Origin of the sequence: Janibacter corallicola NBRC 107790, from assembly GCF_001570965.1 — a bacterium.
GTDB classification, from domain to species: Bacteria; Actinomycetota; Actinomycetes; order Actinomycetales; family Dermatophilaceae; genus Janibacter; species Janibacter corallicola.
This window is the reverse complement of record NZ_BCSR01000014.1, coordinates 1-55,411: the sequence shown is the minus strand read 5'-3', so window position 1 is coordinate 55,411 and position 55,411 is coordinate 1. Positions and strand designations below refer to the sequence as shown.

The 55,411-nt window shown below is 72.0% G+C and carries 55 protein-coding genes, 2 tRNA genes and 1 pseudogene (1 of these 58 cut by a window edge); 18 read left to right on the top strand and 40 right to left on the bottom strand.

Annotated features, from left to right (window positions below; genetic code table 11):
- The 3 genes in view from JCO01S_RS16015 to JCO01S_RS07550 are tightly spaced (at most 23 nt apart) and all read left to right on the top strand, a layout consistent with a single transcriptional unit that may run on beyond the window.
- On the top strand, positions 1–627 hold the 3' portion of the coding sequence (locus tag JCO01S_RS16015) for a hypothetical protein (RefSeq protein WP_068253177.1). The gene continues 3 nt to the left of window position 1, outside the view; the window shows 627 of its 630 coding nt (coding positions 4–630); the start codon falls outside the window, past its left edge; its stop codon occupies positions 625–627.
- A complete protein-coding gene (locus JCO01S_RS07555; protein ID WP_068253174.1) occupies positions 627–1,175 on the top strand; it encodes an OmpA family protein in 549 nt (182 codons plus the stop codon). The genes JCO01S_RS16015 and JCO01S_RS07555 overlap by 1 nt, the downstream gene beginning before the upstream one ends.
- Positions 1,176–1,198: 23 nt before the next feature.
- On the top strand, positions 1,199–1,741 hold the full coding sequence (locus tag JCO01S_RS07550; RefSeq protein WP_068253171.1) for a glycine cleavage system transcriptional repressor: 543 nt from the start codon (positions 1,199–1,201) through the stop codon (positions 1,739–1,741).
- Here JCO01S_RS07550 and JCO01S_RS07545 read toward each other — a convergent pair.
- From JCO01S_RS07545 to glmS, 3 genes are read right to left on the bottom strand one after another with little or no spacing between them, the layout of a single operon-like run.
- Positions 1,738–3,219: a bifunctional ADP-dependent NAD(P)H-hydrate dehydratase/NAD(P)H-hydrate epimerase gene (locus JCO01S_RS07545; protein WP_068253168.1), complete on the bottom strand. Its 1,482-nt coding sequence runs from the start codon at positions 3,217–3,219 to the stop codon at positions 1,738–1,740. The two genes, JCO01S_RS07550 and JCO01S_RS07545, sit on opposite strands and share 4 nt — an antisense overlap.
- A gap of 35 nt (positions 3,220–3,254) precedes the next feature.
- Complete coding sequence (locus JCO01S_RS07540; RefSeq protein WP_068253165.1) at positions 3,255–3,608, bottom strand: holo-ACP synthase; 354 nt, start codon at positions 3,606–3,608, stop codon at positions 3,255–3,257.
- Positions 3,609–3,621: 13 nt separating this feature from the next.
- A complete protein-coding gene (gene glmS / locus JCO01S_RS07535) occupies positions 3,622–5,484 on the bottom strand; it encodes a glutamine--fructose-6-phosphate transaminase (isomerizing) (RefSeq protein WP_068253162.1) in 1,863 nt (620 codons plus the stop codon).
- A gap of 65 nt (positions 5,485–5,549) precedes the next feature.
- On the opposite strand from glmS, the gene coaA reads away from it, so the two are divergent.
- Positions 5,550–6,506, top strand: coding sequence for a type I pantothenate kinase (gene coaA, locus JCO01S_RS07530; RefSeq protein WP_068253159.1), 957 nt, complete (start codon positions 5,550–5,552; stop codon positions 6,504–6,506).
- A gap of 21 nt (positions 6,507–6,527) precedes the next feature.
- Here coaA and JCO01S_RS07525 read toward each other — a convergent pair whose 3' ends face one another.
- The 5 genes from JCO01S_RS07525 to JCO01S_RS07505 form a co-directional block, all read right to left on the bottom strand.
- A complete protein-coding gene (locus JCO01S_RS07525) occupies positions 6,528–7,421 on the bottom strand; it encodes a LysR family transcriptional regulator (RefSeq protein ID WP_218002246.1) in 894 nt (297 codons plus the stop codon).
- A 76-nt stretch (positions 7,422–7,497) separates the two neighbouring features.
- Positions 7,498–8,577: a YeiH family protein gene (locus JCO01S_RS07520; RefSeq protein ID WP_245634362.1), complete on the bottom strand. Its 1,080-nt coding sequence runs from the start codon at positions 8,575–8,577 to the stop codon at positions 7,498–7,500.
- Positions 8,578–8,601: 24 nt separating this feature from the next.
- Positions 8,602–9,297 carry an aggregation-promoting factor C-terminal-like domain-containing protein gene (locus JCO01S_RS07515; protein ID WP_157074514.1) on the bottom strand — a complete coding sequence of 232 codons (696 nt, stop codon included), beginning with the start codon at positions 9,295–9,297 and terminating at the stop codon, positions 8,602–8,604.
- A gap of 179 nt (positions 9,298–9,476) precedes the next feature.
- Positions 9,477–10,715 (bottom strand): RNA 5'-3' helicase PhoH2, encoded by a 1,239-nt coding sequence (gene phoH2 / locus JCO01S_RS07510; protein ID WP_245634364.1) that lies wholly within the window; start codon positions 10,713–10,715, stop codon positions 9,477–9,479.
- 434 nt (positions 10,716–11,149) lie between these two features.
- Complete coding sequence (locus JCO01S_RS07505; protein ID WP_068253153.1) at positions 11,150–11,905, bottom strand: isoprenyl transferase; 756 nt, start codon at positions 11,903–11,905, stop codon at positions 11,150–11,152.
- 103 nt (positions 11,906–12,008) lie between these two features.
- Here JCO01S_RS07505 and trhA point away from each other — a divergent pair, with 103 nt between their 5' ends.
- On the top strand, positions 12,009–12,722 hold the full coding sequence (trhA, locus tag JCO01S_RS07500) for a PAQR family membrane homeostasis protein TrhA (RefSeq protein WP_068253150.1): 714 nt from the start codon (positions 12,009–12,011) through the stop codon (positions 12,720–12,722).
- Here the strand turns inward: trhA and JCO01S_RS07495 are convergent.
- Together JCO01S_RS07495 and mca are read right to left on the bottom strand one after the other, a co-directional pair.
- Positions 12,669–12,980, bottom strand: coding sequence for a hypothetical protein (locus JCO01S_RS07495; protein ID WP_068253147.1), 312 nt, complete (start codon positions 12,978–12,980; stop codon positions 12,669–12,671). The genes trhA and JCO01S_RS07495 overlap by 54 nt on opposite strands.
- Positions 12,977–13,906 carry a mycothiol conjugate amidase Mca gene (mca, locus tag JCO01S_RS07490; protein ID WP_068253144.1) on the bottom strand — a complete coding sequence of 310 codons (930 nt, stop codon included), beginning with the start codon at positions 13,904–13,906 and terminating at the stop codon, positions 12,977–12,979. The genes JCO01S_RS07495 and mca overlap by 4 nt, the downstream gene beginning before the upstream one ends.
- A gap of 167 nt (positions 13,907–14,073) precedes the next feature.
- Between mca and JCO01S_RS07485 the strand changes: the two genes are divergently transcribed.
- The 3 genes from JCO01S_RS07485 (at position 14,074) to msrA (ending at position 15,910) form a co-directional block, all read left to right on the top strand.
- Positions 14,074–14,496: a DUF4307 domain-containing protein gene (locus JCO01S_RS07485; protein ID WP_068253141.1), complete on the top strand. Its 423-nt coding sequence runs from the start codon at positions 14,074–14,076 to the stop codon at positions 14,494–14,496.
- Positions 14,497–14,700: 204 nt separating this feature from the next.
- Positions 14,701–15,195, top strand: coding sequence for a transcription elongation factor GreA (gene greA, locus JCO01S_RS07480; RefSeq protein WP_068253138.1), 495 nt, complete (start codon positions 14,701–14,703; stop codon positions 15,193–15,195).
- 49 nt (positions 15,196–15,244) lie between these two features.
- The gene (gene msrA / locus JCO01S_RS07475) at positions 15,245–15,910 is read left to right on the top strand and encodes a peptide-methionine (S)-S-oxide reductase MsrA (protein WP_245634361.1); all 666 of its coding nucleotides are present in this window, start codon (positions 15,245–15,247) and stop codon (positions 15,908–15,910) included.
- A 6-nt stretch (positions 15,911–15,916) separates the two neighbouring features.
- Here msrA and JCO01S_RS07470 read toward each other — a convergent pair whose 3' ends face one another.
- Together JCO01S_RS07470 and JCO01S_RS07465 are read right to left on the bottom strand one after the other, a co-directional pair.
- The gene (locus tag JCO01S_RS07470) at positions 15,917–16,396 is read right to left on the bottom strand and encodes a DnaJ family domain-containing protein (RefSeq protein WP_068253131.1); all 480 of its coding nucleotides are present in this window, start codon (positions 16,394–16,396) and stop codon (positions 15,917–15,919) included.
- 21 nt (positions 16,397–16,417) lie between these two features.
- Positions 16,418–18,430 carry an NADPH-dependent 2,4-dienoyl-CoA reductase gene (locus tag JCO01S_RS07465; protein WP_068253197.1) on the bottom strand — a complete coding sequence of 671 codons (2,013 nt, stop codon included), beginning with the start codon at positions 18,428–18,430 and terminating at the stop codon, positions 16,418–16,420.
- A 131-nt stretch (positions 18,431–18,561) separates the two neighbouring features.
- Between JCO01S_RS07465 and JCO01S_RS07460 the strand changes: the two genes are divergently transcribed.
- A complete protein-coding gene (locus JCO01S_RS07460) occupies positions 18,562–19,554 on the top strand; it encodes an SGNH/GDSL hydrolase family protein (RefSeq protein WP_068253128.1) in 993 nt (330 codons plus the stop codon).
- An 18-nt stretch (positions 19,555–19,572) separates the two neighbouring features.
- On the opposite strand, the gene JCO01S_RS07455 is transcribed toward JCO01S_RS07460, so the two are convergent.
- The 4 genes from JCO01S_RS07455 to JCO01S_RS07440 form a co-directional block, all read right to left on the bottom strand.
- Positions 19,573–19,830 carry a hypothetical protein gene (locus tag JCO01S_RS07455; protein ID WP_068253125.1) on the bottom strand — a complete coding sequence of 86 codons (258 nt, stop codon included), beginning with the start codon at positions 19,828–19,830 and terminating at the stop codon, positions 19,573–19,575.
- Positions 19,827–20,735: a Bax inhibitor-1/YccA family protein gene (locus JCO01S_RS07450; protein ID WP_068253121.1), complete on the bottom strand. Its 909-nt coding sequence runs from the start codon at positions 20,733–20,735 to the stop codon at positions 19,827–19,829. Before JCO01S_RS07450 ends, JCO01S_RS07455 begins: the two co-directional genes overlap by 4 nt.
- 130 nt (positions 20,736–20,865) lie before the next feature.
- Positions 20,866–22,047 carry a cystathionine gamma-synthase gene (locus tag JCO01S_RS07445; RefSeq protein WP_068253118.1) on the bottom strand — a complete coding sequence of 394 codons (1,182 nt, stop codon included), beginning with the start codon at positions 22,045–22,047 and terminating at the stop codon, positions 20,866–20,868.
- A 3-nt stretch (positions 22,048–22,050) separates the two neighbouring features.
- Complete coding sequence (locus tag JCO01S_RS07440) at positions 22,051–23,433, bottom strand: cystathionine beta-synthase (RefSeq protein WP_068253115.1); 1,383 nt, start codon at positions 23,431–23,433, stop codon at positions 22,051–22,053.
- Positions 23,434–23,569: 136 nt separating this feature from the next.
- On the opposite strand from JCO01S_RS07440, the gene JCO01S_RS07435 reads away from it, so the two are divergent.
- Positions 23,570–24,400, top strand: coding sequence for a siderophore-interacting protein (locus tag JCO01S_RS07435; RefSeq protein WP_068253112.1), 831 nt, complete (start codon positions 23,570–23,572; stop codon positions 24,398–24,400).
- Positions 24,401–24,424: 24 nt separating this feature from the next.
- Here the strand turns inward: JCO01S_RS07435 and JCO01S_RS07430 are convergent, their stop codons facing one another.
- The 13 genes from JCO01S_RS07430 to mfd form a co-directional block, all read right to left on the bottom strand.
- A complete protein-coding gene (locus tag JCO01S_RS07430; RefSeq protein WP_068253109.1) occupies positions 24,425–26,146 on the bottom strand; it encodes an ABC transporter ATP-binding protein in 1,722 nt (573 codons plus the stop codon).
- Complete coding sequence (locus tag JCO01S_RS07425; protein WP_068253106.1) at positions 26,143–27,120, bottom strand: ABC transporter permease; 978 nt, start codon at positions 27,118–27,120, stop codon at positions 26,143–26,145. The genes JCO01S_RS07430 and JCO01S_RS07425 overlap by 4 nt, the downstream gene beginning before the upstream one ends.
- 2 nt (positions 27,121–27,122) lie before the next feature.
- Positions 27,123–28,223 (bottom strand): ABC transporter permease, encoded by a 1,101-nt coding sequence (locus JCO01S_RS07420; RefSeq protein ID WP_068253103.1) that lies wholly within the window; start codon positions 28,221–28,223, stop codon positions 27,123–27,125.
- Between the two features lie 119 nt (positions 28,224–28,342).
- On the bottom strand, positions 28,343–29,965 hold the full coding sequence (locus tag JCO01S_RS07415) for an ABC transporter substrate-binding protein (protein WP_068253100.1): 1,623 nt from the start codon (positions 29,963–29,965) through the stop codon (positions 28,343–28,345).
- Between the two features lie 473 nt (positions 29,966–30,438).
- Positions 30,439–30,513 (bottom strand) — tRNA-Leu (locus tag JCO01S_RS07410).
- Positions 30,514–30,560: 47 nt separating this feature from the next.
- The gene (locus JCO01S_RS07405; RefSeq protein ID WP_068253097.1) at positions 30,561–31,553 is read right to left on the bottom strand and encodes a Ppx/GppA phosphatase family protein; all 993 of its coding nucleotides are present in this window, start codon (positions 31,551–31,553) and stop codon (positions 30,561–30,563) included.
- A complete protein-coding gene (locus tag JCO01S_RS07400; protein WP_068253094.1) occupies positions 31,550–32,086 on the bottom strand; it encodes a DUF501 domain-containing protein in 537 nt (178 codons plus the stop codon). Before JCO01S_RS07400 ends, JCO01S_RS07405 begins: the two co-directional genes overlap by 4 nt.
- Positions 32,083–32,529 carry an FtsB family cell division protein gene (locus JCO01S_RS07395; RefSeq protein ID WP_169796910.1) on the bottom strand — a complete coding sequence of 149 codons (447 nt, stop codon included), beginning with the start codon at positions 32,527–32,529 and terminating at the stop codon, positions 32,083–32,085. The genes JCO01S_RS07400 and JCO01S_RS07395 overlap by 4 nt, the downstream gene beginning before the upstream one ends.
- Positions 32,530–32,651: 122 nt before the next feature.
- Positions 32,652–33,932 (bottom strand): phosphopyruvate hydratase, encoded by a 1,281-nt coding sequence (gene eno, locus JCO01S_RS07390; protein ID WP_068253087.1) that lies wholly within the window; start codon positions 33,930–33,932, stop codon positions 32,652–32,654.
- Between the two features lie 108 nt (positions 33,933–34,040).
- A complete protein-coding gene (locus JCO01S_RS16235; RefSeq protein ID WP_245634360.1) occupies positions 34,041–35,156 on the bottom strand; it encodes a GNAT family N-acetyltransferase in 1,116 nt (371 codons plus the stop codon).
- A 26-nt stretch (positions 35,157–35,182) separates the two neighbouring features.
- Positions 35,183–35,950, bottom strand: coding sequence for a MazG nucleotide pyrophosphohydrolase domain-containing protein (locus JCO01S_RS16230; protein WP_068253084.1), 768 nt, complete (start codon positions 35,948–35,950; stop codon positions 35,183–35,185).
- On the bottom strand, positions 35,947–36,513 hold the full coding sequence (locus JCO01S_RS16225; RefSeq protein ID WP_068253082.1) for a hypothetical protein: 567 nt from the start codon (positions 36,511–36,513) through the stop codon (positions 35,947–35,949). The genes JCO01S_RS16230 and JCO01S_RS16225 overlap by 4 nt, the downstream gene beginning before the upstream one ends.
- A gap of 23 nt (positions 36,514–36,536) precedes the next feature.
- Positions 36,537–40,172, bottom strand: coding sequence for a transcription-repair coupling factor (gene mfd / locus JCO01S_RS07365; RefSeq protein WP_084342726.1), 3,636 nt, complete (start codon positions 40,170–40,172; stop codon positions 36,537–36,539).
- A gap of 88 nt (positions 40,173–40,260) precedes the next feature.
- Here mfd and JCO01S_RS07360 point away from each other — a divergent pair, with 88 nt between their 5' ends.
- On the top strand, positions 40,261–40,491 hold the full coding sequence (locus JCO01S_RS07360; RefSeq protein WP_068253079.1) for a hypothetical protein: 231 nt from the start codon (positions 40,261–40,263) through the stop codon (positions 40,489–40,491).
- Here JCO01S_RS07360 and pth read toward each other — a convergent pair.
- From pth to JCO01S_RS07345, 3 genes are all read right to left on the bottom strand, one after another.
- Positions 40,454–41,041 carry an aminoacyl-tRNA hydrolase gene (gene pth, locus JCO01S_RS07355; protein ID WP_068253076.1) on the bottom strand — a complete coding sequence of 196 codons (588 nt, stop codon included), beginning with the start codon at positions 41,039–41,041 and terminating at the stop codon, positions 40,454–40,456. The genes JCO01S_RS07360 and pth overlap by 38 nt on opposite strands.
- Positions 41,042–41,123: 82 nt before the next feature.
- Positions 41,124–41,804 (bottom strand): 50S ribosomal protein L25/general stress protein Ctc, encoded by a 681-nt coding sequence (locus JCO01S_RS07350; RefSeq protein ID WP_068253071.1) that lies wholly within the window; start codon positions 41,802–41,804, stop codon positions 41,124–41,126.
- A gap of 176 nt (positions 41,805–41,980) precedes the next feature.
- The gene (locus JCO01S_RS07345; protein ID WP_245634359.1) at positions 41,981–43,018 is read right to left on the bottom strand and encodes an EamA family transporter; all 1,038 of its coding nucleotides are present in this window, start codon (positions 43,016–43,018) and stop codon (positions 41,981–41,983) included.
- A gap of 76 nt (positions 43,019–43,094) precedes the next feature.
- On the opposite strand from JCO01S_RS07345, the gene JCO01S_RS07340 reads away from it, so the two are divergent.
- Entirely contained in the window at positions 43,095–43,631 is a 537-nt protein-coding gene (locus tag JCO01S_RS07340) for a CGNR zinc finger domain-containing protein (RefSeq protein WP_068253067.1), read from the top strand.
- A gap of 16 nt (positions 43,632–43,647) precedes the next feature.
- Here the strand turns inward: JCO01S_RS07340 and JCO01S_RS07335 are convergent, their stop codons facing one another.
- The 6 genes and pseudogenes from JCO01S_RS07335 to JCO01S_RS07310 all read right to left on the bottom strand — a co-directional run.
- On the bottom strand, positions 43,648–44,619 hold the full coding sequence (locus JCO01S_RS07335; RefSeq protein WP_068253064.1) for a ribose-phosphate diphosphokinase: 972 nt from the start codon (positions 44,617–44,619) through the stop codon (positions 43,648–43,650).
- On the bottom strand, positions 44,616–46,094 hold the full coding sequence (gene glmU / locus JCO01S_RS07330; protein ID WP_084342724.1) for a bifunctional UDP-N-acetylglucosamine diphosphorylase/glucosamine-1-phosphate N-acetyltransferase GlmU: 1,479 nt from the start codon (positions 46,092–46,094) through the stop codon (positions 44,616–44,618). The genes JCO01S_RS07335 and glmU overlap by 4 nt, the downstream gene beginning before the upstream one ends.
- A gap of 90 nt (positions 46,095–46,184) precedes the next feature.
- Entirely contained in the window at positions 46,185–47,867 is a 1,683-nt protein-coding gene (ptsP, locus tag JCO01S_RS07325) for a phosphoenolpyruvate--protein phosphotransferase (protein WP_068253058.1), read from the bottom strand.
- A gap of 5 nt (positions 47,868–47,872) precedes the next feature.
- A complete protein-coding gene (locus JCO01S_RS07320) occupies positions 47,873–48,142 on the bottom strand; it encodes an HPr family phosphocarrier protein (protein WP_068253055.1) in 270 nt (89 codons plus the stop codon).
- A gap of 52 nt (positions 48,143–48,194) precedes the next feature.
- The gene (locus tag JCO01S_RS07315) at positions 48,195–48,653 is read right to left on the bottom strand and encodes a PTS sugar transporter subunit IIA (RefSeq protein WP_084342723.1); all 459 of its coding nucleotides are present in this window, start codon (positions 48,651–48,653) and stop codon (positions 48,195–48,197) included.
- Positions 48,650–48,886, bottom strand: a pseudogene (locus tag JCO01S_RS07310) (PTS sugar transporter subunit IIB); the annotation flags it as partial. The pseudogene JCO01S_RS07310 and the gene JCO01S_RS07315, both read right to left, overlap by 4 nt.
- Positions 48,887–49,050: 164 nt before the next feature.
- On the opposite strand from JCO01S_RS07310, the gene JCO01S_RS07305 reads away from it, so the two are divergent.
- Genes JCO01S_RS07305 through JCO01S_RS07290 form a run of 4 tightly spaced genes read left to right on the top strand, consistent with a single transcriptional unit; the run spans position 49,051 to position 52,822 of the window.
- Positions 49,051–49,803 (top strand): GntR family transcriptional regulator, encoded by a 753-nt coding sequence (locus JCO01S_RS07305; protein ID WP_068253186.1) that lies wholly within the window; start codon positions 49,051–49,053, stop codon positions 49,801–49,803.
- Entirely contained in the window at positions 49,800–51,068 is a 1,269-nt protein-coding gene (locus JCO01S_RS07300) for a PTS transporter subunit EIIC (RefSeq protein WP_439645692.1), read from the top strand. The genes JCO01S_RS07305 and JCO01S_RS07300 overlap by 4 nt, the downstream gene beginning before the upstream one ends.
- Positions 51,065–52,216: an N-acetylglucosamine-6-phosphate deacetylase gene (nagA, locus tag JCO01S_RS07295; protein ID WP_068253048.1), complete on the top strand. Its 1,152-nt coding sequence runs from the start codon at positions 51,065–51,067 to the stop codon at positions 52,214–52,216. Before JCO01S_RS07300 ends, nagA begins: the two co-directional genes overlap by 4 nt.
- A 30-nt stretch (positions 52,217–52,246) precedes the next feature.
- Positions 52,247–52,822 carry an NADPH-dependent FMN reductase gene (locus tag JCO01S_RS07290; RefSeq protein ID WP_068253045.1) on the top strand — a complete coding sequence of 192 codons (576 nt, stop codon included), beginning with the start codon at positions 52,247–52,249 and terminating at the stop codon, positions 52,820–52,822.
- 538 nt (positions 52,823–53,360) lie between these two features.
- Here JCO01S_RS07290 and JCO01S_RS07285 read toward each other — a convergent pair.
- Positions 53,361–53,439 (bottom strand) — tRNA-Gln (locus JCO01S_RS07285).
- A 48-nt stretch (positions 53,440–53,487) separates the two neighbouring features.
- Positions 53,488–54,288 (bottom strand): methyltransferase domain-containing protein, encoded by an 801-nt coding sequence (locus JCO01S_RS07280; RefSeq protein ID WP_068253042.1) that lies wholly within the window; start codon positions 54,286–54,288, stop codon positions 53,488–53,490.
- 86 nt (positions 54,289–54,374) lie between these two features.
- Here JCO01S_RS07280 and JCO01S_RS07275 point away from each other — a divergent pair, with 86 nt between their 5' ends.
- Both JCO01S_RS07275 and JCO01S_RS07270 read left to right on the top strand, forming a co-directional pair.
- Positions 54,375–54,881: a MarR family winged helix-turn-helix transcriptional regulator gene (locus JCO01S_RS07275; protein WP_068253039.1), complete on the top strand. Its 507-nt coding sequence runs from the start codon at positions 54,375–54,377 to the stop codon at positions 54,879–54,881.
- A gap of 3 nt (positions 54,882–54,884) precedes the next feature.
- Positions 54,885–55,411, top strand: a 527-nt coding sequence (locus tag JCO01S_RS07270; protein ID WP_169796909.1) for a magnesium transporter MgtE N-terminal domain-containing protein, incomplete at its 3' end; no start/stop codon positions are given.

The following is a 55,411-nucleotide window of genomic DNA, read 5'->3' as shown; positions in this document are numbered from 1 at the left end:
CTCACCAGCTCTGCACGCACCGCCTGCGCCGCCGCCGCGGCCCTCGCCCTGCTCCTCACCGGCTGCGCCGGTGGGGACGACGGGGAGGACTCCGCCCCTTCGTCCTCCGCCGCGAGCGAGTCCGAGGGTGCCTCCGACGGGGGCTCGGGGGCCGATGACTCCGGGAGCAGCGAGCTCGACGAGGCCGCCGAGCAGGCGGGCATCGACCCCGAGGACCCGCCGGAGCCGGTCGCCAGCACGAGCGTGACCGCGAACGGCGCCAAGCAGCCGACGAAGATGACCTTCGACCTCTTCGGCCTCGAGCGTCGGGGCGACCTCCTCGTGCTCACCGCGGCCGTGACGCCGGACAAGGGCGCCAAGGGCAAGGCACAGACCTACTACGGGTGGATGAACACGAGGTGGTCCCCGCAGCTCGTCGACACCAAGAACCTCAAGGTCCACGACGTCGTCACGACCGACGACGGGCCCGAGGTCATGACGGACACGGCACCGTTGACGACCCCGTTCGGGGCGGGCCAGACGTTCTACATGTACGCCGTCTTCGCCGCGCCGCCGAAGGACGTGAAGACGGTGACCGTCAAGGTGGTCGACGGCGCCCCGGCCGTGACCGGGGTGACGATCCGGTGATGCCGCTGGCCCGGGTCTCCGTCGGCGCGGCGCTGGCCGTCGCGGTGGTCCTGCCGCTGTCTGCCGTGCCGGCGAACGCCGAGGGTGTGGACGATCTGCCCGAGATCGGCCGGGCCCAGCTGCAGGAGTCGGTCCACAGCATCCAGCCCGAGGTCCACGCGATCGAACCCCGGGTCAGCCCGCTGGAGCGCGAGACCAGCTCCGGGGCGATCGCCCTCAACAGCGACATCCTCTTCGGCTTCGACCGCGCGGCCGTCACCCCCGCGGCGAAGAAGCGTCTCGCCGACATCGTCGAGGACATCCCGAAGGGGGCATCCGTGACGATCACGGGCTACACCGACGACGTCGGCGGGGACGCCTACAACCAGAAGCTGTCGACCCAGCGCGCCAGGTCGGTCGAGAAGGCCCTCGACGACGCCCGCCCCGACCTGGACACCACGGCCCGTGGCCGCGGCAGCGCCGATCCGGTCGCGCCGAACACCAAGGGCGGCGAGGACAACCCCGAGGGGCGGGCGCAGAACCGCCGCGTGGAGATCAGCCACGACTGACGGAGGAGGCTAGCCTGATCCGCATGCCCACCATCGTCATCACCCTGAACGCCGAGGACCGGCCCGGACTGGTCGCCGAGCTGGCCCGGACCGTCGCCGAGCAGGGTGGCAACTGGCTGGAGAGCCAGATGGGGCGCCTCGGCGGGACGTTCGCCGGCGCGGTCCTCGTCGAGCTGCCGGAGGACCGGGTCGAGGAGCTCACCGCTGCCGTCCGGGCCCTGCCCGACGTCGGGGTCGTCGATGTCTCCGGCACCGAGAGCGGGCCCGGAGCCGGTGTCGACGTGGCCCGGCTGCACGCCGTGGGCCAGGACCAGCCGGGGATCGTGCGCGACGTGACCCGGGCCCTCGCCGACCGTGGTCTGGGCATCCGGGAGCTGCACACCGGCACGAGCGATGCGCCGATGAGCGGGGAACGACTCTTCGAGGCCTCCGCAGTGGTCGCGCTGGGCGACGGCGTCGACCTGGGCGACCTGCGCACCGCGCTCGACGAGGTCTCGGCGCAGCTGAGCCTGGACATCCGGCTCGACGACGGCGACCAGGACGCCGCCTGGGGCGAGGTCCCCTAGGCCCCCGGGTCGCGCAGCAGGGCCGCGACCGTCGGCCCGAGGGCCCGCGCGACGTCGAGCGCCCGGACCGGACCACCGGGGTTGGCCTCGGTGCCGGCCCGGCCGTGGACGAGGGCGCCGAGCGCGCCCGCGGTGGCCACCGGCAGCCCGCCGGCCAGCAGCGCCCCGACGACCCCGGCGAGGACGTCACCCGTACCGGCGGTCGCCAGCCAGGTGGGAGCGTCCTGCTGCACGTGCACCGGTCCCCGGCCCGGTTCCACGACCAAGGTCGTGGCGCCCTTGAGCAGCACCGTCGCGCCGGTGAGGTCCGCGACCTCCCGGGCGTGCTCCAGCGGCGCCTCCTCGACCTCCTCCCGGGTGACCTCGGTGCCGTCGCCGCGCAGCCTGGTGAGCAGGCGGGCGCACTCCCCCGCGTGCGGGGTGAGCAGCGTCGGTGCCGCACGGGGGCCGGTGACCAGGTCCAGCCCGCCGGCGTCGATCAGCACGGGCAGCTCGGAGTCCAGCGCCCGCCGGGCGGTGGCGGTCTGGTCGGCTCCCCCCTTCGCCTCGGCGGTGGTGTCCAGACCGGGACCGATGGCCCAGGCCTGGACCCTCCCTTCGCCGATGACGGCCTCGGGGACCTGCGCCCGGACCAGCCCGGTGGGGGCCTCGCTGCCGACGTAACGGACCATGCCGGTGCCGGCGGTCACCGCGGCGGTCACAGTGAGCAGCGCTGCGCCGGTGAAGGACTCGCCTCCCGCGATCACCCCCAGCACGCCGCGGCGGTACTTGTCGTCACCCGCCCGCGGGACCGGCCACAGGTCGGCCACGTCGTCGGCGGTCATCCGCACCACGGCCGGCTCCGCGTCGGAGAGGTCCAGGCCGATGTCGAGCACCGTGAGCAGGCCGCAGGCGGCTTCACTGGGCGGCAGCAGGTGGACCGGCTTGGGGGCTCCGAAGGTGACGGTCTCGTCGGCGAAGACCGCGTCGGCGACCACCCGGCCCCCGGTCACCGGCTGGCCGCTCGGGGTGTCCACGGAGATGATCCACGCGTTGTCGCGGATGGCCTCAACCCAGGCGTGGGCGAAGGGGGGCAGCCCCGGCCGTCCCCCGATCCCGGTGATCCCGTCGAGGACGACCTCGGCGCGGCTGATCGCGGTCAGGGACTGCGGGCCGTCGCCGGTGAGGACGGTGGCGCCGTGACCCCGAGCCTGCTCGGCGGCCTCGACCTGGGCGGGCGAACGGGTGGGGTCGACGCACACGGCGGTCGTCGTGAAGCCCCGCCGCGCGAGGCGGGCGAGCGCGAAGAGGGCGTCGGCGCCGTTATTGCCCGGGCCGATGAGGGCGGTGACCCGCCTCTGGCCGCGCTCACGCATCCGGCCCGCGGTCAGCCGGGCGACGCCCCGGGCTGCGCGGCTCATCAGCTCGCCGCTCTCGAGGAGCTCGGGCAGGGCCTCCTCGGCCGCCCGGATGGTCTCGACTGAGTAGCCCGTGATCATGCTGGGGAGGCTACTCCCCGCCCCCAGCTCCCCGGTCAGGCCGACTCGGCGATGACGATCGCGGTGGCGATGCCGCCGTCGTGGCTGAGGGAGAGGTGCAGGCGGGTGACGCCGAGCAGCTCGGCGCGGGCGGCGACGGCCCCGCTGATCTCGAGGATCGGCTCGCCGTGCTCCCCGCTGTGCACCTCCGCCTCCTGCCACGGCAGGTCCCCGGGGGTGCACAACGCCTTGCCCGTGGCCTCCTTGGCCGCGAAGCGGGCCGCCAGCGAGCGCAGGGGCAGATTCGCCTCCCGCTCGGTGAAGACCCGGGCGCGCAGGCCCGGCGTGCGCTCGAGCCGCTCGCCGAGGCGTGCCGTGTCGACGACGTCGATGCCGACCCCGACGATCACCGCGCGCCCCTGCTCACTCGACCGTGACGGACTTGGCCAGGTTGCGCGGCTGGTCCACGTCCAGGCCCTTGGCCGTGGACAGGTGCAGCGCGAAGACCTGCAGCGGCACGACCGTCAGCAGCGGCTGGAGCAGCGGCGAGGTCCGGGGCACCCGGATGACCTCGTCGGCGAAGGGCACCACGTCCTGGTCGCCCTCCTGCGCGATGACGAGGGTGCGCGCGCCGCGCGCCCGGATCTCCTGGATGTTGGAGACGACCTTCTTGTGCAGCTCGTTGGGGGCGTCCGGGCCCGGGACGACGATGAAGACCGGCTGGCCCGGCTCGATGAGCGCGATCGGGCCGTGCTTGAGCTCACCGGCGGCGAAGCCCTCCGCGTGGATGTAGGCCAGCTCCTTGAGCTTCAGCGCCCCCTCCATGGCGATCGGGTACCCGACGTGGCGGCCGAGGAAGAGCACCGCGCGGGTGTCGGCCATGAAGCGGGCGATCTCCTCCACCCGGTCCATCTCGGTGAGCAGCGCCCCGATCTTCTCCGGCACCTCGTTCAGCTCGCCCATGAGCTCACGGGCCTTCGCGGCGTGCTCGTCGGTCCCGCGCAGCTGGGCCAGGTAGAGACCGAGCACGTAGCAGGCGGTGATCTGGGCGAGGAAGGCCTTCGTCGAGGCGACCGCGATCTCCGGGCCGGCGTGGGTGTAGAGGACGGCGTCGGACTCCCGCGGGATCGTCGCGCCGTGGGTGTTGCAGATCGAGACCGTCAGCCCCCCGAGGCTGCGGGCGTACCGCACGGCCATCGCGGTGTCCGCCGTCTCCCCGGACTGGCTGATCGAGACCACGAGGGTGCGCGCGTCGACCACCGGGTCGCTGTAGCGGAACTCGTGCGCGAGCGCGATCTCGACGGGGATGCGGGTCCACTGCTCGATCGCGTACTTGGCGACCATGCCCGCGTACGAGGCGGTCCCGCACGCGACGACGGTGATCCGCTCGACTCCCCGCAGCCGCTCCTCGTCGATGCGCAGCTCGTCGAGGATGAGCTGCCCGGTCGCGTCGGTGCGACCGAGGAGGGTGTCGGCGATCGCCTGTGGCTGGTCGTGGATCTCCTTCTCCATGAAGGTGTCGAACCCGGACTTCTCCGCGGCCGCGGCGTCCCAGGTCACCTCGTAGGGCCGGCCCTCGGCGGGTGTGCCGTCGAAGCCGCGCACCTCGTACCCGCGGGCGGTGATCGTCACGATCTGGTCCTGGTCCAGCTCGACGGCCTGCTTCGTGTACCCGATGAAGGCCGCCACGTCGGAGCCGAGGAAGTTCTCCCCGTCGCCGAGGCCGATGACGAGCGGGCTGTTGCGGCGGGCGGCGACGACCTTGTCGGGCTGGTCGGCGTGCACCGCGAGCAGCGTGAAGGCACCCTCGAGGCGGACCACGACGTCCTGCATCGCCCGTGTCAGGTCGCCGGTGCGCTCGAAGGCCGCGGCCAGCAGGTGCCCGGCCACCTCGGTGTCGGTCTCGGAGGTGAACTCCACCCCGTCGGCGTCGAGCTCCTGCTTCAGCGCGTGGAAGTTCTCCAGGATCCCGTTGTGGACCACGGCCAGCTTGCCCTCGGTGCCGCCACGGTGCGGGTGGGCGTTCTCGTCGGTCGGTCCCCCGTGGGTCGCCCACCGGGTGTGCCCGATGGCCGTGCGGGCGTCGGGGACGTCGTCGCGGGCCAGGGCTTCCTGGAGGTTGACCAGCTTGCCGGCGCGCTTCTCGCTGAAGAGGCTCCCGTCCCCGACGAGCGCCACGCCGGCGGAGTCGTACCCCCGGTACTCCAGCCGCGCGAGGCCCTCCATGACGACGTCCAAGGGGTGACTGCCCATGCCGGGGCCCACGTATCCAACGATTCCGCACATGCGGGACAGGCTAACCGTGACGGCCCGTCCACCCCGACACCGCGCCCGTGGGACACAATGGCGGCGTGTCCTCCGCCACAACGGCGACCCTGCCGTCCCCCTTCGTCGAGCTCGGCCGCGACGCCTGGGCCCGCCTGAGAGAGAACCATCCCCTCAACCTGGACGAGGGCGACCTGCACCGACTCCGGGGCCTGTCGGACCCGATCGACCTCGAGGAGGTCCAGGAGGTCTACCTCCCCCTCTCGCGGCTGCTGACCTTCTACGTCTCGGCGACGACGCGGCTGCACCGGATCACCTCGACCTTCCTCGGTGAGCGCCCGCCGAAGGCCCCCTTCGTCATCGGCGTCGCCGGGTCCGTCGCCGTCGGCAAGTCCACGACCGCCCGGATCCTGCGCGAGCTGATGCTCCGGTGGCCGGACACCCCGAAGGTCGACCTCATCACGACCGACGGTTTCCTGCTGCCCAATGCGGAGCTGGAGCGCCGGGGGCTGCTGCAGCGCAAGGGCTTCCCCGAGTCCTACGACCGGCGGGCGCTGCTGCGCTTCATCTCGGCCGTCAAGGCCGGCCAGCCGGAGGTCTCGGCGCCGGTCTACTCCCACCTGACCTACGACATCGTCCCCGACGAGCGGGTGGTCGTGCGCCAGCCGGACGTGCTCATCGTCGAGGGTCTCAACGTGCTCCAGCCCCCGGGGGTGCGCAGCGACGGGCGCGCGGGGCTGGCGGTCAGCGACTTCTTCGACTTCTCGCTCTACGTCGACGCCAAGGTCGAGGACATACGGCGCTGGTACGTCGACCGCTTCCTGCGACTGCGCAAGACCGCCTTCGCCGACCCGGTGTCCTACTTCCACCGCTACGCCCACCTCACCGACGAGCAGGCGGTCGCCCGCGCGCAGCACATCTTCGAGTCGATCAACGAGCCGAACCTCATCGACAACGTCCTCCCCACCCGCGGCCGCGCCACCCTCGTGCTGACGAAGGGGGCCAACCACCAGGTCCGCCGGATCCGGTTGCGCAAGCTCTGACCCGGGCGAAGGGGGCCCGCCTCACCGCAGGATCGTGGTCACCAGGTCGCCTGCCGGACCGATCGGGCGGGCACCGCCGATCCACACCGCGCGCAGCTCGCGCTGCAGCGGTCCCTCGGCGAGGGTGACGGCGACGAGCTCGCCGCTCGCCACGGACGGGCGCACCGCGTGCTCGCTGAGCACCGCCGGGCCGGCACCGGCCGCGGCGGCGATCCGCACCGCCGCATTGCTGGACAGCTCGGCCGCGGGGTCCGCCGCGGCGAGTCCGTGCTCGGCCAGGGCGTCCTCGAGGACCCGGCGCGTCCCCGAGCCCGACTCCCGCAGCGCGAGCGGGGTCCGGGCGAGCTCGGCGAGGGTCACCCGACGCGAGCGTCTCGCCCACGCGTGCTGGGGCGGCACGACCACCCACAGCTCGTCCCGGCCGATGACCATCGAATGCACCCGGTTGGGCAGTCGGGTCGTCTCCACCAGGCCGAGGTCGTGCCGGCCCGCGGCCACGCCGGCGACGACGTCGTCGGAGTTGAGCACCGCGAGGTCCAGGCCCACGTCCGGGTGGACCCGCCGGAAGGTCGCCAGCCACGCCGGCACCAGGTACTCGGCGACGGTCATGCTCGCCGCGATCCGCAGCTGGGCGGAGCGCTCCCGCCGCAACGCCGCAGCCGAGAGGCTCATCCGCTCCGCGGCGGCGAGCACCTCCCGGGACCAGTCGACCATGAGGGCACCGTGGGAGGTCAGCCGCGAACCGCGCGGTGACCGCTCCAGGAGGGTCAGCCCGCACCGCCGCTCGAAGCGGGCCAGCGTCCGGCTCGCCGCCGGCTGGGTCATGCCGAGACGTTCGGCCGCGGCACCCATGGACCCGAGCTCGGCCACCTGGACGAGCAGCTCGAGGGTCGCCAGATCGGGCCACCGGGCCACGAGCGCCTCCCTCCGTCGGGTCCTCCGGATCAGGAAACCACACCGAAGGGCCCGACGTCGCGAAGGGGGCCGGCCCTCAGCCGACGAGCAGCATCCCCACGGCGGCGACGCCCAGGACGAGGACCGTGGAGGCAATGCCGAGGACCAGCGAGCGGCCGCCGACCTTCTTCAGCAGGCTGATGTGCACGCCGGTCCCGAGGGCGAACATCGCCGCCCCGAGCAGCAGCGTCTGCAGCAGGCTCCCCACCTCGAGGACCGTGTCCGGGAGCGGGACGAAGGTGCGCACGATCGCCATCGCGATGAACCCGACGATGAAGAGCGGCACGAGCGGCGGGAGGTCCTTCGCCTCGCCGGCCCCGGCACGGCGACGCAGCAACGAGAGGGTGAAGATCACCGGCGCCAGCATGAGCACCCGGGCCAGCTTGACGATCACTGCGACGGTCAGCGCGCCACCGCCGATGATGCCGCCGGCCGCGACGACCTGGGCGACCTCGTGGATCGAGCCGCCCGCGATGAGGCCGCGCATGTGGTCCGACATGTCCAGCGGCGCCAGGGCCACGGGCAGCAGGAAGATCATGAGCGTGCCGAAGAGCACGACGAGGCCGATCGCGGAGGCGACGTCCTCCTCGTCGCTGTCGGTGCTCCCCCCGACGGCCGCCACCGCGGCGGCACCGCAGATCGAGAAGCCGCAGGCGACGAGCAGCGTCAGCGGTTTGGGCACGCCGAGCCAGCGACCCATGGCCACCGTGCCGAGGATCCCGATGCCCACGATCGCGATGACGACCCCGAGCACCCCGATGCCGAGGGAGAAGATGTCGTTCAGGGCCAGTTGCAGCCCGAGGGCCACGACCCCGAGCCGCAGGACGCGCTTGGAGGCGACCTGCATCCCCGGTGCCACGGCGGCCGGCAGTCGCCAGACGTGGGTGAGCACGACCCCGAGGAGGATCGCCACGAGCAGCGCGCTGAGCTGCGGCACCACCTGCTGCACCCCCCAGGCGACCAGCGCCGCGGCGAATGCCAGGGACAGCCCCGGCAGTATCCCGGCCGGTCGGGTCGTGGGCGTGGCGTGTCGGGTCGAGGTCTCCACCGAGTTCATGCCCTCCAGCGTGCGCCGGTGCCAGCGGCCCCACCAGAGGGTGATCCGGCATCGGGTCATGCACCAGGTGCATGACCCGACGGATCAGTACCAGTGCGGGTCGTGCTCGTACCAGAACTGCAGCGCGCTGCAGGCGTCACCGTAGGAGGCCTCGATGTAGTCGATCCCCCACCTCATCTGGGTGATGGGGTTGGTCCGCCAGTCCGGTCCGGCGCTGGCCATCTTCTTCGGTGGGAGCGCCTGCACGATGCCGTAGGCGCCGGACTCCGGGTTCGTCGAGTCCCATGCCCAGGCGCTCTCCCCGAGCCACAGGTCGTGCAGGCACATCCACTCCCGGTCGGAGTAGCCCGCCTCGAAGGCCATCTGCCGGGCCCACGGCTTGGGGTCCTCGCGGATGATCTTCAGCTCCTCCTCGGAGTAGTGCCGCTCCCGGATCGGGACGTCGTCCTGGTCCTTCGCAGCCTTGCGGTCCTTCGGAGCCCCACGGTCCTGCCCGGCCCGCGCCTCCTTCGCCTCCCCGGCACGGAGCCGCTCGCGTGCCATGCTCCGGGAGAGGGCGACCTCGCGCCGCAGCTCCGCGGCGTCCAGCGGGGTGGCGGTGGAATCGTCTCGGCTCAGCTGCTCGCCCGCCGCCTGCAGGGCGGCAGCGGGGCTGCCCGCAGCCACGCTCGCGCCGATTCCGCTGATGACGCCCAGCACGAGGACCCCACCGACCACGGGTGCCGCCCACCGTCGGCGCCCGGTCCCCCCTTCGAACCGGGCGCGGGCGTGCTTGGACACGTGCCGCCTGCGGCCCACCGCACCAGCCCCTTCGTGGTCAGCCGCGAGCGCGGCGCTGACGTGTCAGCCCCTCGGCGGGGCCTCCCGATGCTCTTCGTTGGCGACGGTAACCGACCCGTCCGAGCGGGGCAATGCGCCGGGTCGTCCCCCCTTCGTCGGGCGTCGGCGGATCGTGCCGGTCAGGTGTCCGCCCCTTCGAGGAGGTCGGTCACCAGCGCCGCGACCGGGCTGCGCTCGCTGCGCGTGAGGGTCACGTGGGAGAAGAGCGGGTGGCCCTTGAGGGTCTCGATGACCGCCGCGACGCCGTCGTGGCGTCCCACCCGCAGGTTGTCCCGCTGGGCGACGTCGTGGGTGAGCACGATCTTGGAGTTCTGCCCCACGCGGGACATCACGGTCAGCAGCACGTTGCGCTCCAGGCTCTGTGCCTCGTCGACGATGACGTAGGAGTCGTGCAGGCTGCGCCCGCGGATGTGGGTCAGCGGGAGGACCTCGAGCATCCCGCGGTCGAGGACCTCCTCGACGACCTCGGTGCTGACGAGCGCGCCGAGGGTGTCGTGGACCGCCTGCGCCCAGGGCCCCATCTTCTCGCCCTCGGTGCCGGGCAGGTACCCCAGCTCCTGGCCACCGACGGCGTACAGCGGTCGGAAGACGACGACCTTGCGGTGCTGGCGCCGCTCCATGACCGCCTCGAGCCCTGCGCACATGGCCAGGGCACTCTTGCCGGTGCCGGCCCGGCCGCCGAGGCTGACGATGCCGACATCGGGGTCGAGCAGCAGGTCGAGGGCGATGCGCTGCTCCGCCGAGCGGCCGTGCAGGCCGAAGGCGTCGCGGTCACCGCGCACGAGGCGCACCTGCTTGTCCGCACCCACCCGCCCGAGGGCGCTGCCCCGCTCGGAGATGATCTTCAGCCCGGTGTGGCAGGGCAGCTCCGCCGCGGCGAGGTGCTCCACCCGCCCGGTCTCGTAGAGCCGGTCGACCTCATCCCCCGCCATCTCGAGCTCGGCCATCCCGGTCCAGCCCGAGTCGGCACGGGTCTGCTCGTGGCGGTACTCCTGGGCGTCGAGCCCCACGGCGGAGGCCTTGACCCGCATCGGGAGGTCCTTGCTGACCACCGTGACCTCGTGCCCTTCGTCGGAGAGGTTCTGGGCCACGGCGAGGATGCGGGTGTCGTTGTCCCCCAACCGGAAGCCGGAGGGCAGGCACGAGGAGTCGGTGTGGTTCAGCTCCACCCGGAGGGTGCCGCCGTCGGCTCCCACGCGCACCGGGGCATCGAGGCGCCCCTCCCGGACGCGCAGGTCGTCGAGCTGCCGCAGCGCGGTCCGGGCGAAGTAGCCCAGCTCCGGGTGGTGCCGCTTGGCCTCCAGCTCGGTGACGACGACCACCGGCAGGACGACCTCGTGCTCCTTGAAGCGCAACATCGCGCGCGGGTCGGAGAGCAGCACGGACGTGTCCACGACGTAGGTGCGTGGTCCGTCCTCCTGCGGTGGCAGGTGGACCGGGTCGGGACCGGGCTGCGGCACGGACGGGGCGGCGGTCTGGGTCTGCAGGTCGTCCACGTCGAACTCCTCCGGGCGCCGCGCCGGGTGGCGCGTCCGCGCCTACTCTCGGTGCTGGTGCCGGGACCGGGCCGTCGGCGAGAGCCGGGGCCGGGTCCGGCCCGTCCTGCTCAGCTGCTCCATGCCTGGGCCTCCCGAACGGTCCGCTGGTGCGTCCCGTCCCGGCTCACGCTAGGCCCGGCGGCCCCCTTCGCCACGACCAACGGGGCGTGTCGCGGCGAAGTGGTACGGATGTTCACTCGTGGGACGCCTGCGCGTCGACCACGGCCGGCGGCGCCGGTGCGAAGGGGGCCGACTCAGGAGCCGTAGCGGCGGTGCCGGTCGGCGTAGGAGCGCAGGGCCCGCAGGAAGTCCACCCGGCGGAACTCCGGCCAGTAGACCTCGCAGAAGTAGTACTCGCTGTGCGCCGACTGCCACATGAGGAATCCGGAGAGGCGCTGCTCCCCCGAGGTGCGGATCACCAGGTCCGGGTCGGGCTGCCCCTTGGTGTAGAGGTGGGCGGAGATGTCGTCGGCGCTCATCTCGTCCGCGACCTCCTCCATGGTGGCGCCCTGGGCCGCGCGGGTGCGCAGCAGCGAGCGCACCGCGTCCGCGATCTCCTGCCGACCGCCGTAGCCGACCGCGACGTTGACCACGAGCCCGGCCACGTCAGCGGTCTCCTCCTCCGCCCGCCGCAGCGCTGCCGCGGTCTGGACGGGGAGCAGCTCCAGGGCCCCGGCCGCGTGGAGCTGCCACCGACCGGCTTCGGCGAGGTCGGCGACCAGCCCCTCGATGATCCGCAGCAGCCGCTCCAGCTCCTCGGGGGTGCGGGTGAGGTTGTCGGTCGAGAGCAGCCACAGGGTCACGACCTCGACCCCTGCCTCCTCGCACCACTCGAGGAAGGAGGCGATGTTCGCCGCCCCGGCCTGGTGACCGTCCGCCGCGTTGCGGCCACGCGCCTTGGCGAAGCGGCGGTTCCCGTCGACGATCATCCCGACGTGGCGCGGCACGGCATCACCCTGGAGCTGCCGGACGAGTCGGCGCTCGTAGGCCGAATAGAGCAGGTTCCGCACTCGCGTCCCTTTCCTGGCGAGGTGTGACGCAGGACAACCTACCGCCGCAACCTCGTGACGCCGCTCATGGGCACCGCACATCCGGGTGGGCTAACGTCGGTACATGCCATCCCCGCGCCAGGAAGCCAAAGAGCTCGCCCAGGAGGTCAGTGGCCACGTCGACACCTTCGTCGAGGCGGTCAAGCCGCACCTGCGCGGCTGGCTCCATCTGGTGATGGCACCCCTCGCCCTCGTCGGGGGGCTCGTGCTCACCTCGACGGCCCCGACCCAGAACGGGCGGTTGGCCGCGATGGTCTTCACCATGACCGCCGGGCTGCTCTTCGCGACCTCGGCGGTCTACCACCGAGGCACCTGGGGGCGCCGGATGGCCGCCGCCCTGCGCCGCTGGGACCACGCGAACATCTTCCTCATCATCGCGGGCAGCTACACCCCCTTCGCCCTGATGCTGCCGAAGGCGCAGGCGATCAGCCTGTTGGTGATCGTGTGGGCGGGCGCGATCCTCGGGGTGCTCTTCCGGGTCTTCTGGATCAATGCGCCCAGGTGGCTGTACGTGCCGGTGTACGTGGCGCTGGGGTTCGTCGCCGTCTTCTACATCAAGCCGCTGCTCACCCACGGCGGGTGGACGATCCTGACCTTGGTGCTCGTCGGCGGCGCGCTCTACACCGCCGGCGCCATCGTCTACGGCATCAAGCGGCCGAACCCGTCACCGCGGTACTTCGGCTTCCACGAGATCTTCCACGCGCTGACGATCCTGGCCTTCATCTCACACTTCGTCGCCGCGACGCTCGCCCTCTTCGGTCCCGTCGCCGCCACCTGACTCGTCGTCGGCGCCGGCGGCGCTGTCGGCACCGTCGGCGTCGTCACCGGAGTCGGGTTCCCGGTCTGCCCCCTCGCCGGCCGCCCGCTTCGCCTCCGCGGCCTCCCGCGCCTCCTGCTCCGCCTGCCGCTGGGCCAAGTTCATCCGGCGCAGCCGGGCGAACATGTTGCGCATCAGCAGCCAGAGGGAGACGGCCAGGAAGAAGAAGGCGAAGAACGCGCCGATCCCCGGGCTGACCTCGAAGCTCGGCGGATTCACTCCCAGGTCCTCACGGTCGGTGCCCGGCGCTCGTCGATGACCAGCTCGAGGTCGCTGCGCTCCCCCAACGCGTCGGCCTCGGCGAGCGACGGGAGGCCCGCGAAGAGGTCGTCCTCCGGGATCGTCGTGGGCACATGGCTCATGGCCAGCTCGTAGTCCTCCGTCGGCCAGACCTCGGCCTGGATGGGATTCGGCACGGCGAAGAAGAACCCGTCGGGGTCGACCTGGGTGGCGTGCGCCTTCAGCGCCGCGTCCCGCGCGTCGAAGAAGTCCGAGCAGGGCACGCGCGTGGTCATGGTCCGCTGCGGCCGCTTGGCGGCGCGCTCGATCCAGTCCACGAAGGGGGACTCCTCGCCCATCGCGAGCAGCTTCTCGTGCAGCGCGGTGATCCGGCCCAGCCCGAAGCCGCCGACGTAGTACAGCTTCAGCGGCTGCCAGGGCTCGCCGGCGTTGGGGAACTGCTCCGGGTCCCCCGCGGCCTCGAAGGCGGCCACGCTGACCCGGTTGGTCATCACGTGGTCGGGGTGCGGATAGCCGCCGTTCTCGTCGTACGTGGTCAGCACGTGCGGACGGAAACGCCTGATCTCCCGGACGAGGGCCTCGGTCGTGACGTGGAGCGGCTGCTTGGCGAAGCACCCGTCCGGCAGCGGCGGCAGCGGGTCTCCCTCGGGCAGACCGGAGTCGACGAAACCCAGCCAGGTGTGCTGGACGCCCAGCGCACTGCGGGCTGCCTCCATCTCGTTGCGCCGGACCTGGGCGAGGTCGCGCAGGATGTGTACGTCGTCCTTGAGCTTGGGGTTCAGGATGGACCCGCGCTCGCCGCCGGTCAGTGTGACGACGAGCACCTCGGCACCGTCGTGGGCGTAGCGCGCCGTCGAGGCCCCGCCCTTGCTCGACTCGTCGTCGGGGTGGGCGTGGACGGCCATGAGCCGGAATGCTTCCACTGCTGAGTTCCTCCCGTGGAGGGGATCGTCGGCCCCGGTGTGCCGCCGGGGACCGTGGTCACGGACAATGGCCACATCCTCTCACCGCCACGCCGTCGACCTCGACGCGAGGGCGGGCCGCCGAGCCAGTCGTCCACCAGGAGCAGAAGATGACCACCTCGCACGAGCCCCCCGTCGGGTGGGACCCCGAGCGCGAGGAGGCCGAGGCGGAGGAGCGCACGGCCCACGGCAACCGTGGCTGGTGGATCTTCGGCGGCGTCGCCGTCCTCGTGGCGATGGCGATGGTCATCTGGTTCGCGCTCTCGGCGACCGAGGACCCGGTGATCGTCCAGGACGTGGGCTTCGAGCGACCGGGCAAGCACGAGATCGTCATGGTCTTCGACGTCACGCGAGAGCCGGGCACGACGCTCTCCTGCACGATCACGGCGATGGACTCGGAGTACGGACGGGTCGGCACGACGAAGCACGAGGTCCCGGCCTCCGCCGAGCGCACCACCCGGGTGCGGGCCAGCGTGGAGACCACGACGACGGCGGCGACGGCGACCGCCGACGAGTGCACGCCGGTGGACTGACGCCGCCGCACCCGGAGGCGGTCGGCGCCGGATGAATCGCCGGTTCCGCCCTCCTCGCGGTACACTGGAAGGCATCACGCGACCGTGGGTCTGGACCGATCGGGTCCAGACCTTTGTGCATGACCCGGGCACGTCCCGGCCTCGGCACCGGTCATCGCCCGCAGGGACCGATCCCGTCTCGGCGGCATCGAAGGAGGAGCAATCGTGACCCAGACCGCGTCATCGGAGACCTTTCTGACCCAGGAGGCCTACGACCGCCTCCAGTCCGAGCTGCAGGAGCTCTCGGGCCCCGGTCGCGTCGAGATCGCCAAGCGCATCGAGGCCGCGCGCGAGGAGGGGGACCTGAAGGAGAACGGCGGCTACCACGCCGCCAAGGAGGAGCAGGGCAAGATGGAGGCCCGCATCCGCCAGCTCACCCAGATCCTCCAGACCGCGACCGTCGGCGAGGCCCCGCCGGACGACGGCGTCGTCGAGCCGGGCATGGTCGTCTCGATCGAGATGTTCGGCGAGGAGGAGACCTTCCTGCTCGGCTCCCGCGAGATCTCCGACGGCACGAGGGACCTCGACGTCTACTCCGAGCAGTCCCCCATGGGCAAGGCCATCAACGGCCAGAAGGTCGGCGACACCGTCAGCTACCTCGCCCCCACCGGCAAGACCATCGAGGTCAAGGTCCTCTCCGCGAAGCCCTACTCGGCCTGATCCACGACAGTGGGAGAATGGCGACATGTTCGGTCGTCAGCTCCCACCCATGCCCACCGCGCAGTCCGCTCTGCCCGGCCGGGACGAACGACCCTTCGAGGTCCCGAGCACCCACGCGGTGCTCGGGACCCCGATGGAAGGGCCCTGGCCCGAGGGCACGCAGGTGCTGCACGTGGCCATGGGCTGCTACTGGGGCGCGGAGCGCATCTTCTGGCAGCTGCCGGGCGTGGTGACCACGGCCGCGGGGTACATGGGAGGCTTCACCCCCAACCCCACCTATGAAGAGGTCTGCACCGGCATGACGGGCCACGCCGAGAGCGTGCTCATCGCCTACGACCCGACGGTGACCCACCCGGAGCTGCTGCTCAAGGCCTTCTGGGAGAACCACGACCCGACGACGGCCAACCGTCAGGGCAATGACGTCGGCACCCAGTACCGGTCGGCGATCTTCGCCGGCACCCCGGAGCAGCAGGCGGCGGCCGAGGCCACCGCGGCCGCCTTCGGGCGGGAGCTCGCGGAGCGGGGCCTGCCCCCGGTCGCGACCGAGATCGTCCCGACGAGCGAGTCGGGCCCCTTCTGGTACGCCGAGGCGATCCACCAGCAGTACCTGCACCACCACCCGAACGGCTACTGCAACCACGGCCCGAACGGCCTGACCTGCCCCGTCGGGGTGGCCGACCTGCCCGCACAGACGGACATCATGCCCCCGAGCTGACTCGGCTCAGCGGCGCAGCAGCCGCCGCCACCAGGACCGCCGGGGCGAAGGGGGCTCCGTCTCCCCCTCGTCGGCCGGTGCCGGCGCGCGCTGCGCGCGCAGCTCCCGCCACTGCTGCACCAGGACCTCGACGTCCGCCCGGGGTGCCAGGGGCGGGGAGGCCCGCCCGAAGGTCGGCCGACGCAGCTCGGCGAGCACCCGCTGGTTGTAGTCCCGCAGGATCTCGCGCACGTCCGCCTCGGTCCCGACCTCGGCGAGCGACTCGGGGAAGCCGGCGTGCTCGCGCCGCAGCCGGAAGACCGGCGGCAGCGCGTCGGAGGCATCGAGGCCCTCCCGGTCCATCAGCTGCTTGACCCACCAGTCCGGGTCGCGGTCCTCGAGTCCCCGCAGCGGCTTGCCCGCGCCGGGGAGGTCGTCGAACTCGCCGCGCTCGATCGCCTCACGGATCTGGCGGTCGATCCAGCCTTCGTGGGAGGGCGTGCTCATGATCCCTCCAGTGTGCCGCGATCAGAGTGCGGCTGCCAGCTCCGTGCCCTGGCGGATCGCCCGCTTGGCGTCCAGCTCGGCGGCGACGTCGGCGCCGCCGATGACGTGGACCTCGACCCCCTTCGCCCGGAGCGGCTCGATCAGGTCACGCACGGACTCCTGGCCGGTGCACACGACGACGTTGTCGACCTGCAGCAGCCGTGGCTTCCCGTCGACGGTGAGGTGCAGTCCGTTGTCGTCGATGCGCTCGTAGCTGGCGCCGGTGATGCGGTGGACCCCCTTCGCCCTGATCGCCGCGCGGTGCACCCAGCCGGTCGTCTTGCCCAGGCCCGCCCCGATCTTGGAGGTCTTGCGCTGGATGAGGTAGACGGTGCGGGGCGAGGGCGCCGGGTGCGGGTCCTTCAGCCCGCCGCGCTCGGCGGAGCCGGGGTCCACGCCCCACTCGTCCTGCCACTCCTTGACGTCCAGGGTCGGTGAGTCGACGGTCGTGAGCAGCTCGGTGACGTCGACACCGATGCCGCCGGCGCCGATGACGGCCACCCGGTCCCCGACCGTGCGGGTGCCCAGGACCGCCTCCGGGTAGCTGATGACCATCGGGTGCTCGATCCCCTCGATCTCGGGCACGCGCGGGGTCACGCCGGTGGCCAGGACCACCTCGTCGAAGCCCTCGAGGTCCGCCACGTCCGCCCGTCGCCCCAGGTGCACGGTGACGCCGCGGCGCTCGAGCTCACCCTCGAAGTAGCGGATCGTCTCGGCGAACTCCTCCTTGCCGGGGATGCGCATGGCCAGCGAGAACTGCCCACCGATCGACTCCCCCGCCTCGAAGAGCTGCACGTCGTGCCCGCGCTCGGCGGCGTTCACCGCCGCGGACAGGCCGGCGGGGCCGGCACCGACGACGGCAACCTGCTTGCGGCGGGCGGTCGGTGAGAGCACGAGCTCGGTCTCGTGCCCGGCACGCGGGTTGACCAGGCAGCTGGCGACCTTGCGCTGGAAGGTGTGGTCCAGGCAGGCCTGGTTGCAGGCGATGCAGGTGTTGATCTCCTCCGCACGCCCGCCCTCGGCCTTGCTCGCCCACTGCGGGTCGGCCAGCCACGGGCGGGCCATCTGCACCAGGTCGGCGCCGCCGTCGGCGAGGACCTGCTCGGCCTGGTCCGGCATGTTGATCCGGTTGCTCGTCACGACCGGCACCCCGACGTGGGGCCGCAGCCGGGCCGCGACGTCGGTGAAGGCCGCGCGCGGTACCGACGTGACGATCGTCGGCACCCGCGCCTCGTGCCACCCGATGCCCGTGGAGATGATCGTCGCGCCGGCCGCCTCGATCTCGCTCGCCAGGGTCACGATCTCCTCCCACGTCTGACCGTCCTCGACGAGGTCGAGCACGGAGAGGCGGTAGACGAGGATGAAGTCCTCCCCGACGGCTGCCCGCACCGCGCGCACGATCTCGGTGGCCAGGCGTCGCCGGTTGGCAGGGGTAGCGCCCCAGCCGTCGGCGCGGTGGTTGGTCCGCGGCGCGAGGAACTGGTTGATGAAGTACCCCTCGGAGCCCATCACCTCCACGCCGTCGTAGCCGGCGCTGCGGGCCAGCTCGGCGGCGCGGGCGAAGGCGCGCACCTGTCGACGCACCCCCCGCTCCCCGAGGGCGCGGGCGGTGAAGGGGTTGATCGGCGCCTTGGTCCGCGAGGCCGAGACCGACCACGGATGGTAGGCGTAGCGACCGGCGTGCAGCAGCTGCAGCGCGATCTTGCCGCCCTCGGCGTGGACCGCGTCGGTGACCTGCCGGTGGCGACGGGCCTCCCGGCTCGTGGTCAGCTTCGAGGCGAAGGGGTAGAGCGTCCCCTCGATGTTGGGCGCGAAGCCCCCGGTGACGATGAGCCCCGCCCCGCCCGCGGCCCGCTCGGCGTAGAAGGCGGCGAGCCGCTCGAAGTTCCTGCCCCGATCCTCCAGGCCGGTGTGCATCGATCCCATGATCGTGCGGTTGCGCAGCGTGGTGAACCCCAGGTCGAGTGGGGTGAAGAGGTGGGAGTACTCGCTCATGTCGTCCTCGGCCTCGAAGTGGCGGTGGTCAGGGGCCACCATCGCAGAACGGTCACGCGACGTACGGTGGCTGTTGGCATTGTCACCCGGCGGTGACAGGGTTGGCTCATCACGCGCCCGGAGGAGAGTGGATGGCACTGGCACGAGCCGCGGCTCGCGGCGCAAAGGGCCTTGCCGCCGCCGGGCTCGGCGCGGCCGGGTCAGCCGCTCTCGGGTACGGCCTGATCCAGCTCGAGGCCCGCATCTCCCGCCGGATCGTCGGCCACCCCTTCGACGGCGCGCCGGAGGACGACGGGATCTACGGCGCCGCGCCGGGGCAGCCGATCCGCCTCATGGTTCTCGGCGACTCCACGGCCGCCGGGATGGGGGCCGACACCGGGGCGCAGACGATCGGCGCGATCCTCGCCAATGGTCTCGCCGCGATCATGGGCCGCTCCGTGCAGCTGACCAACGAGGCCGTCGTCGGTGCGGTCTCCGCGGACCTGATCGCCCAGCTCTCCCGGGCCCTCGGGCGCGAGGAGCACTTCGACGTCGCGGTCATCTCCATCGGCGCGAACGACGTCACCCACCGGGTCGACCACGCCGTCGCGGTGCGCCACCTGCAGCGGACCGTGCGCTACCTGACCAGCCTCGAGGTACCGGTGGTCGTCGGCACCTGCCCCGACCTCGGCACGGTCGAGCCCATCCCCTTCCCCCTGAACCACCTGCTGCGTCGCTGGAGCAGGGACATGGCGGCCCGGCAGACCGTCGCCGTCGTCGAGGCCGGGGGCCGCTCGGTCTCCCTCGGCGACCTGCTCGGCCCGGAGTTCGAGGCCAGCCCGAAGATCATGTTCAGCCAGGACCACTTCCACCCCTCGGCAGCCGGCTACGCGCGGGTCGCCTCGGCGATGCTGCCCTCCGTCGCTGCGGCCGTGGACGCCTGGCCCGAGGGCGCGGTCACCGACAGCGCCCCGGAGCCGGAGCGCGGTGAGGGCATCGGCGCGCTGGACGACGCAGCGCAGCGAGCAGTCTCCCGGCCGGGCACGGAGGTCGGCCCCGCGGAGGTGCGCGGGCACGCCCACGGTCCCCGCGGCCGGTGGGCGATGCTGCGGCGCCGGGTCTGGCGCGAGGTCACCGACCTCTGAGCCCGCCACCGGGCCGACTCAGCTCCAGCCGAGACGAAGGGAGGCCAGCCGGCCCGCGAGGTCCGGCGGGCTCCCTTCGCCCGCGCAGGCGTCGAAGACGACGACCCGCAGCTGGTCCATGGCCACGGCCGGTCCGAGGTCGGGCAGCGCCTCCCCCGCGAGATCGGCCATCAACGCGTGCACGGCCGGGAGCGCCTCGGTCGCGCGGTCCAGCGGCAGCTGCTGCCACCGCCGGGCCGCTCGGTCGAGCTCGGTCGCGACGTCCTCCGGGATCAATCGCTGCGCAGGCGGGCCAGCAGGCGCAGCAGCTCCAGGTACAGCCACACGAGGGTGATGACCAGACCCATCGCGAGGTGCCAGGCGTAGGCCTGCGGCAGCCGGTGGGAGATCGCGGTCTCGATGGAGTCGAAGTCGAGCGCGAGCGTCACCGCCGCGAGGCCCGTGGCGAAGAGGGAGATCCCGATGCCGAGCAGCCCGGTCCCGCCGAAGCCGAACATCCCGCCGCCGAAGAAGAGCATGTACCCGAGGTTGATCAGCGAGAAGACGAAGTAGCCCAGGACCAGCATGGAGACCACGGCCCGGAACTTCTGGGTCACCTTGATCACGCGGGTCGTGTACAGCAGCAGCATCGCGCCGAAGACGCAGAGCGTGGCCAGCACGGCCTGGGTGACGATCGACTCGAAGATCGGGGTCCCCGGCTCGTCGAAGAACTGTCGGAAGGTGGCACTGATGGCGCCGACGAAGAGCCCCTCGAAGCCCGCGTAGACCAGGGCCAGGACCGGGCCGATCGGCGTGCGCCGGAAGGCCATGTAGATCCCGAGACCAAGCGTACCGACGAGCCCGACCACCCAGGCGAGGGCGCCGATCGTGGCGCTGGCCATCGTGGCGAACCACGTCACCCCGGCGACGCCCAGGAGCACGGCGAAGAGGACCGCGATGCGCACGAGCACGTCATCGAGGGTGATGGCCCGGCCACCGTCACCGCCGCCGAAGGGGGCGGCCTGCGGCTGCCCGTATCCCGGCTGCGGCTGGCCGTGGCCCTGCTGCGGGTACCCCGCCTGCTGGCCGTACCCGGGCGGGGGCGGCGGCTGCTGGCCGCGCTGGGGCGCAGGAGTCCGGAAGCCGGCGTAGCGGCCGCGTTCGGCGTCCCGCGCGACCCGGTTGAGGATCGGGTTGCTCATCTGGTCAGGCCTCCTCGACGCTGGCGCGACCGGTCGGCCGCGCGGCAGTGGCACCAAGCCTAAGCGGTGAGCGCGACAACAGGACGCCCGGGATCCACAGCCGCGGCAGGCGACGACGGCCGGCGTCTGCTCAGCGGATCCCGTCCAGGGCCTGCTCGAGGTCGGCCAGCACGTCGCTGGTGTCCTCGATCCCCACGGAGAGGCGCACGAGGTCGTCGGGGACCTCGAGCATCGAGCCGGCGGTCGAGGCATGGGTCATGGCACCGGGGTGCTCGATGAGCGACTCGATGCCGCCGAGGGACTCCGCGAGGGTGAAGATCTCGGTCCGCGAGCACAGCTGCCGGGCGGCCTCACGGCCACCGGCCATCCGCACCGAGAGCATGCCGCCGAAGCGCGACATCTGCCGCGCAGCCACCTCGTGACCGGGGTGGTCGGCCAGGCCCGGGTAGAGGACGCTCGCGATCTCGCGGCGGCCGGAGAGCATGTCCACGACCGCCTCGGCGTTGTCGCAGTGCCGGTCCATCCGCACCCCGAGCGTCTTGATCCCGCGCATCGTCAGGTACGCGTCGAAGGGACCGGGCACGCCACCGGAGCCGTTCTGCAGGAAGGCGATCGCCGCGTCCAGCTCCTCGTCGTCCGTGACGAGCAGGCCACCGACGACGTCGCTGTGGCCGCCGAGGTACTTCGTCGAGGAGTGCAGGACGACGTCGGCGCCGAGGGTCAGCGGCCGCTGCAGGTAGGGGCTGGCGAAGGTGTTGTCGACGACGAGCCGGGCGCCGGCCCCCTTCGCCACCTCCGCGACGGCGGCGATGTCGCCGACGTTGAGCAGCGGGTTGGTGGGCGTCTCCAGCCAGATGAGCTTGGTGTTCTCCCGCACCGCCGCCCGGATCGCGTCGACGTCGGTGACGGGGGCGGGCGTGTACTCGATGCCCCACTGGGTGAAGACCTTGTCGATGAGGCGGAAGGTGCCCCCGTAGGCGTCGTCCGGGATGACCAGGTGGTCACCGGGACGAAGGGCGGCGCGCAGCATCGCGTCGGTCGCCGCCATGCCGGAGGCGAAGGCACGACCGTAGGTGCCGACCTCGATGGAGGCGGCGTTGGCCTCCAGCGCCTGCCGGGTCGGGTTGCCCGTACGGGCGTACTCGAAGCCACCGCGCAGCCCGCCGACGCCGTCCTGGGCGAAGGTGGAGCTGGCGTAGATCGGCACGTTGACCGCGCCGGTGGTCGGGTCCGGCTCGTAGCCGGCGTGGATGGCCCGCGTGGCGAAGCCCTGGCTCGCGCGCGCGTCGGCGGCGCTCTTCTGCTCTCCCATGGTTCAGCCCTTCGCTCGGTGGGACAGGTGACCCAGCAGGTCCTGCCGGGTGATGACGCCGGCGGGCCGGCCCCCTTCGACCACGAGGAGGGCGTCGGAGCTCTCCAGGGCCTCCGTCGCGGCGGAGACCGGCTCGGCCGCACCGATCTGCGGCAGCGAGGCACCCATGTGCTTGCTCACGGCGTCCGCGAGCGAGGCGTGCCCCTCGAAGACCGCCGTCAGCAGCTCGCGCTCGGTGACCGCACCGGCCACCTCGCCGATCATCACCGGGGGCTCGGCACCGACGACCGGCATCTGCGAGACGTTGTACTCGCGCAGGATGTCGATGGCCTCGCGGATCGTCTCGTTCGGGTGGGTGTGCACGAGGTCCGGCAGCTCGCCGGACTTGCCGCGCAGGACGTCACCGACGGTGGTCTCGCCCTCGTCCTCGGCGGGGAGGAAGCCGTAGGAGGCCATCCAGTCGTCGTCGAAGATCTTGCCGAGGTAGCCGCGCCCGCCGTCGGGCAGCAGCACGACGATCTTGGCGTCGGGTCCCTCCCGCTCGGCGATTTGCTGGGCGACGACGACGGCCATGCCGCAGGAGCCGCCGACGAGCAGGCCCTCCTCGACGGCGAGGCGCCGGGTCATCGCGAAGGACTCGGCGTCGGTGACCGAGATGACCTCGTCCGGCACGGACGGGTCGTAGGCACCCGGCCAGATGTCCTCGCCGACGCCCTCGACGAGGTAAGGCCGACCGGTGCCGCCGGAGTAGACCGAGCCCTCGGGATCGGCGCCGATGACCTTGACCCGTCCCTTCGAGACCTCCTTGAGGTAGCGGCCGGTGCCGGTGATGGTGCCGCCGGTCCCGATGCCGGAGACGAGGTGGGTGATCTCCCCGCCCGTCTGCTCCCAGATCTCCGGACCGGTGGTCTCGTAGTGGCTGGCCGGGCCGTTCTGGTTGAAGTACTGGTTCGGCTTCCAACCGCCGGGCAGCTCCTCGGCGAGCCGGTCCGAGACCGAGTAGTAGCTGTCCGGGTGCTCCGGCGGCACCGACGTCGGGGTGACGACGACCTCGGCGCCGTAGGCACGCAGCACGTCGATCTTGTCCTTGCCGACCTTGTCCGGGCAGACGAAGACGCACTTGTAGCCCTTGCGCTGGGCGAAGAGGGCGAGACCGACCCCCGTGTTGCCGGAGGTCGGCTCGACGATCGTGCCACCCGGTTCGAGCTCACCGGACTCCTCGGCCGCCTCGATCATCTTCTTGGCGATGCGGTCCTTGATGCTGCCGCCGGGATTGAGGTACTCGACCTTGGCCGCCACGAGGCCCGCATCGGCGGGGATGACGGAGGAGAGTCGAACCAGGGGCGTGTCACCGATGAGGTCCGCGATGTGGTCTGCGATCTGCATACCAGCATCGTGGCACGGCTCACCCCCGCCGGGACGCCCGGCCCTCGGGCCGGACGGCAACTCGACAGAAGACAAGGTAAGGCTATCCTTTGCTGCAGACACCATCCCGACCATCACGAAGGGCCGGAGCGATCACATGCCCACCACCACCCGTAGGCCGCGTCCGCAGCACGTGCTCACCGTCGAGTCCACCGAGCGGCTGGGCCCCCGTCTCGTGCGCGTCGTCCTGACCGGCGAGGCACTCGCCGACTTCGGGGCCGAGGAGTTCACCGACGCCTACGTCAAGCTCCTCTTCGTCTCGCCGGAGCTCGGCGTCGAGCCGCCGTACGACCTCGCGGCACTGCGCGAGAGCGCCCCCGCGGAGCTGCAGCCCCTGACCCGCACGTACACCGTGCGCGCCATCGACCGGGAGGCCCGGCGACTGACGTTGGACTTCGTCACCCACGGCGACACCGGCTGGGCCGGGCCCTGGGCCCAGTCGGCCCGCCCCGGAGACCGCGCGGTCCTCATGGGGCCGGGCGGCGGCTACGCCCCCGACCCCGACGTCGACTGGCACCTGCTCGCCGGTGACCTGTCGGCGGTGCCGGCCATCGCCGCCGCCCTGGAGGCGCTCCCTTCGGAGGCGAAGGGGGTGGCCCTCCTGGAGGTGGAGGCCGAGAGCGACGTCCTCGAGGTCACCGCCCCGGACGGGGTGCAGGTGTCCTGGTTGGTCAACCCGGACACCGACGACGTGGACTTCCTCGCCCGGGCGATCGACGCCGCCCCGTGGCCGACCGACGTCTCCGAGGGCGCGGTGCAGGTCTTCGCCCACGGCGAGCGCGAGTCGATCAAGGCCGTGCGCCGGTCGCTCAAGGAGCGCGAGATCCCCCGCGCCGCCATCTCCATCTCCGGGTACTGGGCGCGTGGGCGCACGGAGGAGGCCTTCCAGGCCGAGAAGCGCACGCCGGTCGGACGGATCGGGGACTAGTCGTACTGACCCGAGTGAGTACGGCTAGGTCTGCGTGCCGCCCTCCCGCTCGAGCAACTCGCGGTGGGCCCGGCGCCGCTGCGCCTGCTCCTGCGGGTCCGGTACCGGCAGAGAGGCGATGAGGCGCCGGGTGTAGGCGTCGCGGGGGTCCTCGAGGACCTGCGTCCCGATGCCCTGCTCGACGAGCTCACCGTGGTAGAGCACGCCGATCCGGTGGGCGAGCATGTCCACCACCGCCAGGTCGTGGCTGATGAAGAGGCAGGCGAAGCCGAAGCGGGCCTGCAGCTCCCGGAAGAGGTCGAGGACCTTGGCCTGCACCGAGACGTCGAGCGCGCTCGTCGGCTCGTCCGCGATGAGCAGCTCGGGGTCCAGCGCGAGGGCGCGGGCGAGGCTGGCGCGCTGGCGCTGCCCTCCGGAGAGCTCGTGGGGGTACCGGTCGGCGTGACCCCTGGTGAGCTGCACCGACTCCAGCAGCTCCGCCACCCGGGCCCGGCGCTCGCCGGGCTTCTGCCCGCGGCGGTGCACGGCGAGCGGCTCGGCGATGCACTCCCCCACCGTCAGGTGCGGGTTGAAGGACGCGGCGGGGTCCTGGAAGACGAAGCCGATCTGCTGGCGCAGCGGCATGAAGGCCCGCTCCCGGAAGTTCAGCATCTCGTGGTCGAGGACGCGCAGTGACCCACCGGAGATGCGGTTCAGCCCCGCGACCGCCCGGCCGATGGTCGTCTTGCCGGAGCCGGACTCACCGACGAGACCGAGCACCTCTCCCTTGTGGATCTCGAAGGAGACGCCGTCGACGGCACGGAAGGCCTTCTGCCCCAACCGGCCCGGGTACTCGATGACGAGGTCCTCAGCGCTGACGAGGACCGGCTCGCGCAGCTGGGCGGCGAGCTCGTCCTCGGACATCGCCGCCGAGACCGAGTCGCGGCCGAGGTGCGGCACGGCCGCGAGCAGCTCCTTGGTGTAGTCCTGCCGGGGGTGGGCGAAGAGCTCTGTCGCGGGCGCCTCCTCGACGAGCTCGCCGCGGTACATGACCGCGACCCGGTCGGCGAGGTCGGCCACGACACCCATGTTGTGGGTGATCAGGACGATCGAGGAGCCGAAGCGGTCTCGCAGGTCCCGCAGCAGCTCGAGGATCTCGGCCTGCACCGTGACGTCCAGCGCGGTCGTCGGCTCGTCGGCAATGATCAGGCCGGGGTTGAGCGCGAGCGCCATCGCGATCATGATGCGCTGCTTCTGCCCCCCGGAGAACTGGTGCGGGTAGTAGTCGATACGCTCCTCGGCGTCGGGGATGCCGACGTCGGTCAGCGCCTTGATCGTGCGCTCGCGCGCCTCCTTCTTGTCCAGCTTCTGGTCGTGGGCGCGCAGCCCCTCGATGATCTGCCAGCCGATCTTGCGGACCGGGTTCAGCGCCGTCGAGGGCTCCTGGAAGATCATCGCGACGTCGGTGCCACGGAGCTGGCGCATCTCCCTTCGCGATATCGCCAGGACGTCGTGCCGGCCGAGGAGGACCGCCCCCTCGCTCGTGGCCGTCTCGGCCAGCAGCCCGAGGACGCTGCGTGCGGTGACCGTCTTGCCCGACCCGGACTCGCCGACGATCGCCAGCACCTCCCCCGGCGCCACCTCGATGTCGACGTCCTTGACCGCCTCGACCGGCCCCTGGTCGGTGGCGAAGGTGACCTGCAGGTCCCGGATGCTCAGCACGGGCTCGCCGGTGCGCTCCGGTGCGTGCTCGCTCGTGGTGCTCATGCCGCGTCCTTCCCGGCGGTGGCCTTCTTGCGGATCTTCGCCCGGCGGCGCCCGCGCAGCCGCGGGTCGTTCAGATCGTTCATGCTCTCCCCGACGAGGGTCACCCCGAGGACGGTCCACACGATGGCCAAGCCGGGGAAGACGCCGGTCCACCAGATGCCGCTCGTGGTGTCCGAGAGCGCCTTGTTCAGGTCGTATCCCCACTCCGAGGCCGCGGTCGGCTCGATGCCGAAGCCGAGGAAGCCCAGGCCGGCGAGGGTGAGGATCGCCTCCGAGGAGTTCAGCGTGAAGATCAGCGGCAGCGTCCGGTTGGCGTTGCGGTAGATGTGGCGGAACATCACCCGCGGCGTCGGGGTGCCGATGACCCGCGCCGCGTCGACGAAGGCCTCCCCCTTCAGCCGGGTGGTCTCGGCGCGGATCACCCGGAAGTACTGCGGGATGAAGACGACCGTGATGGAGGCCGCCGCGGCGAAGATGCCGCCCCAGCGGCTGGACTGGCCGCCGCTGATCGTGATCGCCAGGACGATGGCCAGCAGCAGCGAGGGCAGGGCGTAGATGGCGTCCGCCACGACGACGAGCACGCGGTCCAGCCACCCGCCGGCGTACCCGGAGAGCAGCCCGAGGAACACGCCGACGAAGAGCGAGAGGACCACCGCGACGATGATCACCTCGACGGCCGTCTGCGCGCCCCAGATGGTGCGGGAGAGCACGTCGTAGCCGCCGACGGTCGTGCCCCACGGGTGCTCCGCGGAGGGCGGCTGCTGGGCACCGAAGGCCGTGCCGTCCGCCTTCATCTGGGAGAACCCGTAGGGCGCGATCCACGGCGCGAAGACGGCGCAGACCAGCACGACGAGGGTCATGACGAGACCGGCGACGAGCATGCCCCGCTGCAGGCCGACGCTCTTCTTCAGGTGGGACAGGATGGGCAGGCGCCACAGCAGCGGGTCGCGCCGGGGGTCGGTGGTGGCACTCATGGTCAGTACCTCACTCTCGGGTCGATCAGCGCGGCGACGACGTCGACGATGAAGTTCGTGACCGCGACGATCACGGCGAGCATGACGACGATGCCCTGGACGGCGACGAAGTCGCGGGCCTGCAGGTACTCGGCGAGCTTGAAGCCCAGGCCCTGCCACCCGAAGGTCGTCTCGGTCAGGATCGCCCCGCCGAGCATGAGCGCGATCTGCATGCCCATGACGGTGATGATCGGCACCAGCGCCGGCCGGTAGGCGTGCTTCGTGACCAGGCGCCGCTCGCTGACCCCGCGGGAGCGTCCGGACTCGATGTAGTCCTGCCCGAGGGTCCCGATCATGTTGGTGCGCACGAGCCGCAGGAAGACGCCACCGACGAGCAGCCCGAGCGAGATCGCCGGGAGGACGGCGTGCGTGAGCACGTCACCGACGATGCCGAAGTTGCCCAGCCGCAGCGCGTCGACGATGTAGATGTGGGTCGGGGCGGAGACCCCTTGGAGCACCAGCTGGTTGCTCGAGGTGACCCTCCCGGAGACGGGCAGCCAGTCCAGCCACACCGAGAAGACGAGCTTCAGCAGCAGCCCCGCGAAGAAGACCGGGGTGGCGTAACCGAGGATCGCCAGCACCCGCAGCACGGCGTCGGTGCCGCGGTCCCGGCGGTAGGCGGCGAGCATCCCGAGCGGGATCCCCAGCAGGAGCGCGACGACGAGTGCGTAGAGCACCAGCTCGAGCGTGGCCGTGCCGTACCGGGTGAGCAGCTGGGTGACCGGGATGTTGTCACTGATCGTCGTCCCGAAGTCACCGCGGAGGATGCCGCCGAGGTAGTCGAGGTACTGGATGATGATCGGCCGGTCGTACCCCGCCGCGCGGATCCGCTCGGCCAGCTGCTCCGGTGGCAGCCGTCCGCCGACCGAGGCGCTGACCGGGTCACCGGTCAGCCGCATGAGGACGAAGACGGTCGTGACGAGGATGAAGACGGTCGGGATGATCAGCAGCGCGCGGATCACGATGTACTTGCCGAGGCCGATGCCCGACTTCTTGGCCTTGGTCCCGCCGTCCCCCTCCGGGGGTCCGGTCGGTTCCACGACCTCACTGGGAACTGCAGCCATACCTGCCTACTCACTGGCGTGGGTGGTCACCGCGGCACGCCTCGGCGGCCGCGTGGACGGGCGAAGGGGGCGTCGTTCCCCGGCGGCGGGGGCACGCCGCCGGGGAACGCGCGGGACTCCTACTTGTGGATGGTGGACATGTGCAGCTTGAAGGACGGGTCGAGGACGATGCCCTGGACGTCCTTGCCCGCCACCGTGACCTGCGCACCCTGGAGGAAGGGCAGCGTCGGCAGCTGCTCGGCCACCTTCGTCTGCAGCTCGGCGAGCAGCTTGTCGCGCTTGGCCTTGTCCGGCTCCGAGCGCTGCTCCTTGATCAGCTCGTTGATCTCCGGGTCGTCGAAGTGCTGGGCGAGGAAGCTGCCCGGGTTGAGGAAGAACGGCGTGAGGAAGTTGTCCGCGTCCGAGTAGTCCGGGAACCAGCCGAGCTGGTACACGGGGTACTGGTCGTTCGTGCGGTCCTTGCCGTACTGCACCCACTCGGTGGACTGCAGGTCGACCTTGAAGAGGTTGGTGTCCTCCAGCTGCGACTTGATCATCGAGTACTCCTCACCGGAGGAGTTGCCGTAGTGGTCGGTGTTGTACTGCAGGTGGATGTCCACCGGCGTCTTGACACCGGCCTTCTTCAGGCGCTTGGCCGCACGGTCCGCGTCCGGCCCGCCGCTGCCGTCGCCGTACATCTTCTTCAGCGGCGTGGTCTGGCCCTCGAAGCCCTCCGGGACGAACCCGTAGGCGGGCGTGTAGGTGCCCTTGTAGACCTGCTTGGAGAGGGCCTTGCGGTCGAGCGAGTCGGCCATGGCCTGCCGGACCGCGAGCGCCTTCTCCGGGTCGGCGTTCGGCGTCTTCTTGCCGAAGGGCATGGTGTTGAAGTTGAACACCATGTAGCGCAGCTCGCCGCCGGGGCCCTTGTGGATCTTGACGTCGTCGTTCTTCTTCAGGTCCTCGATGTCCGTCGGGCTCAGGGTGCGGTAGGCCATGTCGATGTTGCCGCCACCGATGTCGAGCTTGAGGTTGTTCGCGTCGGAGTAGTACTTGACGTTGACGTCCTTCGTCTTCGCCTTGGGAAGGATCCCGTCGTAGTCCTCGAAGGCCTCGTAGGACACGAGGCTGTTCTTGTCGTAGCTCTTGATCGCGTACGGCCCGGCGAAGGGCTTGGCCTTGACGATCTTGTTGTCCGGGGTCACCTTCGTCGCGGAGAAGACCTCCTCGTCGACGATCGGCGCGACGACCGAGGTGAGCACACCCGGCCAGGTCTGGTCGTAGGAGCCCTTGAGGTGGAAGACCACGGTCAGGTCGTCGGGCGTGGTCGTCTTCTCCAGGTTGCCCAGCAGCGAGGAGGGGCCCTCCGGGTCGGCGATCTTGGTCTGCCGGTCGAAGGTGAACTTCACGTCCGAGGAGGTCAGCTCGTTCCCGTTGGCGAAGGTCAGCCCCTTCTTGAGCTTGACGGTGAACTCCTTCGGAGAGGTGAACTTCGCCGACGTGGCGATGTCCGGCTCGGGGGTGGACTCCCCGGGGGCGGAGTTCATCAGGAAGGGGTAGACCTGCTGCATCACGGCGGAAGAGCCGTGGTCATAGGCGCCGGCGGGGTCCAGCGAGACGATCTTGTCGGTCGTGCCGATGGTCAGCGGTCCGCCCGATCCCCCGTCTCCGCCATCGCCTCCGGTGGAGGAGGTCGTGCAACCAGTGATCGTCAGGGCCGAGGCCGCTGATGCGGCCGCGGCGATGCGCCACACGCGTGGGGACATGGTGAGCCTTTCTCGTCCTGGCAGACGGTGCGTGCGTCGTTGCGCGCACCGCGACGGGCGGGGTCACCGCCAGTCAGCGCCGTTGACCCTACCGCTGCGGAGGGGGTGATGTGCGGAACCTCACCCTTCATGTCCAACGTGTTATCTCCGTCGGGCACGAACCCCGGGTCCCTGGGGTCCCACGTACCGCGTGGGCGGCGCGACGGGCGATGCCGTCCGCTGTCGGGCCGGGATCATTCATGACTCACGGGTACGACACCACGCTGCCGGCCACCGGCGACGTGGATCCCGCAGAAACGAGGGTCCGTCATGTCTCGACGCCCGAGGGTGGTGTCGTACCCGCGAGTCACCTGGTTGGTGGGAGCGGCGCTGGCTGCCCCGGCTGCGACGAGCGCCAACGACCGGTCCATGAGGTGCGACGAGCGCCAGCGAGGAGCCTCGAAGGGCGACGGGCGACGAATGACCTCGGTGGGTGCCCCCGACGGGACTCGAACCCGCACCGAAGGCGCTTTTAAGGCGCCCGCCTCTGCCAGTTGGGCCACGGGGGCGCGCTCAGCCTAGCCAGCGGGGCCGGCCCCCTTCGTCCGGAGGGCGGTCACTCGCCCTGGTCGGGCTCCTCGTCGGGGGCCGTGCGCCGCTCGACCACGCTCAGCGCGATGCCGTCGAGGATGTCGCGCTCGGAGCTGGTCACGACGAGGTCGGGGCCGTTGGCGCCGCGGGCCCGGTCGAGGATCTCGTACCAGATGAGCGCTCCGCCGCCGATGACGTCGACGCGGCCGGGGTGCATGAAGGGCAGCTGCGCCCGCTCGGCACGGGTGCTGAGGATGAGCTGCTCGCAGGCCATCATCATCTGCTCGACCGAGACGTTGGCCAGGTGGATGGCCTCGCGGTCGTAGGAGTTCAGGCCGAGCGCCTGGGCGGTGACCGTCGTGACCGATCCGGCGAGGCCGACGACGGTCTTGATCCCGCCGAGCCCGACCTCCGCCTCGGCCACGTCGAGGACCTCGGCGATGTCGTACCGGGCGGCGTCGATGATCTCCTGGGTGGGCGGGTCGGTCCGGTGGTGGCGCTCGGTGAGGCGCACGCTGCCGATGTCGAAGGAGCGCCCGGCGACGACCTCGTGGGTGCCGCGGACCATCTCGGTGGAGCCGCCCCCGATGTCGACGACGAGGTAGGGACCATCGAAGCCGGCCTCCTGCAGGCCGCGGGTGGCGCCGGCGAAGCCCAGCGTCGCCTCCTCGTCGCCGGAGATGACCTCCGGGGAGACCTCCAGCTCCCCGAAGGCCGCGCGAACGCCCTCGAAGAACTCCTCGGCATTGCTCGCGTCCCGGGTCGCCGAGGTGGCCACGAACCGGACACTGCCCCGGGGCACGCCGTGGTGGCGGCACTCCTCGGCGTACTCCCGGCACATCAGCAGGGTCCGGTCCAGTGCCTCCTGACCGAGCCGGCCGGTGTTCTCCACCCCCTGGCCGAGCCGGACGACCTCGGCCCGTCGGGTGACCTCGGTCAGCGTCCCGGCCTCGGCGTCGTGGTCGGCCACGAGCAGGCGGATGGAGTTGGTCCCACAATCGATCGCGGCGACTCTCATGCGTCGCTCCCTTCGTCCGTGCCGCAGCACGGGCTGGTTCGCCACCACTCGGGCAGCCGTTGCAGTGCCTCGTCGCCCAGGGGGTTCACCCCGGGCCCGGCGGCCAGCGAGTGTGCCACGAGCACATGGAGGCACTTGACCCTGGTCGGCATCCCGCCGGCGGAGATCCCCTCGATCTCGGGGACGTCGCCCAGCTCCGAGCGTCGGCGCAGGTAGTCCTCGTGGGCGGCCGCGTAGCGCTCGGCGAGGTCCTCGTCCTCGAGCAGGCGCCGGGACATCTCGGCCATGAGCCCGCTGGACTCCAGCGTCGAGATCGCCCCGGTCAGCCGGGGGCAGGTCGCGTAGAAGGACGTCGGGAAGGGGGTGCCGGCGGGCAGCCGCGGTGCGGTGCGCACGACCGTGGGGCCACCGCACGGGCAGCGGTGGGCGACACCGACGACCGATCGGGCCGGCCGGCCGAGCTGCTCGCCGACCAGCTCGAGGTCCTCGGCGGCGACCCGGTCCAGGTCATTGCCCTGCTCGTCGGTGCTCACGGCTGGGCCGCCGGCGGGTCCGAGGGGACATGTGTGCCGGGGTCGTCGGCGTCCTTGACCGAGGAGGCGACCTGGTCGTACCAGGGCTGGGAGTCCTGCCCCTTGACCGCGCCGGTCTCCGGGTCGACCTCGGGGGCGTCCGCGGCGTCGGTGTCCGCGACGGTGTAGGAGCGCTCCCCCGGCCGCACGAACTTCAGCCGCTTGCGGGCCTGGGCCTCGACGTACTCGTCCGTGGACCACAGGTGCTTCTCGCGGCGCAGCTGCGCGACGCTCTCCTGCTGCTCGCTCACCTGGGCGTGCAGCTCGTCGAGCCGCTGCTGCTGGTCGTACCAGGACTTCAGCGTCGGCAGCAGCATCACGGCGAGCAGCAGCGAGAGCGAGCACAGCGCCACCCAGCGGCGTGGGTTCATCATCGGTGCGCCGGCGGACCTGCTCCCGGTCACCGCCCGCTTCCGGACGGGGGGCTGCTGACGACCGGCCGGACGGGTCGCGCGCGGACGGCGAGCCGGGCCCTTCGCACTGCTGCTGCGTGCGGGGCGGCGGCGCGGGCTACCGGCCATCGCGGTCAGGCGCTGAAGCGCGGGAAGGCACCCGCGCCCGCGTAGACGGCCGCGTCGTCGAGCTCCTCCTCGATGCGCAGGAGCTGGTTGTACTTCGCCACCCGTTCGGAGCGGGCGGGGGCACCGGTCTTGATCTGCCCGCAGTCGGTGGCCACGGCCAGGTCGGCGATCGTCACGTCCTCGGTCTCGCCGGAGCGGTGGCTCATCATCGAGGCGAAGCCGGCCCGCGTCGCCATGGCGACGGCGTCCATCGTCTCGGTGAGCGAGCCGATCTGGTTGACCTTGACGAGCAGCGCGTTGGCGGCGCCGTCCTTGATGCCGCGGGCGAGGCGCTCGGGGTTGGTGACGAAGAGGTCGTCGCCGACGAGCTGGACCCTCGAGCCGAGACGGGTGGTGATCTCCTGCCAGCCCTGCCAGTCGTCCTCGTTCAGCGGGTCCTCGATGGACACGAGCGGGTAGGCGTCGACGAGCCCGGCGTAGTAGTCGACCATCTGCGCGGCGCTCTTCTGCTCCCCCTCGAAGGTGTAGGTGCCCGCGTCGTGGAACTCGCTCGCGGCCACGTCGAGCGCCAGCGCGACGTCGGTACCGGGCTCGTAGCCGGCCGCCCTGATCGCGTCGAGGATCAGGTCCAGGGCCTCGCGGTTGCTGCCGAGGTTCGGGGCGAAGCCACCCTCGTCGCCGAGGCCGGTGGCCAGGCCCTTGTCCTTCAGGACGGCCTTGAGCGCGTGGTAGACCTCCGCGCCCCAGCGCAGCGCCTCGCGGAAGGAGGGCGCGCCGATCGGCGCGATCATGAACTCCTGGATGTCGACGTTGGAGTCCGCGTGGGAGCCGCCGTTGAGGATGTTCATCATCGGCACGGGCAGGACGTGGGCATTGGGGCCGCCGACGTAGCGGAAGAGCGGCAGCCCGGAGGACTCGGCGGCGGCCTTGGCCACGGCGAGCGAGACCCCGAGGATCGCGTTGGCGCCGACAGCGCCCTTGTTGTCGGTGCCGTCGAGGCTGAGCATCTCGGCGTCGATGAGCCGCTGCTCGCTGGCGTCGAAGCCGAGCAGTCGCGGCATGAGGTCGTCCTCCACCGCGCGCACGGCGTCCTGCACGCCCTTGCCCAGGTAGCGTCCCTTGTCGCCGTCCCGGCGCTCGACGGCCTCGAAGGCCCCGGTGGAGGCGCCGCTCGGCACCGCGGCACGGGCGATCGTGCCGTCGTCCAGGGCCACCTCGACCTCGACGGTCGGGTTGCCGCGGGAGTCGAGGATCTCGCGCGCGCCAATTGCCTCGATACTGGCCACTACCGGCTCCTTGGGTGCTGCGTGTGCAGGGCGGACGGATGTCTCCCCGAGCGTAACCGCTCACCCCCGTGATGGCCCCCAGCGACCCACCCGGGTGGATGTCCCCCGTCAGCCGCGCGCGAGCACGTCGGACAGGCGCTGCTGCTGGACGCCGTCGACGAAGTTGGCCGGGTCCAGCCAGGCCTCGTGCGCGGCCCGGACGATCGGCCAGTCCTCGAGCGTCATGGCGAACCACGCGGTGTCGCGGGACCTCCCCTTCGTCACGACGTGCCGCCGGAAGGTGCCCTCGTGGGTGAAGCCGAGCCGCTCCGCCGCGCGGCGGGAGGGCTCGTTGAGGGAGTCACACTTCCACTCCAGGCGGCGGTAGCCGAGGTCGAAGACGTGCCGGGCGAGCAGCGACATCGCCTCGGTCGACGCGGTCGTGCGCTGCAGCCGGGGCCCGAGGACGACGTTGCCGATCTCGACGACGCCGTGGTCGAGATCGATGCGCATCAGCGCGACCACCCCGCAGGCGATGCCGTCCCCGTCGCGCACGAGCACCTCGACGGTGTCCTTCGCGAGCCGGCCGGCGACGTAGGCGTCGATGTCGTCGATGTGCTCCTCGCCGAGGTAGGTGAAGTCGCCCTCGTGCCCGGGGCCGGCGATCTCGGGCGCCAGCTCGGCGGCGTGCTCCGGCGTGAGCGGCTCGAGGGTGCACCAGTGACCGACGATCCGCGCCGGCTCGGGTCGGGGTGGCGGCGTCCAGTCGCCGACGGCCGGGCCGACGGGTCGGCCGTGCTCGCTCGTGCGCACCTCGTCGCGGGAGGCAGGCGGCAGGACCATCTGGCCGATCGGTCCCGGGCTGAGCGCGATCTCCCAGCGGAATCCGTCGGGGTCGGCGAAGTAGCCGGTGTAGCCGCCCCAGTCGCGCTGCTGCGCGGCGGAGACGTCGGGTGCACCCGCGGCCCTGGCCAGGTCGAGGGTCGAGTCGACCTCCTGCGCGCGGGCGACGTTGTGCGCCAAGGTGATCGGCGCCAATCCCTCCCCACGACGAAGGGGGCCGACCTCCCCTTCGAACGCGGCTGCGTCCCACAGCGAGAAGATCAGCCGCTCCCCCACGCGGAACATCAGGACCTCGCCCGGCACGTCGAGCTCGGCCCGCCAGCCGAGTCCGTCGACGTAGAAGCGTCGACTCCTCGCCAGGTCGGCGACGGCGAGGGTGACGAAGCTGATCCGCTGGTCCATGGGGTGGATCCTGTCAGTGGTCCCCGTCAGCGCTGGTCGCGGTCCGCGCGCTCCTGGGCCTTGATCTCCTGCCACTGCGCCTCGATCTCCTCGAGGGTCTCGGCCTGCACGTCGCCGAAGACGTGCGGGTTGCGCCGCACGAGCTTGTCGACGAGCGCGGCGGCGACGTCGTCGACGTCGAAGGGCGCCTCCGCGTGGTCCGCGGCCACCCGGGCGTGGAAGAGCACCTGGAAGAGCAGGTCACCGAGCTCGTCGGTGAGGTCCTCGCGACGGTCGACGTCGTCGGGCTCGGCGACCACCGCCTCCAGCGCCTCGGTCACCTCACGTGCCTCCTCCGCGACGAAGGGGGCGAGGCTCGCGTGGTCCTGCGCCGCCACCCAGGCGCACCCTCCGGGTGCGCGCAGCCGGTCCATGACCGCGACAGCGTCGAGCAGTCGGCCGCCGGGGGTGTCCCAGGAACCGACGAGCACCTCGACCTCGGGCGCGTCCTCGAGGCGCGAGACCTCACCGGCGACGGCGTCGCTCAGCCCGGGGTCGCCGTCGACGGAGCCGACCCAGACGATCTCCTCGCCCGCCGCCGCGGTGACGAGCGCGCGGGCCCGTTCCTGCGGCGTGTCCACGTCGAGCGGCTGGACGGCGATGCCGTCGTCGAGCAGGGCGATCACCTGCGAGTCCTCCGGGTCGGCCGCGAGCACGACGTCCGCGCCGGCGAGCGCGGACCACGCATCCCGGCTGAGCAGCCCCGGCGGGACGCGCGGGCTCGTGGCGAGCAGGACCAGGCGCCCGGCGCTCACTGCTGACCGGGCAGCTGCTGCTCGGGTGCGCTCTTCTTCAGCCAGTTCGGGGTGTCCCCGGTGGCCTCGCCGTAGCGCGGGCTGAACTTCACGTCGCTGGAGGTGACCTGCTTCGAGATCTCCTGCTTGGCCTTCTGGTCCAGCTGCGAGTAGACCTGCGAGGCGCGGAAGAACTCGACGGTCTCCTGCGAGGGCGAGGTCACGACGGGTTCGAGGTTGCGCCTGACGGACTCCGCCGAGGGGATGTCCAGGCCCTCCTTCTTCCCGCGCTCGAGGATCATCGGGACCTGCACGAGGCTGGTGACCATCGCCTCCGGCGTGATCTGCTGCGCCTGCTGGCCGCTGCTGGCGGCCTGGGCGGCGGTGTAGTCCGACAGCTGCCGACTGGCCGTCTGCACCTCGCCGACCGTGTACTCGTGGCCGCCGACGCTCGCCGCGAGCGCGCTCGACCCGTCCCCCACATCGCCGCCGGAGCCGCTGCCGCAGGCAGTGAGCACCAGTCCCGCGAGCCCGACCCCGAGAGCGGTCGTCGCGCGGCGGAGTCGTCCTTGACCATCCAGCACTGCGGGTCCTTTCGTCCTGCGCCTCAGCGGCTGCGTGAGCTGTCCCGGGCCGCCTGCCCGGAGTCCACGATGACATTGTCGAGCATGACCTGGTTGACCAGGTCGGTGGCCCACCCCAGCATCGCCTCGTCGCGGAGCGGCCGGCCACCGACGCGCGCGGTCATCGGCACGGGCACGACGACGGTGCCGGTGCCCTCCTTGTAGTTCGACCTCGGGTAGAGGCGGGCCAGTCGCAGCTGCTGGCTCTCCTTGAGCCTGACCGGCGAGAAGCGCACCTGCCGGCCGTGCACGACGACGTCGCTCAGGCCGGCCTCGCGCACGACGATGCGCAGCCGAGCGACGGCGACGAGGTTCTCCACCGGCTCCGGCGGCTCGCCGTAGCGGTCGGTCAGCTCGGCGACGATCTCGTCGACCTCGGTGTCGGTCTCCGCACCGGCGAGCTTCTTGTAGGCCTCGAGCCGCAGCCGCTCCCCCGGCACGTAGTCGTGCGGCAGGTGGGCGTCGACCGGCAGCTCGATCTTGATCTCGGCCGGGGCCGCCTCCCCTTCGCCCTTGAAGTCGGCGACCGCCTCGCCGACCATCCGCACGTACAGGTCGAAGCCGACGCCGGCGATGTGCCCGGACTGCTCCCCGCCGAGGAGGTTGCCCGAGCCGCGGATCTCCAGGTCCTTCATGGCGACCTGCATCCCGGAGCCCAGGTCGGTGTTGCTCGCGATCGTCTGCAGCCGGTCGGTGGCGGTCTCGGTGAGCGGCTTCTCCGGTGGGTAGAGGAAGTAGGCGTAGGCCCGCTCGCGGCCCCGCCCGACGCGCCCGCGCAGCTGGTGCAGCTGGCTCAGGCCGAACGTGTCCGCCCGGTCCAGGATCAGGGTGTTGGCGTTGGAGATGTCCAGGCCGGTCTCGATGATCGTGGTGCACACGAGCACGTCGAAACGCCGCTCCCAGAAGTCGAGCACGACCTGCTCCAGCCGGTGCTCGCCCATCTTGCCGTGGGCGGTCTCGACCCGCGCCTCGGGCACGAGCTCCCGGATCCGGGAGGCGGTCCGCTCGATGCTCGAGACGTTGTTGTGCACGAAGAAGACCTGCCCCTCGCGCATGAGCTCGCGGTGGATGGCGGCCGCGACCTGCTTCTCCTCGTAGGCCCCGACGAAGGTCAGCACCGGGTGGCGCTCCTCCGGGGGCGTCGCGAGGGTGGACATCTCGCGGATGCCGGTGACGGCCATCTCGAGGGTGCGCGGGATCGGCGTGGCGGACATCGCGAGCACGTCGACGTTGGTGCGCAGCGCCTTCAGCGCCTCCTTGTGCTCGACGCCGAAGCGCTGCTCCTCGTCGACGACGACGAGGCCGAGGTCCTTGAACTTCACCTCGCTGCCGAGGAGCCGGTGGGTGCCGATGACGAGGTCGACCGAGCCGTCCTTGAGCCCGTCGAGGACCTCCTTGGCCTGGGCGTCGGTCTGGAAGCGGCTGAGCGATCGGACCGTCACCGGGAAGCCGGCGTAGCGCTCCGCGAAGGTGCTCGAGTGCTGCTGGACGAGCAGCGTGGTCGGTACGAGCACCGCGACCTGCTTGCCGTCCTGGATCGCCTTGAAGGCCGCCCGCACGGCGATCTCGGTCTTGCCGTACCCGACGTCGCCGCAGATGAGGCGGTCCATCGGGACGGTCTTGGCCATGTCCTCCTTGACCTCCTCGATGGTGCTCAGCTGGTCGGGGGTCTCGATGTGGGCGAAGGCGTCCTCGAGCTCGCGCTGCCACGGCGTGTCCGGGCCGAAGGCGTGCCCCGGGGTGGCCATCCGCGCGCTGTAGAGGCGGATCAGCTCGCCGGCGATCTGGCGCACGTGCCGCTTCGCGCGGGACTTCGTCTTCTGCCAGTCGCTGCCGCCCAGCTTGTTGAGGGCGGGCGCGTCGCCGCCGACGTAGCGGGTGACCTGGTCCAGCTGGTCGGACGGCACGAAGAGCCGGTCGCCCGGGTGCCCGCGCCGGGAGGGCGCGTACTCGATGACGAGGTACTCCCGGGTGGCGCCGCCGACGGTGCGCTGGATCATCTCGACGAAGGACCCGACGCCGTGCTGCTCGTGCACAACGTGGTCGCCGGGGCGCAGCTGCAGCGGGTCGACCTGCTTGCGCCGCCGAGAGGGCATCTTGCGCATGTCCCGGGTGCTCGCCCCGGCGCCGCTGGTGCCCAGCAGGTCGGACTCGGTGAGCACCGCGAGCCGGGCCTCGGGGGCGACGAAGCCGGTCCCGAGGCTCGCCCGGGTGACGACCACGACGCCCTCGGGCAGCTCGGTGAGGTCCGCGTCCTCCTCGACCCGGCGGGCGGGCACCTCGGCCCCGCCGAGGACCTCGGTGACGCGGCTGACGAGCCCGGCGCCGTCGGTGGCCACGAGGACCTGCCAGCCCGCCGTGGTCCACTCCCCCAGCTGGGCGACGGCGGCGTCGGTGTTGCCGCGGAAGGTCGGCGGCTCCTCCGCGGGCACCCGCAGCCCGACGTGGTCGTGCTCGACCCGGTCCTCCATGTCGGCGGCGATGTCGGCCAGCTCTTCGTCCACGGCGAAGGGGGTGATGCTCCACCACGGCATGCCGAGGTCCAGCGCGTGGTCCCGGGCCTGGGCGATGGTCCAGTGGGAGGCGGTGCCGAGGACCCCCTCGAGGTCGACCGGGACGGCGTTGCCCGAGGCGGCATTGGCCCAGCTCGCCTGGAGGAACTCCTCGCTCGTGCTCACGAGGTCGTGGGCGCGGGCCCGGACCCGCTCCGGGTCCATCACGAGCACGCCGGAGCCGTCGGGGAGGACGTCCAGGAGGGACTCCATCCCGTCCACGAGCGCCGGGCCGAGGGACTCCATGCCGTCGACGGCGATGCCCTCGGCGACCTTGCCGAGCATGTCGGCGACGCCGGGCAGCTTCTCGGCGAGGACGGCGGCCCGCTCACGGACCGCGTCGGTGAGGAGGATCTCGCGGCAGGGCGGCGCCCAGAGGCGCTCCGGGCTCTCCTCGAGGCTGCGCTGGTCGGCGACCTTGAACCACCGGATCTCCTCGACGGTGTCCCCGAAGAACTCCAGCCGGACGGGGTGCTCCTCGGTGGGCGGGAAGACGTCGAGGATCCCGCCGCGCACGGCGAACTCGCCACGCTTCTCGACGAGGTCGGTGCGCACGTAGGCCGCGGCGGTCAGCGCCTCCTGGACCTCGATCGGCGAGCGCTCGTCCCCGACGCGCACGGCGACCGGCTCCAGGTCCGCGAGGCCCTTGGCGATCGGCTGCAGCACCGCCCGCACGGAGGCCACGACGACGTCGACCGGACCGTGGGCCTCCCCCTTCGCCTCGGGGTGGCGCAGCCGGCGCAGCACGGCCAGCCGGCGACCGACGGTGTCGCTGCGGGGGCTGAGACGCTCGTGCGGGAGGGTCTCCCAGCTGGGGAAGGTCGCGACGCCGGCGGGGTCCATGAGCTCGCCGAGCGCATCGGCGATGTCGTCGGCCTCCCGCGCGGTCGAGGTGATGACCAGGCGCGGGGCGGGGGTTCCCTCGGCGAGGGTCGCGACGGTCGGCGCGCGCAGCCCGCGGGGGGCGACGAGGTCCAGCTCGGTGGTGGAGTCGGTGTGTGCGGGCAGCTGGGCGACCCCGGGCAGGCCGGCGATCGCCCGCAGGAGCGGGGTGAGGGAGGAAGACATTCTCCCGTCATTCTGCCGCACGGGGCTGCTCGCACGTGACCAACCTGCCGCTCTGGGCCATGGTGGCAGGGAGACGGGAGGAGACGTGATGGACTTCTACGTGATGCTCGCGGTGGCGCTGCTGCCCATCGTCGTCATCGGGGTGGTGCTCTCGCTGCGGCACGGACGGATGGGCGACTTCGACGACGACAGCAGGCACCCGGGCATGGTGTCCGGTTCCCTTCAGATGCGGTTCGACGACGCCCGCACGGCGAACCGCCACGTGGCCCCCCGACGCTCGGTCACCGAGGAGCGTGCACGACCTGCTGGGCGTCGGTGAGGCCCTTCTCGATGACCAGCTCGACGGCGTCGGCGGCGTCGTCGAGGAGGAAGGGCAGCTCCTTGCGCTCGGTCGGGCTGAAGTCCTTGAGCACGTAGGCGGCGGCGTCCATCCGGCCCGGCGGCCGGCCGACACCGACGCGCACCCGCAGGTAGTCCTTCGTCCCGAAGGATGAGCTGATCGAGCGCAGGCCGTTGTGCCCCCCTTCGCCGCCGCCGCGCTTGAGGCGCACCTCGCCGAAGGGGATGTCGAGCTCGTCGTGGACCACGACCAGCCGCTCCACGGGCACGGAGAAGAAGGAGGCCAGCGCCTTGACCGGCCCGCCGGAGACGTTCATGTAGGAGTGCGGCACCCCGAGGACCGCCCGGTGACCGGGGGGCGGGCCGAGCCGCGCGGACTCGGCGCTGGCGCCTGCCTTGTGGGCCCGCAGCCGGGTGCCGGTACGCCCGGCCAGCTCGCCGACGACCATCGCGCCGACGTTGTGCCGGTTGCCGGCGTACCTGGGGCCCGGGTTGCCGAGGCCCACCACGAGCCAGGTGTCGTCACTCACGATCGACCACTGTAACGAGCACGACGACGGGCGGGCCCACCGCCGTCGGTGGGCCCGCCCGTCGGTCCGGCGAGGGAGGGGATCAGTCCTCGGACTTCTCCTCGTCCTCGGCGCCCTCCGCCGGCGCAGCGGTCTCGGCGGCCGCGTCCTCGGACTCGTCGTGCTCGATGCCGGCCTCGTCCTCGGCCTCGGCGAGCTCGGCCTCGAGCTCCTCGGCGGAGATCTGCTGGGTGATGTTGACGACCAGCGTCTCCGGGTCGGAGGCGAGGGTGGCGCCGGCGGGCATGGTGACGTCGGAGGCGAGGATCTGGGTGCCGATCTCGGCGCCCTCGACGGAGACGGCCAGGCCCTCGGGCAGCTTGGTCACGTCGGCCTCGATCTCGAGGACCGCGCTGTCGAGGGTGACCACCGTCTCCGGGGCGGCGTCGCCCTCGACGTGGACCGGGACCTCGACGACGACCTTCTCGCCACGCTTGACCAGCACGAGGTCGATGTGCTCGATGATCGGCTTCAGCGGGTCGCGCTGGACGTCCTTGGCCAGGGCCAGCTTGTCCTTCTCGCCCTCGACCGCGATGGTCAGCAGGGCGTTCGGGTTCTTCAGCGCCTGGAAGGTGTCGTGGAAGGGCAGCGTCAGGTGGTACGGGGCCTCGCCGTGCCCGTAGAGGACGGCGGGGATGTGGCCGGCGCGGCGCAGCTTGCGGGCCGCACCCTTGCCGAACTGGCTGCGCTTCTCTGAGACGAGGCGGATCTCGTCGGAGGACATGGTGGCTCCTTCTCGTGGGGCGTGCCCGCGGGGAGCGGGCCTCGGTCAGCGGTGGCCTCGACGTGGGACGCGGCGCGGACGGGACGTCGACGCGTGGCACACCCACCGGGCGACACCGCGTCGATCACGGATCACTGCAACCGTGCAGCGTCCCTCGCCGAGGCAACCCGGCAACTCTAGTCCAGGCGCGCGGAGTCGACCAAACCCCGGTCCGCGGCGGGATCCTCGAGCCCGCGGAGAGCGGGTTCGGCCACGTCGGCCACCCCGATGCCCTCGGCCGGCTCCGCCGGGTGCGGGTCGCCCCCTTCGCCCAGCTTGACCGCGACGACGCCGGCGAGGATCGCGACGCCCCCGAGCAGCTGGACCGGGCTCATCTCCTCGCCGACGAGCACCCAGGCGAAGGCGATCGCCATCAGCACCTCGCTCAGCCCGACGAAGGAGGCGACCGTCGAGCCGAGGACGCGGGTGGCGGCGATGCCGGTGGCGTAGGCGATCGCGCCGGCGAAGAGGGCCAGCTCCAGGGCCGCGCTCCACCACGGCGCGGACCAGCCGGCGAGCACCACGTCGTGGGTCGAGGCCGACCACGGCAGCAGGCCGGTGCCGACCCCTGCGAGGAGTCCGAGCGCACCGACGAGCAGGCCACCACCGGCGAGACTGATCGGCGGCAGCGCGTCGTCACCGTGCGCCGCGGCCACGAAGAAGACGACGAGACCGACCGCGGCGCAGAGGCCCCAGAGCACCCCGACGAGGTCGACGCCGACCGCCGAGGTCACGTCGAGCACGAGCACCAGCCCGACCACCGCCGCGACCACGCCACCCGCGGTGAGCACGCTGGGCCGGCGGCCGTGCCGGGCCCAGAGCCAGCCGACGATGATCACCGGTGCGAGGTACTCCAGGAGCAGCGCGACCCCGACCGAGAGGCGGTCGACGGCCATGAAGTAGGCGAACTGGCAGCCCGCGACCGCGAAGACGCCGTAGGCGAGGATGCGACCGAGGTTGGGGCGCAGCAGGTGCCAGCGGCCGCGCATCGCCAGCGCCGCAGGCCCGGCGAGCAGCAGCGCGGCACCGACGATGCGCGCGGTCACGACGGCGCCGGGGCTCCACCCGGTCGCCATGAGCGCGGTCCCGAAGGTCCCCGAGGAGCCGAACGTGGCGGCGGAGACGAGCGCGATCACCAGCCCGAGGGCGAAGGGGGCGCCGCTGACGGCTCGCACGTGGCCATCTCCTTGCGTCATGAGTCAACTACAGTGATGCCGATGACGCTAGACCGATCGACCGTCAGGAGTCAATGTGGTCTTCGCCCATGACACGGACGTGGCGCTGCGGACCGCCGCCGACCTGGTCAACACCCTCCTCGGGGAGCGCGACACACTCGTGGACACCGCCGACCTCGCGGACTTCGTCGCGCGGTGGGAGTGGACCGGCCGGATCACCGGCGACGCCGAGGAGCTGGCCGAGGTGCGCGAGCTCCGTCCCCGCCTCGCCGCCAGCTGGCGGGCCGGGTCCGACGAGGAGCTCGTCGACCTGGTCAACACCCTGCTGCGCGAGGGCGAGGCCCTCCCCCAGGTCGTCAACCACGGCGACTACGGGTGGCACGTGCACGCGACCCCGCCGGAGGCGCCGCTCGCCGTGCGGATGCAGGTCGAGGCGGCGATGGCGCTCGTCGACGTCGTCCGCCTCGGCGAGCGCTCCCGGCTGCGGGTGTGCGCGGCGCAGGACTGCGAGCACGTGCTCGTCGACCTCTCCCGCAACCGCTCCCGGCGCTACTGCGAAGGGGGCTGCGGCAACCGGCTCGCGGCGGCCGCCTACCGCTCCCGGCGGACCTGAGCCACGGCCCGCGGGGTCAGTTGAAGAGGCTGGTGACCGAGCCGTCCTCGAAGACCGCGCGCATCGCCCGGGAGACGAGCGGCGCGATGGAGAGGACCGTGAGGTCCTCGAACTTCTGGCCGTCGACGAGCGGGAGGGTGTCGGTGACGATGACCTCCTCCGCGGCGCACTCCTGCATCCGCTCGACGGCCGGGCCGGAGAAGATCGCGTGCGTCGCGGCGATGATCACGCCGGCGGCGCCGTCGGCCATGAGCGCGTCGGCGGCCTTGGAGATCGTGCCGGCGGTGTCGATCATGTCGTCGACGAGCACGCACCAGCGACCCTCGACCTCGCCGACGACGCGGTTGGCCACGCTCTCGTTCGGACGGTCGATGTTGCGCGTCTTGTGGATGAAGGCCAGCGGCACGCCGCCGAGGTGGCGCGACCACTGCTCGGCGACCTTGATCCGGCCGGCGTCCGGGGAGACGACGGCGAGCTTGCGGTCGCCGTACTTCTCGCGCACGTAGTCCGCGAGGATCGGGCGGGCCATGAGGTGGTCGACGGGGCCGTCGAAGAAGCCCTGGATCTGGTCGGTGTGCAGGTCGACCGTGATGAGCCGGTCGGCGCCGGCGCACTTGAACATGTCGGCCATCAGGCGTGCGGAGATCGGCTCGCGGCCGCGGTGCTTCTTGTCCTGGCGCGCGTAGCCGTAGAAGGGCATGACGGCGGTGATCCGCTTCGCGCTGGCGCGCTTGAGCGCGTCGACCATGAGCAGCTGCTCCATGATCGCCTCGTTGATCGGGGTCGAGTGGCTCTGCATGACGAAGGCGTCGCAGCCGCGCACCGACTCCTCGTAGCGCACGTAGATCTCGCCGTTGGCGAAGTCGTAGGCACTCGTCGGCACCAGGTCGATGCCCAGCTCCCGGGCGACCCGGTCCGCCAGGTCCGGGTGCGTCCGTCCCGTGAAGACCATGAGGTTCTTCTCGGGGGTCCTGTGGATTCCGGTCACTGCTGGTCCTCACTGCTCTCGGTGGTGGGTGACGAAGAGGATGCGGCCGCCTTCGCAGCCGCATCCGTCGGGGTGCCGGGGTGGCGCTTGGCCACCCAGCCGTCGATGGTGCGCTGGCGCGCCCGCGCGATGCCCAGCTGACCCGGCTCGATCGGGTCGGTCACGGCGGAGCCCGCGGCCACGTAGGCGCCGTCGGCGATCTCGACGGGCGCGACGAGGACCGACTGGGAGCCGACGAAGGTGTGCCGCCCGACGACGGTGCGCGACTTCGTGGCGCCGTCGTAGTTGGCGAAGATCGTGCCGGCCCCGATGTTGGCGCCCTCCTTGATCTCCGCGTCGCCCGCGTAGGTCAGGTGCGGGACCTTGGCGCCCTCGCCGATGGTGGTGTTCTTCGTCTCGACGAAGCCGCCGATCTTCCCCTTCGCCCCGAGCCGGGTACCGGGCCGCAGGTAGGAGTAGGGGCCGACGCTGGCGCCGTCGCCGACGACGGCGAGCTCGCCCTCGGCCCGACGGAGGTGCACGTCGTCACCGACCCAGCAGTCGGTGAGGGTGACCTCGGGGCCGATCGTCGTTCCGGAGCCGATGCTCGTCGCGCCGAGCAGCTGGGTCCCCGGCTGGATCGTCGTGTCGGCACCGATGCTCACGTCGGTGTCGATCCACGTCGTGGCGGGGTCGACGATCGTCACGCCCGCGCGCATGTGCCGCTCGCAGGTGCGCTCGTTGAGGATCCGGCCGAGCGCGGCCAGCTGCACGCGGTCGTTGACGCCCTCGGCCTGCCACCGGTCGGGGATGACGTGGGCGTGGACCGTGCCCCCGGCGGCGCGGGCGAGGGCGAGGACGTCGGTGAGGTACTTCTCGCCCTGGGCGTTCTCGGTCGTGACGTTCGCCAGCTCACGCCGCAGCACGGCGACGTCGAAGGCGTAGATGCCGGAGTTGATCTCGGTGACGGCGCGCTCGTCCTCGGTCGCGTCCTTGAACTCGACGATCCGCTCGACGTCCCCCTTCGCGTCGCGGATGATCCGGCCGTAGGACTGGGGGTCCTCGAGGACCGAGGTCACGACGGTGACCGCCGCGCCGGCCTCGGCGTGGGCGCGGGTGAGCTCGCCGATCGTCTCGGCGGAGAGCAGCGGGACGTCGCCCATGGTGACCACGACGGTGCCGCTCAGGTCGGCCGGCAGCGCCTGCAGGCCGCACTCGACGGCCCGGCCGGTGCCCTTGACCTCGTCCTGGTCGGCGATCACGGCGTGGCCCTCGAGCCGGCCGGCGAAGTCCTCGACGAAGGCGGCTACGCGGTCCCGCTGGTGGCGGATGACGACGACCGTCTCGCTCGCGCCGGCCGCGGACGCCGCCCGCATGGAGTGGCCGAGCAGCGGCGCCCCGCCGATCGGGTGCAGGACCTTGGGGAGGGTCGACCTCATCCGGGTACCTTCGCCCGCCGCGAGGATGATGACGGCATCGGGGCGTACGTCGTTCACGCGATGTTCTCCGAGGGTCGACGGTGCGGCATTCGGCTCAGGCCACCGTGACACTGTATCGGCACGCGAGCCCCTCGGCCGCACCCGACCTCAGAGCAGCTCGCGCAGCCCCGGGTCGGCGAGGTCGAGGGCGGCCCGCCGGGCCCGTGAGGCGTCCGCGGCCCCGCGGGCGGCATGCGCGATGTCCCGGCACGCGGCGAGCGTGTGTCGCGCGAGCGCGTACCTGACCATCGGTGCCCGGCTGGGCGCCATCGACAGGCTCGTGGCCCCCAGTCCGACGAGCACGAGCGCGAGCAGCGGATCTCCGCCGGCCTCGCCGCACACCCCGAGCGGTGTCCCGGTGGCGGCCGCCCCCTCGCCGGTGGCGGCCACGAGGTCGAGCACCGCCGGCTGCCACGGGTCGAGCAGGTCGGCCAGCTCGCCCTGCGTCCGGTCGGCGGCGAGGGTGTACTGCGCGAGGTCGTTGGTCCCGATGCTCGCGAAGTCCACCTCTGCGAGGACCTGTCGGGAGCGCAGCGCGGCGGCCGGCACCTCGACCATCACGCCGGCGCTCGGCAGGCCGTGCGCGCGGACACGCTCGACGAACCACGCGGCCTCCTCGACGGTCGCGATCATCGGGGCCATGACCCGCAGGTCCGTGTCGGTGTCGCGGGCCGCGTCGGCCAGGGCCGCCAGCTGGGTGTCGAGCAGGTCGGGCCGGGCGCGAGAGAGCCGCATCCCTCGGCGGCCGAGTGCGGGGTTGTCCTCCGGACCGAGGTCGGCGAAGGCGAGCGGCTTGTCCGCCCCGGCGTCGAGGGTGCGCACGACGACCCGGCGTCCGGCGAAGGGGGCGAGCACCCGTCGATAGGCCTCGGCCTGCTCGTGGAGGGTCGGCGCGGCCTTCGCAGAGAGGAAGAGGAACTCCGTGCGCAGCAGCCCCACGCCCTCGACGTCCTGCGCGGTGGCCTCCTCGACGTCCGCGACGTCACCGACGTTGGCGAGCAGCGCGACCGGGTGCCCATCGCTCGTGCGGCCGGGGCCACGTCCCGCGGCGAGCGCCGCCGCCCGCAGCTCGGTACGGCGGGCGAGCGCGGCGAGGGTCTCCTCGTGCGGGGCGAGGGTGACGCTCCCTTCGTCCCCGTCGACGGCGACGATCGTGCCGGGGGCGATGTCGGTGGCACCACGGCACTGGACGACGGCGGGGATCTCGCGCTGGGCGGCGATGATCGCGGTGTGGCCCGTGCGCCCGCCGGCCGACGTGACGATGGCGGCGACGAGATCGCGATCGAGGGCCGCGGTCTCGGCCGGCGCGAGGTCGTCGGCGACGACGACGCTGCGCTCGGTGAGCCGGGGCACCCCCGGGGCCGGGACGCCGAGGAGGTGCGCGACGGCCCGCGCACCCACGTCGCGCAGGTCGGCGACCCGCTCGGCGACGTAACCGCCGACCGCCTCGAGCTGCGCCGCGAAGTCCTCGACTGCGGACTCGGTCGCCGTCGCCGGCCCCTCCCCCGCGTCGAGGTGGGCCCGGGCCGCGGTGACCAGGCTCCGGTCGCGGGCGATGAGAGCCGTGGCTGTGAGGATCTCGGCCGCTTCGCCCCGGGTCGACGCTGCCCGCCGCTCGAGCTCGGTCGCCACGTCGGCCAGGGCCGTGGTCACGGAAGCGGCGGCGGCGCCGACGTCGTCCGGGGGCGGCTCGTCCCGCGGCGCTCGCACGGTCGGCGCCACGACGACGACCGGGCCGTGGGCGAACCCGCCGGAGACGCCGAGGCCGGTGCGGACCTGCTCGTCAGCCACGCGGTTCAGTCCCCGTCGACGTCGGTCTCGAGGAGGGCCGTCAGCTCGTCGAGGGCGGCGTCGGCGCCCTCCCCCTCCGCGACGACCTCCACACGCTCGCCGTGGCCGGCGCCGAGGGTCATCACGCCGAGGATGCTCGTCGCGTCGACCGGTTCCTCACCGGGACGGCCGATCCGCACGTCGAGGCCGCTGGCCGCGGCCTCCCGGACGAAGAGGGCCGCGGGGCGGGCGTGCAGGCCGACGGGCGAGGCGATGGTGGCGGTACGACGGGGCATGGGTGCGCTGCTCCTTGGGGCGGGGGACGCGGTGGTGGCTGTGGGTGGCCGGTCAGGGCGCGGCGAAGAGGGGATCGCCGGCGACGACGTCGTCGGGGACGTCCGCGAGGTCGAGCGCGTCCGCGGCGACGTCGAGGACGACGACCGGCACCTGGCGCGAGATCGCTTGCCCCGCCACCTCGGCGGGCAGCTCGGCCGGGTCCCAGGTGATCATCGGGTCGCCGGCGGTGACGCTCGCGCCCTGCTCGACGTGGACCTCGAAACCGCGCCCCTCGAGCTTGACGGTGTTGATGCCGAGGTGGACGAGCACCCCGGCCCCCTCGCCCGCGAGCACGAGGGCGTGGGGGTGGATCTTGGCGACGGTCCCGTCGACCGGGGCGAGCACGCTCGTGCGCCCGTCCGGGGGGTCGATCACGACACCGGGCCCGACGAGCTGCGCGGCGAAGACCTCGTCGACGCACTCGCCCATCGGCAGGACGGTCCCCGCGCAGGGGGCGAGCACCGGGGTCACATCAGGTCCTCGATGTCCTCGGCGAGGGTGTCCGCCTCCGGCCCGACGACGACCTGGACGACCGTGCCCTGGGCCATGACGCCGTGGGCGCCGGCGGCCTTGAGTGCCGCCTGGTCGACCCTGGACCCGTCGTTGACCTCGGTGCGCAGCCGGGTGATGCACGGCTCGATCTCGATGATGTTGTCCGCGCCGCCGAGTCCGGCGAGGATCTGCTCGGCCTTCGTGGCCATGGTGGCTCCTCTCGTGGTGGGGTCAGGACCGTGGTCCGGCCCTGTCGGTGTGCGTGACCTCGGCGATCTCCCGGGTCATGGCCGTCACGATGCTTGACACCTCCCACCTCGACGTGGATCCTCACTGGTACGTACCAGACCGTACCAATGAGGGCGAGGGTCGGGAAGTGCCTCATCCGCTGCTGGCCGGGCCGCGGCCCAAGCACGCCCAGCTGCGTGACGCTCTCGCGGACCTCGCGGGCGACCTCGGACCGGATGCGGCGATCCCCTCCGAGCGCGAGCTGACGAGCACCTACGGGGTCTCGCGGGCGACCGTGCGGCGCGCCGTCGAGGCGCTCATCGGCGACGGGCTGCTCCACCGGGTCCACGGCAAGGGCACCTTCGTCGCCCGGCCCCGGCTCGAGAGCCGGTTGCACCTCGCGTCCTTCAGCCAGGACATGCGCCGCCGCGGGCTCGAACCCTCCACCCACCTGCTCGGCCTCGAGCTCGCCGAGCCCCCTGCGGAGGTCGCCGCGTGGTTCGACGCCGACCGGGCCTGGCGCATCGACCGACTGCGCCTCGCGGACGACCAGCCGATCGCCGTCGAGGCGAGCTGGTACTCCGCCGACCTGCTGCCCGACCTGGGCGGCCACGACCTCGGCGACTCGCTCTACGCGCTCATCGCCGACGCGTACGGGGTCGTCATCGACGCCGCCGACCAGACCCTGTGGGGCGAGAGCGCCCAGGACCGCACCGCCAAGCTGCTCGACTGCCCGTCCCACACCCCGCTGCTGGTCTTCCGCCGCCTCTCGACGAGCCGGGGCCGCCCCGTCGAGCACGTCGTCTCCCGCTACCGGGGCGACCGCTACCAGCTGCACATGTCGTTGAGCCGGGAGGAGACCGCTCCGCCGGCAGGCCCACAGGAAGGGAATGCTCCGTGACCACAGCCAACGGGCCCAAGGACGTGCCCGGGGACAAGCCCGGACGCAAGAAGCTCACCATCGCACCACTGCAGAAGTTCGGCCGGGCGCTCATGCTGCCCATCGCCGTGCTCCCCGCTGCCGGTCTGCTCGTGCGACTCGGCCAACCGGACATCCTCGGGGAGGAGCGTCTCGGCTGGACCAAGGTGGCAGCCGTCGTCGGCGCAGCCGGGGACGCACTGCTCACCCAGTACCTCCCCCTCCTCTTCGCCATCGGCATCGCGATCGGGCTGGCGCGCAAGGCCGACGGCTCGACCGCGCTGGCCGCGGCCGTGGGCTGGGTCGTCTACAAGGCCGTCGGTGACGCGATGTCCCCCTTCGTCCTCGGGACGGCGCCCGAAGGGGGCGAGGCGCCGCTGATCGACTACGGGGTCTTCGGTGGGATCATCATGGGCCTGGTCACCGCCTTCCTCTGGCAGCGATACCACCGGATCAAGCTCCCGCCGTACCTGGCCTTCTTCGGCGGCCGCCGCTTCGTCCCGATGGTCACGGCCCTCTCGGCGATCATCGTCTCGGTGCTGATGAGCTTCGTGTACCAGTACTTCGACCAGGGGATCACGGCCATCGGCGAGTGGGTCGCGGCCAACGACATCCTCGGCGGCTTCGTCTACGGCACGCTGAACCGGCTGCTCATCCCGACCGGTCTGCACCACATCCTCAACGCCCCGCCGTGGTTCCTCATCGGCTCCTACACCCCCGAGGGTGGTGGCGGCGCCGTCCACGGTGACATCGCACGCTTCCTCAACGGCGACCCGACGGCGGGCACCTTCATGACCGGCTTCTTCCCGATCATGATGTTCGCTCTCCCGGCCGCGGCCCTGGCGATCATCCAGGAGGCGCGACCGGAGCAGAAGAAGCTCGTCGGGGGCATCCTGGGGTCCGCGGCCCTGACCGCCTTCCTCACCGGGGTCACCGAACCCCTGGAGTTCGCCTTCATGTTCGTCGCGTGGCCGCTCTACCTGATCCACGCGGTGCTGACGGGGACCTCGCTCGCGCTGACGAATGCCCTCGGCATCCGGGACGGCTTCAACTTCTCCGCCGGTCTCTTCGACTACGTCTTCAACTTCGGGATCGCCGAGAAACCGTTGTGGCTCATCGGCATCGGGCTCGGCTACGCGGTCGTGTACTACGTGCTGTTCCGTTTCGTCATCCGCCGGTGGAACCTGCGCACCCCGGGACGCGAGGAGGAGGGCGAGGCCTCCGTGGTCGCCGTGGACGACGCGTGATCCTCACCGCCGATCGGCTCCTCACCCCGGAGCGCACCCTCGCCCCGGGGTGGGTCCGCGTCGAGGGCACGCGCATCTTCGAGGTGGGCGAAGGGGGCCCCCCGGCCCCCGCGGAGCGGCACCTCACGGGCACGCTCACGCCCGGCCTCGTCGACATCCACTGCCACGGCGGCGGCGGTGCCTCCTTCACCGCCGGCGACGTCCGCGAGGCGCGGCGGGTCGCCGACGCCCATCTGGCGCACGGCACGACGAGCCTCGTCGCGAGCCTGGTCACCGACGAGGTCGGTGAGCTCGAGCGCTCGATCCGGGCCCTGCGCGGGCTCGTCGACGACGGCGTGCTCGCCGGGCTGCACCTCGAGGGGCCGTGGCTCGCGCAGGACTTCTGCGGCGCGCACGAAGCCTCCCTCCTGCGTCCCCCTTCGCCCGAGGACGTGCACCGGCTCCTCGTCGCGGGCGGCGACGCACTGCGGATGGTGACGCTGGCACCCGAGCTCCACGGGGCGCTCGACGCCGTGCGCACGATCGTGGGTTCCGGGGTCGTCGTCGGCGTCGGGCACACCGACGCCACCTGGGAGCAGACGCGGGCGGCGATCGACGCCGGGGCCAGCGTCGCCACCCACCTGTACAACCAGATCCGCGGTCTGCACCACCGGCGCCCGGGCCCGATCGCGGCGCTGCTCGAGGACGACCGGGTGTGGGTCGAGCTGATCTCCGACGGAGTGCACGTGCACCCGGCGATGCTGCGCCTGGCGCTGCGGTCCGCCCCTGGTCGGATCGTGCTCGTCACCGACGCCATGGGTGCCGCCGCGGCTGCTGACGGCGACTACCACCTCGGCCCGATCCACGTGCAGGTGCGCGATGGCGTGGCCCGCACCCCCACGGGCGCGATCGCCGGCTCCACGCTGACCTCGGCTGCCGCCGTGCGACACAGCGTCGCGAGCGGGTTCACCCTCGAGGAGGCCCTCGACGCCGCGACCCGCGCCCCCGCCGTCGCCCTGGGCCTCGATGACGTCGGTCAGGTCACGCCCGGCCGGCGGGCCGACCTCGTGGCCCTCGACGGGGAGCTGCGGGTCCGTGCTGTCATGCGGGCCGGCCGCTGGGTCGGACGCAGGAATGTCTGGGACGCCGACGACGTTGAGCGGGGTTGATCCATCAACTACCTACGAGGAGTGCAACGCATGAAGATCGGGATCATCGTCGGGTCCGTCCGTGAAGGCCGTACCGGGACCGCTGTCGGCCGGTGGGTCCAGGAGGTCGCCGAGCGGCACGAGGGGGCGGAGTTCGAGCTCATCGAGCTCTCCGACTTCGACCTGCCGCTGCTGACCTCCCCGACCATCCCCGGGATGGCCGAGCGCAACTACGACGACGAGCGGGTGACCCGCTGGAGCCAGACGGTCGACTCCCACGACGGCTTCGTCTTCATCACCCCGGAGTACAACCACTCGATCCCGGGCGGTTTCAAGAACGCCTTCGACTCCCTCGCCCCCGAGTGGATGGGCAAGACCGTCGGCTTCGTCTCCTACGGCGCCGACCACGGTGTGCGGGCGGTCGAGCACTGGCGCACCATCGTCGCGAACTTCTCGATGCACGCCGTGCGCCAGCAGGTCTCGCTCGGCCTCTTCACCGAGTTCGGCGAGGACGGCCTCCAGCTCCTGGACCGCCGCGAGGGCGAGCTGAACACGATGCTCGACCAGCTCGTCGACGCGACCCGCAAGATGGTCCTCGTCGAGGAGCTCGCGGGCGCCGCCAACTGATCTCCCAGCGGAACCAGCGAAGGGCGTGACCAACCGGTCACGCCCTTCGTCGTCTCCACCTCCGCTGCACTTCGTACGGCAGTTCGGCAGGAGCACCGACCGGCGGGCCCGGTATTCCGCTGACGCCGAGGGCGACGGGGGACGAACTGCCGTGCGACATGCCGCGCCGGGTCGAGAAAATCTGCTCCCCGGGCAGGAGTACCCATGACCATGGAGACCAGTGATACTCCGTCGAGAAGATCCTGACTGGGATGCGGCGGAACCCTCGCGGCACAAGGTGCACTACTTCGGGAGCCGCGACAGTTCGGTGGATCTCACGCGGTGTTCAAAACACCGTGGCCCGGCGCCCGCCGGGTGAACATCCAGAACGACAAGGGCACGGCGAAGGGCTCCCAGGTGCTGAACGACCAGGCGACTGCGACGTTCACGCGGTTCATGGGCGACGAGGGGCCGCGTGGAACCGGCGTCAGCAGTCTGCGTCAGCAAGATCGGGGCTCCGGCACCCCTCGCTCAGGGCGACGGACCCTGCGGTTTCATGCTCCCCGGGCAGGAGTCGAACCTGCGTCGCTAGTCCTGATTCAAAGTCAGGCGGGCCCTACCGGCAGACCAACCGGGGATCGCCGCCGTGCGGCGGCTCGGGACAGGGTAGTCCAGAGGTCAGGCACTCATGACTTGTGCCCGACGGCGAAGACGCGGCGGAAGGGCAGCAGCACCCCGGCGGGCGTGCGCGGGTAGGCCGCCTTGATCTTCTCGGCATACGTCTCGCGGAAGGCCTCGCGCTCCTCCCCCTCCTCCAGCACCTCGAGCATGAGGCGCAGGCCGGTGCCGCCGACCCAGTCGAGCACCGGGTTCTCCCGCTCCCCGGCGGGATCGAGCACGTGGGTGTAGATGGTCTCCCAGGCGTCGACGGCCAACCCGTGGGAGCTGAGGATCTGCAGGTAGGTGGCGGGGTCCCCTGCCCCGTAGCGGGTGCTCGCCGCCTCGAGCTCACCGCTGCGCGGATGCTCCACGGCCGCCTCGCGCATCAGGGCGTGCGTCGGTGCATCGAAGTTGCCCGGAACCTGCAGCGCGAACCAGCCCCCCGGCGCCAGCGCGTCGAGCCAGGTCTCCATGAGCACGAGGTGCCGCGGGACCCACTGCAGCGTCGCGTTGCTCACGATGACGTCGGGCGCGGCGCCCACGTCCTCGATCCGCCAGTCGGCGAGGTCGGCCTCGACCCACTCGACCCGCCCTTCGGTGTCCCTCTCCCGCGCGGCCGCGAGCATCTCGGGGCTGCTGTCGATCCCGACGATCCGGGCTTCGGGCCAGCGCTCGGCGAGGCGCAGCGTGGCGAGTCCGTTGCCGCAGCCGAGATCGAGCACGAGTCCCGGGGAGTCCGCCCCCACGCGTGCCATCAGGTCCATGAAGGGCCGCATCCGCTCGTCGGTGAACTCCTCGTACCGACTCGGGTCCCACGTGATCGCCATGCTTACCTCCTCGACGGGTCACCCGCGAGCCTAACCGCCGGTGATGGCTTGATGTCGAGATTCACGGTCATGGGTACTCTCGGAGGATGAGCAGCCGCCACGACCCCGCAGACGACGTCGACCAGATCGTCCAGGCCTGGCGCCGCGAGCGGCCGGACCTGGACGCCTCGCCACTGCACGTCTTCTCCCGCGTCTCGAGGCTCTCCCGGCTGCTCGACCTGGACCGCACGCGCGCCTTCAGCCAGCACGCGGTCGAGGGCTGGGAGTTCGACGTGCTCTCCGCGCTGCGCCGCGCCGGTGAGCCCTACCAGCTCTCCCCGGGACGGCTCGTGCAGGAGACGCTCGTGACCTCCGGGACGATGACCAACCGGATCGACCGCCTGGCCTCGAAGGGGTGGGTCGAGCGGCAGCCCTCACCCACCGACCGGCGCGGCGTCATCGTCCAGCTGACCGAGACGGGTCGGGCCACGGTCGACGCCGCCATGGCCGACCTGCTCGCCCGGGAGGCGGAGCTGCTCGGCGACGTGCCCGACGACGAACGCGCCGCCCTGACCGCTGCCCTCCGCCGCCTGCTCAGCCCCTTCGAGACCTGACCCATGACCATCTCCACCGAGCCCCACGACGCCGCCTCCCTCCTGGCCGCCATCACCCGTCCGCTCGGCGAGCAGGACCTCACCGCGGTCGGCAAGGAGCTGGCGGCCGCCCCGACCGACCAGGTCACCAAGGCGCTGGAGCGCCTCGAGCCCCGCGAGCGCGCGATCACCTACCGGCTCCTGGAGAAGGACCGGGCCGTCGAGGTCTTCGACGACTTCGCCCCCGGCCTGCAGGGCGACCTCGTGCACGCCCTGCAGGACTCCGAGGTCACCACGATCTTCGCGGGGATGGATCCCGACGACCGGGTGTGGCTCCTCGACGAGCTGCCCTCCGCCCTGGCGCCACGCCTACTGCGGGACCTGCCGCCGCGCGAGCGGGAGCTGACCAACGCCGTCCTCGGCTACCCGCAGGGGTCCATCGGGCGGCGGATGAGCCCGCAGTACGTCGCCGCGCGCACCGACCACACCGCCGCACAGGCACGGGAGCGCGTCGACCAGCGGCTCGACGACGCCGAGACGATCTACACGCT

What these genes read in the sequence shown, in the direction of transcription:
- JCO01S_RS16235 (WP_245634360.1), bottom strand. Translation starts at nt 35,156, where the DNA reads ATGGACCAGCGGATCAGCTTCGTCACCCTCGCCGTCGCCGACCTGGCG.
- phoH2 (WP_245634364.1), bottom strand. Translation starts at nt 10,715, where the DNA reads ATGTTGCGCTTCAAGGAGCACGAGGTCGTCCTGCCGGTGGTCGTCGTC.
- JCO01S_RS07420 (WP_068253103.1), bottom strand. Translation starts at nt 28,223, where the DNA reads ATGGCTGCAGTTCCCAGTGAGGTCGTGGAACCGACCGGACCCCCGGAG.
- JCO01S_RS07545 (WP_068253168.1), bottom strand. Translation starts at nt 3,219, where the DNA reads ATGATCACGGGCTACTCAGTCGAGACCATCCGGGCGGCCGAGGAGGCC.
- JCO01S_RS07320 (WP_068253055.1), bottom strand. Translation starts at nt 48,142, where the DNA reads ATGCCCCGTCGTACCGCCACCATCGCCTCGCCCGTCGGCCTGCACGCC.
- JCO01S_RS07465 (WP_068253197.1), bottom strand. Translation starts at nt 18,430, where the DNA reads ATGAGCGAGTACTCCCACCTCTTCACCCCACTCGACCTGGGGTTCACC.
- JCO01S_RS07450 (WP_068253121.1), bottom strand. Translation starts at nt 20,735, where the DNA reads ATGAGCAACCCGATCCTCAACCGGGTCGCGCGGGACGCCGAACGCGGC.
- JCO01S_RS07470 (WP_068253131.1), bottom strand. Translation starts at nt 16,396, where the DNA reads ATGAGCACGCCCTCCCACGAAGGCTGGATCGACCGCCAGATCCGTGAG.
- msrA (WP_245634361.1), top strand. Translation starts at nt 15,245, where the DNA reads ATGCCCACCGCGCAGTCCGCTCTGCCCGGCCGGGACGAACGACCCTTC.
- glmS (WP_068253162.1), bottom strand. Translation starts at nt 5,484, where the DNA reads ATGTGCGGAATCGTTGGATACGTGGGCCCCGGCATGGGCAGTCACCCC.
- JCO01S_RS07430 (WP_068253109.1), bottom strand. Translation starts at nt 26,146, where the DNA reads ATGAGCACCACGAGCGAGCACGCACCGGAGCGCACCGGCGAGCCCGTG.
- JCO01S_RS07425 (WP_068253106.1), bottom strand. Translation starts at nt 27,120, where the DNA reads ATGAGTGCCACCACCGACCCCCGGCGCGACCCGCTGCTGTGGCGCCTG.
- JCO01S_RS07550 (WP_068253171.1), top strand. Translation starts at nt 1,199, where the DNA reads ATGCCCACCATCGTCATCACCCTGAACGCCGAGGACCGGCCCGGACTG.
- JCO01S_RS07275 (WP_068253039.1), top strand. Translation starts at nt 54,375, where the DNA reads ATGAGCAGCCGCCACGACCCCGCAGACGACGTCGACCAGATCGTCCAG.
- JCO01S_RS07360 (WP_068253079.1), top strand. Translation starts at nt 40,261, where the DNA reads ATGGACTTCTACGTGATGCTCGCGGTGGCGCTGCTGCCCATCGTCGTC.
- JCO01S_RS07435 (WP_068253112.1), top strand. Translation starts at nt 23,570, where the DNA reads ATGCCCACCACCACCCGTAGGCCGCGTCCGCAGCACGTGCTCACCGTC.
- JCO01S_RS07555 (WP_068253174.1), top strand. Translation starts at nt 627, where the DNA reads ATGCCGCTGGCCCGGGTCTCCGTCGGCGCGGCGCTGGCCGTCGCGGTG.
- JCO01S_RS07290 (WP_068253045.1), top strand. Translation starts at nt 52,247, where the DNA reads ATGAAGATCGGGATCATCGTCGGGTCCGTCCGTGAAGGCCGTACCGGG.
- trhA (WP_068253150.1), top strand. Translation starts at nt 12,009, where the DNA reads ATGCCATCCCCGCGCCAGGAAGCCAAAGAGCTCGCCCAGGAGGTCAGT.
- JCO01S_RS07280 (WP_068253042.1), bottom strand. Translation starts at nt 54,288, where the DNA reads ATGGCGATCACGTGGGACCCGAGTCGGTACGAGGAGTTCACCGACGAG.
- JCO01S_RS07440 (WP_068253115.1), bottom strand. Translation starts at nt 23,433, where the DNA reads ATGCAGATCGCAGACCACATCGCGGACCTCATCGGTGACACGCCCCTG.
- JCO01S_RS07445 (WP_068253118.1), bottom strand. Translation starts at nt 22,047, where the DNA reads ATGGGAGAGCAGAAGAGCGCCGCCGACGCGCGCGCGAGCCAGGGCTTC.
- JCO01S_RS07405 (WP_068253097.1), bottom strand. Translation starts at nt 31,553, where the DNA reads ATGAGAGTCGCCGCGATCGATTGTGGGACCAACTCCATCCGCCTGCTC.
- JCO01S_RS07350 (WP_068253071.1), bottom strand. Translation starts at nt 41,804, where the DNA reads ATGTCCTCCGACGAGATCCGCCTCGTCTCAGAGAAGCGCAGCCAGTTC.
- mfd (WP_084342726.1), bottom strand. Translation starts at nt 40,172, where the DNA reads ATGTCTTCCTCCCTCACCCCGCTCCTGCGGGCGATCGCCGGCCTGCCC.
- JCO01S_RS07415 (WP_068253100.1), bottom strand. Translation starts at nt 29,965, where the DNA reads ATGTCCCCACGCGTGTGGCGCATCGCCGCGGCCGCATCAGCGGCCTCG.
- JCO01S_RS07485 (WP_068253141.1), top strand. Translation starts at nt 14,074, where the DNA reads ATGACCACCTCGCACGAGCCCCCCGTCGGGTGGGACCCCGAGCGCGAG.
- JCO01S_RS07460 (WP_068253128.1), top strand. Translation starts at nt 18,562, where the DNA reads ATGGCACTGGCACGAGCCGCGGCTCGCGGCGCAAAGGGCCTTGCCGCC.
- JCO01S_RS07520 (WP_245634362.1), bottom strand. Translation starts at nt 8,577, where the DNA reads ATGACCCGATGCCGGATCACCCTCTGGTGGGGCCGCTGGCACCGGCGC.
- mca (WP_068253144.1), bottom strand. Translation starts at nt 13,906, where the DNA reads ATGGCCGTCCACGCCCACCCCGACGACGAGTCGAGCAAGGGCGGGGCC.